The organism is Eggerthella sp. BIOML-A4, assembly GCF_009875575.1.
Taxonomy (GTDB): domain Bacteria; phylum Actinomycetota; class Coriobacteriia; order Coriobacteriales; family Eggerthellaceae; genus Eggerthella; species Eggerthella lenta.
Window position 1 is genome coordinate 141,316 of the sequence record NZ_WWRX01000009.1, and the last position, 57,345, is coordinate 198,660.

The 57,345-nt window shown below is 67.1% G+C and carries 52 protein-coding genes and 1 riboswitch (1 of these 53 only partly in view); of the genes, 49 read left to right on the forward strand and 3 right to left on the reverse strand.

Features of this window, described 5'->3' with window-relative positions; translation table 11 throughout:
• Nucleotides 1-197 precede the first annotated feature (197 nt).
• From GT613_RS10890 to GT613_RS10940, 11 genes are all read left to right on the forward strand, one after another.
• Nucleotides 198-1,100 (forward strand): formate dehydrogenase accessory protein FdhE, encoded by a 903-nt coding sequence (locus GT613_RS10890; RefSeq protein WP_009608709.1) that lies wholly within the window; start codon nt 198-200, stop codon nt 1,098-1,100.
• A 4-nt stretch (nt 1,101-1,104) separates the two neighbouring features.
• Nucleotides 1,105-1,857, forward strand: coding sequence for a formate dehydrogenase accessory sulfurtransferase FdhD (fdhD, locus tag GT613_RS10895; protein ID WP_009608680.1), 753 nt, complete (start codon nt 1,105-1,107; stop codon nt 1,855-1,857).
• 147 nt (nt 1,858-2,004) lie between these two features.
• Entirely contained in the window at nt 2,005-2,802 is a 798-nt protein-coding gene (locus GT613_RS10900) for a class B sortase (protein WP_226844001.1), read from the forward strand.
• A gap of 136 nt (nt 2,803-2,938) precedes the next feature.
• The gene (locus tag GT613_RS10905) at nt 2,939-3,661 is read left to right on the forward strand and encodes a hypothetical protein (protein WP_226843997.1); all 723 of its coding nucleotides are present in this window, start codon (nt 2,939-2,941) and stop codon (nt 3,659-3,661) included.
• 389 nt (nt 3,662-4,050) lie between these two features.
• Nucleotides 4,051-4,638 carry a bifunctional pyr operon transcriptional regulator/uracil phosphoribosyltransferase PyrR gene (pyrR, locus tag GT613_RS10910; RefSeq protein WP_009307089.1) on the forward strand — a complete coding sequence of 196 codons (588 nt, stop codon included), beginning with the start codon at nt 4,051-4,053 and terminating at the stop codon, nt 4,636-4,638.
• A 3-nt stretch (nt 4,639-4,641) separates the two neighbouring features.
• Nucleotides 4,642-5,586, forward strand: a complete 945-nt coding sequence (locus tag GT613_RS10915; RefSeq protein WP_009307088.1) for an aspartate carbamoyltransferase catalytic subunit — start codon at nt 4,642-4,644, stop codon at nt 5,584-5,586.
• Nucleotides 5,570-6,862, forward strand: coding sequence for a dihydroorotase (locus tag GT613_RS10920; protein WP_009307087.1), 1,293 nt, complete (start codon nt 5,570-5,572; stop codon nt 6,860-6,862). Before GT613_RS10915 ends, GT613_RS10920 begins: the two co-directional genes overlap by 17 nt.
• A 916-nt stretch (nt 6,863-7,778) precedes the next feature.
• Nucleotides 7,779-8,315 (forward strand): DUF559 domain-containing protein, encoded by a 537-nt coding sequence (locus GT613_RS15520; protein WP_227791226.1) that lies wholly within the window; start codon nt 7,779-7,781, stop codon nt 8,313-8,315.
• A gap of 477 nt (nt 8,316-8,792) precedes the next feature.
• Nucleotides 8,793-10,307, forward strand: coding sequence for a glutamine-hydrolyzing carbamoyl-phosphate synthase small subunit (gene carA, locus GT613_RS10930; protein ID WP_086414562.1), 1,515 nt, complete (start codon nt 8,793-8,795; stop codon nt 10,305-10,307).
• A complete protein-coding gene (gene carB, locus GT613_RS10935; protein ID WP_161172623.1) occupies nt 10,300-13,536 on the forward strand; it encodes a carbamoyl-phosphate synthase large subunit in 3,237 nt (1,078 codons plus the stop codon). The genes carA and carB overlap by 8 nt, the downstream gene beginning before the upstream one ends.
• Nucleotides 13,537-13,660: 124 nt before the next feature.
• Nucleotides 13,661-13,725: riboswitch (guanidine-III (ykkC-III) riboswitch) on the forward strand.
• A 21-nt stretch (nt 13,726-13,746) separates the two neighbouring features.
• Complete coding sequence (locus GT613_RS10940) at nt 13,747-14,070, forward strand: multidrug efflux SMR transporter (protein WP_009307083.1); 324 nt, start codon at nt 13,747-13,749, stop codon at nt 14,068-14,070.
• Nucleotides 14,071-14,151: 81 nt separating this feature from the next.
• Here GT613_RS10940 and GT613_RS10945 read toward each other — a convergent pair whose 3' ends face one another.
• The gene (locus tag GT613_RS10945; protein ID WP_009307082.1) at nt 14,152-14,355 is read right to left on the reverse strand and encodes a hypothetical protein; all 204 of its coding nucleotides are present in this window, start codon (nt 14,353-14,355) and stop codon (nt 14,152-14,154) included.
• A gap of 311 nt (nt 14,356-14,666) precedes the next feature.
• On the opposite strand from GT613_RS10945, the gene GT613_RS10950 reads away from it, so the two are divergent.
• The 12 genes from GT613_RS10950 to holA all read left to right on the forward strand — a co-directional run bounded on the left by GT613_RS10950 (nt 14,667) and on the right by holA (nt 26,203).
• Nucleotides 14,667-15,284 carry a helix-turn-helix domain-containing protein gene (locus GT613_RS10950; protein ID WP_009608646.1) on the forward strand — a complete coding sequence of 206 codons (618 nt, stop codon included), beginning with the start codon at nt 14,667-14,669 and terminating at the stop codon, nt 15,282-15,284.
• Between the two features lie 191 nt (nt 15,285-15,475).
• Nucleotides 15,476-16,072 (forward strand): phosphatase PAP2 family protein, encoded by a 597-nt coding sequence (locus tag GT613_RS10955; protein WP_009608707.1) that lies wholly within the window; start codon nt 15,476-15,478, stop codon nt 16,070-16,072.
• Nucleotides 16,073-16,230: 158 nt separating this feature from the next.
• Nucleotides 16,231-17,040, forward strand: a complete 810-nt coding sequence (locus GT613_RS15775; protein ID WP_009307079.1) for a dihydroorotate dehydrogenase electron transfer subunit — start codon at nt 16,231-16,233, stop codon at nt 17,038-17,040.
• Nucleotides 17,041-17,211: 171 nt separating this feature from the next.
• Entirely contained in the window at nt 17,212-18,111 is a 900-nt protein-coding gene (locus tag GT613_RS10965; protein WP_192935139.1) for a dihydroorotate dehydrogenase, read from the forward strand.
• Entirely contained in the window at nt 18,105-18,830 is a 726-nt protein-coding gene (pyrF, locus tag GT613_RS10970; protein ID WP_009307077.1) for an orotidine-5'-phosphate decarboxylase, read from the forward strand. The genes GT613_RS10965 and pyrF overlap by 7 nt, the downstream gene beginning before the upstream one ends.
• 192 nt (nt 18,831-19,022) lie before the next feature.
• The gene (mihF, locus tag GT613_RS10975) at nt 19,023-19,331 is read left to right on the forward strand and encodes an integration host factor, actinobacterial type (RefSeq protein WP_009307076.1); all 309 of its coding nucleotides are present in this window, start codon (nt 19,023-19,025) and stop codon (nt 19,329-19,331) included.
• 8 nt (nt 19,332-19,339) lie between these two features.
• Complete coding sequence (gene gmk, locus GT613_RS10980) at nt 19,340-19,912, forward strand: guanylate kinase (protein ID WP_009608702.1); 573 nt, start codon at nt 19,340-19,342, stop codon at nt 19,910-19,912.
• 7 nt (nt 19,913-19,919) lie between these two features.
• Nucleotides 19,920-20,180: a DNA-directed RNA polymerase subunit omega gene (locus tag GT613_RS10985; RefSeq protein WP_009307074.1), complete on the forward strand. Its 261-nt coding sequence runs from the start codon at nt 19,920-19,922 to the stop codon at nt 20,178-20,180.
• 215 nt (nt 20,181-20,395) lie between these two features.
• Nucleotides 20,396-21,613 carry a tRNA uracil 4-sulfurtransferase ThiI gene (gene thiI, locus GT613_RS10990; protein WP_009608629.1) on the forward strand — a complete coding sequence of 406 codons (1,218 nt, stop codon included), beginning with the start codon at nt 20,396-20,398 and terminating at the stop codon, nt 21,611-21,613.
• 579 nt (nt 21,614-22,192) lie between these two features.
• Nucleotides 22,193-22,873, forward strand: a complete 681-nt coding sequence (locus GT613_RS10995; RefSeq protein WP_009608698.1) for a ComEA family DNA-binding protein — start codon at nt 22,193-22,195, stop codon at nt 22,871-22,873.
• Nucleotides 22,861-25,215 carry a DNA internalization-related competence protein ComEC/Rec2 gene (locus tag GT613_RS11000; RefSeq protein ID WP_226843993.1) on the forward strand — a complete coding sequence of 785 codons (2,355 nt, stop codon included), beginning with the start codon at nt 22,861-22,863 and terminating at the stop codon, nt 25,213-25,215. Before GT613_RS10995 ends, GT613_RS11000 begins: the two co-directional genes overlap by 13 nt.
• A gap of 10 nt (nt 25,216-25,225) precedes the next feature.
• A complete protein-coding gene (gene holA / locus GT613_RS11005) occupies nt 25,226-26,203 on the forward strand; it encodes a DNA polymerase III subunit delta (protein ID WP_009608688.1) in 978 nt (325 codons plus the stop codon).
• A gap of 180 nt (nt 26,204-26,383) precedes the next feature.
• On the opposite strand, the gene rpsT is transcribed toward holA, so the two are convergent.
• Nucleotides 26,384-26,887, reverse strand: a complete 504-nt coding sequence (gene rpsT, locus GT613_RS15665) for a 30S ribosomal protein S20 (protein ID WP_009608657.1) — start codon at nt 26,885-26,887, stop codon at nt 26,384-26,386.
• A 386-nt stretch (nt 26,888-27,273) separates the two neighbouring features.
• On the opposite strand from rpsT, the gene GT613_RS11015 reads away from it, so the two are divergent.
• The 17 genes from GT613_RS11015 to GT613_RS11095 all read left to right on the forward strand — a co-directional run bounded on the left by GT613_RS11015 (nt 27,274) and on the right by GT613_RS11095 (nt 43,805).
• Nucleotides 27,274-27,723, forward strand: coding sequence for a hypothetical protein (locus GT613_RS11015; protein ID WP_009608653.1), 450 nt, complete (start codon nt 27,274-27,276; stop codon nt 27,721-27,723).
• Between the two features lie 100 nt (nt 27,724-27,823).
• Nucleotides 27,824-29,629 carry a translation elongation factor 4 gene (lepA, locus tag GT613_RS11020; protein ID WP_009608598.1) on the forward strand — a complete coding sequence of 602 codons (1,806 nt, stop codon included), beginning with the start codon at nt 27,824-27,826 and terminating at the stop codon, nt 29,627-29,629.
• Nucleotides 29,630-29,647: 18 nt separating this feature from the next.
• Entirely contained in the window at nt 29,648-29,842 is a 195-nt protein-coding gene (locus GT613_RS11025; protein WP_009307065.1) for a hypothetical protein, read from the forward strand.
• A 4-nt stretch (nt 29,843-29,846) separates the two neighbouring features.
• Nucleotides 29,847-30,839 carry a tRNA dihydrouridine synthase DusB gene (gene dusB / locus GT613_RS11030; protein ID WP_009608682.1) on the forward strand — a complete coding sequence of 331 codons (993 nt, stop codon included), beginning with the start codon at nt 29,847-29,849 and terminating at the stop codon, nt 30,837-30,839.
• Nucleotides 30,840-30,853: 14 nt separating this feature from the next.
• Nucleotides 30,854-31,966, forward strand: coding sequence for a radical SAM family heme chaperone HemW (gene hemW / locus GT613_RS11035; protein WP_009608643.1), 1,113 nt, complete (start codon nt 30,854-30,856; stop codon nt 31,964-31,966).
• Nucleotides 31,967-32,049: 83 nt separating this feature from the next.
• Nucleotides 32,050-33,120, forward strand: a complete 1,071-nt coding sequence (gene hrcA, locus GT613_RS11040) for a heat-inducible transcriptional repressor HrcA (RefSeq protein WP_009608692.1) — start codon at nt 32,050-32,052, stop codon at nt 33,118-33,120.
• A gap of 57 nt (nt 33,121-33,177) precedes the next feature.
• Nucleotides 33,178-34,317, forward strand: coding sequence for a molecular chaperone DnaJ (gene dnaJ / locus GT613_RS11045; protein ID WP_009608625.1), 1,140 nt, complete (start codon nt 33,178-33,180; stop codon nt 34,315-34,317).
• 9 nt (nt 34,318-34,326) lie between these two features.
• Nucleotides 34,327-35,202 (forward strand): 16S rRNA (uracil(1498)-N(3))-methyltransferase, encoded by an 876-nt coding sequence (locus GT613_RS11050; protein ID WP_009608596.1) that lies wholly within the window; start codon nt 34,327-34,329, stop codon nt 35,200-35,202.
• A complete protein-coding gene (locus GT613_RS11055; RefSeq protein WP_114516201.1) occupies nt 35,199-36,431 on the forward strand; it encodes a MiaB/RimO family radical SAM methylthiotransferase in 1,233 nt (410 codons plus the stop codon). The genes GT613_RS11050 and GT613_RS11055 overlap by 4 nt, the downstream gene beginning before the upstream one ends.
• Before the next feature lie 380 nt (nt 36,432-36,811).
• Nucleotides 36,812-37,948, forward strand: a complete 1,137-nt coding sequence (locus tag GT613_RS11060) for a C39 family peptidase (RefSeq protein WP_161172624.1) — start codon at nt 36,812-36,814, stop codon at nt 37,946-37,948.
• A 212-nt stretch (nt 37,949-38,160) separates the two neighbouring features.
• Complete coding sequence (locus GT613_RS11065) at nt 38,161-39,117, forward strand: PhoH family protein (RefSeq protein WP_015760690.1); 957 nt, start codon at nt 38,161-38,163, stop codon at nt 39,115-39,117.
• 6 nt (nt 39,118-39,123) lie between these two features.
• On the forward strand, nt 39,124-39,585 hold the full coding sequence (gene ybeY, locus GT613_RS11070) for an rRNA maturation RNase YbeY (protein WP_009307055.1): 462 nt from the start codon (nt 39,124-39,126) through the stop codon (nt 39,583-39,585).
• 22 nt (nt 39,586-39,607) lie between these two features.
• A complete protein-coding gene (locus GT613_RS11075) occupies nt 39,608-40,087 on the forward strand; it encodes a diacylglycerol kinase family protein (protein ID WP_021410254.1) in 480 nt (159 codons plus the stop codon).
• Between the two features lie 27 nt (nt 40,088-40,114).
• The gene (gene era, locus GT613_RS11080) at nt 40,115-41,038 is read left to right on the forward strand and encodes a GTPase Era (RefSeq protein WP_009608610.1); all 924 of its coding nucleotides are present in this window, start codon (nt 40,115-40,117) and stop codon (nt 41,036-41,038) included.
• 195 nt (nt 41,039-41,233) lie between these two features.
• Nucleotides 41,234-42,739, forward strand: coding sequence for a PASTA domain-containing protein (locus tag GT613_RS11085; RefSeq protein ID WP_009608612.1), 1,506 nt, complete (start codon nt 41,234-41,236; stop codon nt 42,737-42,739).
• Entirely contained in the window at nt 42,703-43,515 is an 813-nt protein-coding gene (gene recO / locus GT613_RS11090) for a DNA repair protein RecO (RefSeq protein ID WP_157003505.1), read from the forward strand. The genes GT613_RS11085 and recO overlap by 37 nt, the downstream gene beginning before the upstream one ends.
• A gap of 38 nt (nt 43,516-43,553) precedes the next feature.
• Nucleotides 43,554-43,805 carry a TIGR03905 family TSCPD domain-containing protein gene (locus GT613_RS11095; RefSeq protein WP_009608661.1) on the forward strand — a complete coding sequence of 84 codons (252 nt, stop codon included), beginning with the start codon at nt 43,554-43,556 and terminating at the stop codon, nt 43,803-43,805.
• Here the strand turns inward: GT613_RS11095 and GT613_RS15535 are convergent.
• Nucleotides 43,790-44,572, reverse strand: a complete 783-nt coding sequence (locus tag GT613_RS15535; protein WP_009608667.1) for a C39 family peptidase — start codon at nt 44,570-44,572, stop codon at nt 43,790-43,792. The two genes, GT613_RS11095 and GT613_RS15535, sit on opposite strands and share 16 nt — an antisense overlap.
• A 284-nt stretch (nt 44,573-44,856) precedes the next feature.
• On the opposite strand from GT613_RS15535, the gene GT613_RS11105 reads away from it, so the two are divergent.
• The 9 genes from GT613_RS11105 to GT613_RS11145 all read left to right on the forward strand — a co-directional run.
• On the forward strand, nt 44,857-45,555 hold the full coding sequence (locus tag GT613_RS11105) for a response regulator transcription factor (protein ID WP_009608640.1): 699 nt from the start codon (nt 44,857-44,859) through the stop codon (nt 45,553-45,555).
• Between the two features lie 12 nt (nt 45,556-45,567).
• Nucleotides 45,568-46,722 (forward strand): sensor histidine kinase KdpD, encoded by a 1,155-nt coding sequence (locus GT613_RS11110; protein WP_009608586.1) that lies wholly within the window; start codon nt 45,568-45,570, stop codon nt 46,720-46,722.
• 282 nt (nt 46,723-47,004) lie between these two features.
• Nucleotides 47,005-47,292, forward strand: coding sequence for a 30S ribosomal protein S15 (gene rpsO / locus GT613_RS11115; protein ID WP_009307039.1), 288 nt, complete (start codon nt 47,005-47,007; stop codon nt 47,290-47,292).
• 153 nt (nt 47,293-47,445) lie between these two features.
• Nucleotides 47,446-49,671 (forward strand): polyribonucleotide nucleotidyltransferase, encoded by a 2,226-nt coding sequence (locus tag GT613_RS11120; RefSeq protein ID WP_009608705.1) that lies wholly within the window; start codon nt 47,446-47,448, stop codon nt 49,669-49,671.
• A 156-nt stretch (nt 49,672-49,827) separates the two neighbouring features.
• The gene (gene dapB, locus GT613_RS11125) at nt 49,828-50,595 is read left to right on the forward strand and encodes a 4-hydroxy-tetrahydrodipicolinate reductase (RefSeq protein ID WP_009307036.1); all 768 of its coding nucleotides are present in this window, start codon (nt 49,828-49,830) and stop codon (nt 50,593-50,595) included.
• A 100-nt stretch (nt 50,596-50,695) separates the two neighbouring features.
• A complete protein-coding gene (dapA, locus tag GT613_RS11130) occupies nt 50,696-51,586 on the forward strand; it encodes a 4-hydroxy-tetrahydrodipicolinate synthase (RefSeq protein ID WP_009608703.1) in 891 nt (296 codons plus the stop codon).
• 289 nt (nt 51,587-51,875) lie between these two features.
• On the forward strand, nt 51,876-53,801 hold the full coding sequence (locus tag GT613_RS11135) for a ribonuclease J (RefSeq protein WP_009608620.1): 1,926 nt from the start codon (nt 51,876-51,878) through the stop codon (nt 53,799-53,801).
• Between the two features lie 101 nt (nt 53,802-53,902).
• Complete coding sequence (locus tag GT613_RS11140; RefSeq protein ID WP_009307033.1) at nt 53,903-56,431, forward strand: DNA translocase FtsK; 2,529 nt, start codon at nt 53,903-53,905, stop codon at nt 56,429-56,431.
• 12 nt (nt 56,432-56,443) lie between these two features.
• On the forward strand, nt 56,444-57,345 hold the 5' portion of the coding sequence (locus tag GT613_RS11145; RefSeq protein ID WP_009307032.1) for a RodZ family helix-turn-helix domain-containing protein. It continues 235 nt past the right edge of the window; the window shows 902 of its 1,137 coding nt (coding positions 1-902); it begins with the start codon at nt 56,444-56,446; its stop codon lies off the right edge, out of view.

Below are 57,345 nucleotides of genomic sequence, written 5' to 3' on the forward strand. Positions count from 1 at the left end.
CACGGGCGCCGGATGGGTAACCCGACCGGACGCTCCCGGGTTGTCATCCTGAGCGGAGCGCGAAGCGCGGAGTCGAAGGATCCCGCGCGGCGCCAGCTGGAAGCGCCGCGGCTATCGCCGCGCGGGATCCTTCGACTCCGGCCTGCGCTCAGGATGACAAAAAGGGCGTTCCGCCCGTTCAGATAGGAAAGGAATCCATGAACCTCAAAGCGATCGATGCGGCCATCGCCGCGTACCGTACGAACCTCGACGAGGGCGACGTCTCGCGGCTCGCGTTCTTCCGCGAGCTGTGGGGGGTTCAGGCCGAGGCGGCCTCCCATGTTGATCTCGGCTACGAAGTGCCCGACGCCGATAGCCTGAAAACGTGGGCGCGCCACGGGGAGCCGGTGCTCTCCCATGCTCCGGTGAAGATCGAGGCCGCCGCGTTGGCGGGCGCGATGGAGCGGCTGGCCGAAGTGCTGGCTGCGCGCGGCGGGTTCGCGGCGTCGACGAGCGAGGCGCTCTCGCGCACGAGCTGGGAGCGCATGGTCGCCGCAAGCGACCTCGTGCTCGCCGGCTGCAACCCGGCTGCCTATGTGGAGTCGTTCGTCGAGCTGCTCGAGGACGACGGCATGGACGAGGACGCGGCCCGCATCGGCGCGATGGCGGCGGCGCTGGCCCTGCGCGCGTTTCTAGAGGGGCCGGCGACGGCCGTCGAGCGGGCGCTTCGGGAGGCGGGTGCCGACGAGCCGCATAGCGTGCGCTGCCCCGTGTGCGGCGGCGAAGCTGCGGTGGCGCAGGTGAGCGGCGCGCCTGCGGGGCAGGGACGCGCCAAGCGCCTGTGGTGCGCCCAGTGCGGCTGCGCGTGGGAGTTCGAGCGCGTGCGTTGCGTGCGCTGCGGCACGCAGAACCAGAGCCGTCTGCATTATTTCAATCTCGAGGGCGACGAGGCGCACCGCCTGGCCACCTGCGACGAATGCGGCGGCTACACGCGCACCGTGTACGAGGAGGACGCGCTTGCGCCGTTCTCGTTCGAAGTGGAGGACGTGGTCATGGCGAAGCTCGACCTCGTGGCGTACCAGCGCGCGGCCGCCGATGCCGCCGCGGAAGCGCAGAGGTAGGACGATGGCCATCGTAGAGCGTCCCGAGCCCGCGAAGCGCGAGTCGGCCGAGCGGCCCATCCGCATCTTCCTGAACGAGGTGCCTGTGGCCGTGAGCCAGGGAAGCCCCTTCGGGCTGTCCGAGCTGGCGGTGGGCTACCTGTTGTCCGAGGGCCTCATCGCCGATCGCGACAGCCTCGTGGAGGTGGTCGAGGTGCCCGAGGAGGCTGCGGTGTACGTGGCCAGCGGAGAGCGGGCGGAGGAAGGTTACGTGCCCCTGCACCGCGTCACGTCGGCCGGGTGCGCCCAGTCGGCGCTTCTGCGCGACGCGCGGCGCGCGGGCGAGCCCCGCGCGTTGGAGTCGGCGGCGCGCTTCGACGCCGACGACTTGCTGGCGTGCATGGAGGAGCTGTGCGAGCGCAGCCCGCGCCGCAACACCGGCGCGTGCGTGCACGGCTGCGGGCTGGGCGCGGCGGGCTCGGACGAGCTGCTGCTGGTGCGCGAGGACATCGGGCGGCACAACGCCATGGACAAGCTGGTGGGGCAGGCGTGGCTCGACCGTGTGGACGTGCGCGACAAGGCGCTGTTCATCACGGGGCGCATCAGCTGCGAGATGGCCCTCAAGGCTTATCGCGCCGGTTGCCCGGTGCTGGTCAGCCGCAAGTCGGCTACCGACGAGGCCGTGCGCCGCGCCGAGGAGCTGGGCGTCACCCTCGCGTCGCACTGCCGCGACGGCCGTATCCGCGTCCTGTCGCGTTCCGAGCGCGTCACGGGGTAGGGGGATCGGCCCCTGCGGGCGATCCATCCGGTTTCGCCGTGCACGCGCCCGGTTTCGCCGTGCGCCTTGACCGCGCCCGCCGGTTGCCTTTGAATTGCCCAGACGGCGCGCGGCGCGTAGGCGCGCCCGAGCGAGAAAGGGCTTCCTTTGAGACATTCCGGGCGTGTACGGCGCGATCCGGGCGCGATGGCGCTCGTCGTGCTGCTGGCGGTGCTGCTCGCCGGGGCGGCGGCGGGGTTCGGCTATCTCGCCTGGCAACGGCAGCAGGCGGCCGATGCGGTGCGCGCGGTCGAGCGCGAGCCGCTGCCGGCGGTGGAGCGCGCCTACGACGCGCCTGCGGACGAGCCGGCGGAGAATCCTATCGACTTTGAGGCGCTGCGCCGGGAGAGCCCCGACGTCTACGCGTGGCTCTACGTGCCGAACACGAACGTCAACCTTCCCGTGCTCCAGCGGCCGGGAGACGACTTCTTCTACCTCGATCATGACCGCTACGGCGAGCCGGCCGTCGAAGGCGCGGTGTTTTCCCAGATGGCGAACGCGACCGACTTCTCCGATCCCGTCACCGTGCTGTACGGCCACAACATCGTGAACGACGCGATGTTCGCCACGTTGCATGCCTACGAGGACCCGGCGTTCTTCGCCGACAACCCCGAGCTGTACGTTTACCTGCCCGATCGCATCCTCGCCTACGAGGTGGTGGCGGCCTACGAGTACGACGACCGGCACATCCTCAACTCGTTCGACTTCTCCGACCCCGCCGTGCGGACGGGCTACTTCGCATCGGTGCTCGCGCCCGACGACCCGAAGGCGAACGTGCGCGACGGCGCGCAGCTCGATGCCGACGACCGCATCGTGCAGCTCAGCACCTGCCGCTCGGCCCTGACCAGCGACCCGGTGCGCTATATCGTTACGGCCGTGCTCGTGGGCGAGAAGCCTGCTGCGTGAGCTGCGCCCCCGCTTTCGCAATAGGCGGAGCCTCTTTCGTCGAAGGGGTCGAACGGCATGTCTCCATGCTCTAGCATGAGGTGGCTGTGGAATGCTTGCGCCTTCGGGTAGGCGCATCGACGAGAGAGGTGCTGATATGAAGAAGAAGCTGGCCGCGCTTTTGTGCGCTGCGATGCTCGCGTGCGCGCTCCCCGCGCTCGCGTGGGCCGACGAGGCGGCTGAGCCGACGGCGGATCAGGCGACCGCGCAGGAGTCGGCCGCGGCCCGCTCGATCGGGCCGTGGCAGGAGAGCGCGTCGAACGAAGACGGCTCGTGCGTCCTCTCTGGCGAGGCGAGGGCGTCTTCGTTCGCCGTCATCGCTACGAGCGAGACGGCCGACGACGCGCTGGACGGCATGCCCTCGTTCAGGGTCGTTGCCGAGAACGCGACCAAGAAGATCGATTTCGGCGTGGCGCTTCTCGCGGGCGGCCAGTACGCCGGTTGCAACAAGCTCGAGGTGCACGTGAAGCCGAGCGCGGGAAGCGCTGGCATCGCCAAGACGTTCGAAGTGACGAGAGCCGTCGACCAGAGCAGCTTCAACTTCACGTCCGAGATGTTCAACCTCGGCGACCAGGAAGGCGATGCCTCTTACAGCGCCGACTTCGTCATGACGCTCGTCCCCTCGAAGGCGGACGTCGACGAACCGGCCGCCAACGAGCCTGCTGCCGATACGTCGGCTGCGTTGCCGTCCGGCGCCGACACGGGCGCGACCTCGCCCAAGACCGGCATGGACGCCGGCGCGCTGGCGGGCGCCTCCTTCGCCATGCTGGCCGCCGCCGGAGTCGTGGCCTTAGCGCTGCGCCGCAAGCTCGCGAAGTAACCGATGCTCATCGTCGGGCGGGCGTGCCGCAAGGTTCGCCCGCCCGGTCGTCGAAAGGCGGCCGCATAGGCGCTTGCGCGACCTCGCCTTATACATATTCTCGCAAGTTTCTGCATAAAAGGGGTTACAAATCGGCTCCGAACCGAATATACTGCTTCCAGTCCTTTAAAAGCGGTACAGAGAGACCGACAAGGTAGAACCCCAAGCGCTCACCCGAACAAGAGCGCGACGAGTCGAAGCCTTTGTCTGTCGCGGAGGCTTTTTTCATGCCCTCGCGCAGACGCCGCCAACTCGGGGGCGACGCGGACGCCCGGCATCGCCGGAGCGGGCGCGGAACCCGGCGGAGAGCAGGTCCGTCTGTACGCACTCGACGTCAAGAAAGGGTGTGTATGAACGACGCAGGAACGGTCAAGACCGTCTGCATGGACGCAGACGAGATCGAGCGGTCGCTGACGCGCATCGCGCATCAGATCCTCGAGACCAACAAGGGCGCGGGCAACATCGCGCTCGTCGGCATCGTGACGCGCGGCGACTTGCTCGCCAAGCGCCTGGCCGAGAAGATCGAGGCCATCGAGGGCACGAAGGTGCCGCTCGGCAAGCTCGACATCAGCTTCTATCGCGACGACTTCGCGACGCATCTCTCGCCCGAGGTGCATTCCACCGACATCCTCTTCGACCTCGACGGCAAGGACGTCGTGCTCGTCGACGACGTGCTGTACACCGGCCGCACCATCCGCGCCGCGCTCGACGCGCTCATGGATATCGGCCGTCCCTCCACGGTGCAGCTGGCCGTCCTCGTGGACCGCGGCCATCGTCAGCTGCCCATCCGCGCCGACTTCGTGGGCAAGAACGTCCCGTCTTCCTCCGACGAGAACGTGCGCCTGTTCTTGGAAGAGGCGGACGGCAAGTCCGAGGTCGAGATACTGGAAATCGCTCCGGGCTCCCGCGCGGGTTCGGCACCGCTGGGAGGTGAATAGGGCATGGCCTTCAATCACAAGCATCTGATCGACATCACGGAGTACTCCGCCGACGACATCATGACCGTTCTGGAAACGGCGGTCCGCTTCAAGGAAGTCAACGAGCGCCGCATCAAGCAGGTGCCCACGCTCAAGGGCGTCACCGTGGTCAACATGTTCAACGAGCCGTCCACCCGCACGCGCTCCTCGTTCGAGATCGCCGAGAAGCGCCTGAGTGCCAACAGCCTGAACTTCGGCGGCAGCTCCACCTCCACGGTGAAGGGCGAGAGCCTCGTGGACACGGTGGAGACGCTGTGCGCCTACAAGATCGACATGATCATCGTGCGCGACAAGCACGCCGGCGTGCCCCGCAAGATCGCCGACGTCTCCGGCGCGCACGTCATCGACGCAGGCGACGGCAAGCACCAGCACCCCACGCAGGCGCTGCTGGACCTGTACTCCATCTGGGAGGTCAAGGGCGACCTGAACGGCCTCAAGGTGGGCGTCGTGGGCGACATCGGGCACTCCCGCGTGTGCGGCAGCCTGATCCCCGCGCTCAAGATCATGGGTTGCGAGGTGACGGTGGTCGCGCCGCCGACGCTGCTGCCCGCGCGCCCCGACATCCTGGGCGCCGACCACGTGACCACGAAGCTGGACGAGGCGCTGCCCGACCTCGACGTGGTGTACATGCTGCGCATCCAGCGCGAGCGCCTCGAGGGCGCGCCGTATCCGTCGCTGCGCGAGTACAACATGCTGTACGGCCTCACGAAGGACCGCGAGCACCTCATGAAGCCCGACGCCCTCATCTGCCACCCCGGCCCCATCAACCGCGGCGTCGAACTGGATAGCTACATGGCCGACCACCCGAAGCGCTCGGTCATTCTCGATCAGGTCTATGCCGGCATCCTGACCCGCATGGCCGAAATGTACCTGCTGCTCGGAGGGAGCGAAGATGGCCTTACTGCTTAAGAACGCCCATGTGATCGACCCGCAGGTCGGTCTGAACGAAACGGCCGACATTCTCGTGCGCGACGGGAATATCGTCGAGATCGGCCAGAACCTGACGATGGAGAAGGGCGTCGAGCGCGACCTGGGCGGCAAGATCGTCGTTCCCGGCCTCGTGGACATCCACGTGCATCTGCGCGAGCCCGGCTACGAGCTGAAGGAGGATATCGCCTCCGGCACGCGCGCCGCGGCGCACGGCGGCTTCACGGCGGTGTGCTGCATGCCGAACACGAAGCCCGTCATCGACAACGCCGTGGGCGTGGAGTACGTGAAGGCTCGCGCGGCGGCCGTGGGCAAGTGCCGCGTGCACGTGGCCGGCTCCTGCTCGCAAGGGCTCAAGGGCGACACGCTGTCCGAGATGGGCGACATGGTGGCGCACGGCGCCGTCGCCTTCACCGACGACGGCCGCGGGGTGCAGGGCGCGGGCATGATGCGCCGCGTCATGGACTACGCCGCGCAGTTCGACCGCGTGGTGATGAGCCACTGCCAGGACGAGGACCTCGTCGGCGCCGGCCAGGTGAACGAGGGCGTCGTGTCGACGCGCCTGGGCATGCTGGGCTGGCCGGCCGAGGGCGAGGAGATCCAGATCGCCCGCGACATCGCTATCTGCCGCCTCACCGGCTGCCCGCTGCACATCCAGCACCTCACCACGGCGCGCGGCCTGGACCTGGTGCGCGCCGCCAAGGCCGAGGGCCTGCCGGTCACCTGCGAGGTCACGCCGCACCACCTGTTCCTCACCGAGGACGCCATCGGCGACGACTACAACACCTTCCTCAAGGTGAACCCGCCGCTGCGCACGGCCGAGGACGCCGCCGCGCTGGTGGAGGGCGTGAAGGACGGCACGGTGGACGCCATCGTCACCGACCACGCGCCGCACAACGACTTCGAGAAGAACGCCGAGTTCGAGCTGGCGCCCTTCGGCATGATCGGCCTGGAGACGGCGCTTTCGCTGGTCATCACGAACCTGGTTGCGCCGGGCGTCATCAGCTGGGAGCGCGCCGTCGAGCTGATGGCCGTGAACCCCCGCGAGATCCTTCGCGTCGAGCGCGTGGCCCTCGAGCCGGGCGCGACGGCCGACCTCACGGTCATCGACCCGGACGCTGCCTGGACGGTGGACGCCGCGGACTTCCAGTCCAAGGCCGTGAACTCGGGCTTCCTCGGCGCCGAGCTGACCGGCCGCGCCACCGACGTCTACGTGGGCGGCTACGCCACCATGGAGGACGGCGCCATCGTCGAGTAGGGTCGAGCCCTGCACGATCTTCGAACCACGCGGCCCCGCATCGAGCGAACGATGCGGGGCCGTTCTGCGCGATGCCCGGTGCGCCCGATGGCCATACGGGGCGTAAGAAACGCTCCGATGAGCCGACTAGGCGGCGCAGGTCGCCCGCTGCGGTTCCAGATGCCCGATTCTTCCTGCAATGTTGCGTTGCGGGGGTAGAAGAAGGGCGATCCTGAGTGCTTTTGCGCGTTTTCCCTGGTTGCAAACGCAACTGTTGGAGAATGTCCGATTGATGCGCGTTCTTTCGCAACATTACGGGAAATATCGGGCATCCGGGCGGGCACTGCGTGATAAAATCATCTCCTTATCGAGCCAGTGCAGGCGCTCTTCTTTTTTGAAGCAGCCCATGGAGGAAGCCGGGCCCTCGCTTCCTAGTACCACGTCTGCAAGATCCTCGCAGCCCAGGGCAGACGAGGAGGCTCCAATGGAACCTATGCAGGTTTGCTTCTCCCATCAAACGGCTTTTCAGGTGTTGAGGGCGATCGACGCGCGGGAGCTTGCAGGGTCTGGCGACACGGCGCGGCGGCTTCCCGCTCGTGCGCCGAGTGCGCGGGGGCTCGAAGAGGTCGTCAAGCGCATTGAGAACGATCGCCCTGGGTTATCGATCGAGCGCCCCGTCCATATTCTCCTGGGAGCGGCTTCAAGATGCCGCTCCACTTCGCGTCGCGTGTCGCACGTGTGCACACGGCAGATGCGTGGGAAGCCCTTGCTCCGGCTGTCGGACGGTGTTGGCGTATGCAGTGCGCCGTTTGCCTGCGTTCAGGCGGCTCCGTCAGCGAAAAACAAGATCGATCTGCTTGAACTTGCTTACGAGCTTTGCGGAACCTATCGCACTCGGCGAACGTCGACTGCTCCTGCGTATCAGGTGCCTCCTTTGATGACGATGCGTTCTCTACGCAGCTTCGTTTCGCTCAACCCTTCCATCGCGGGCGCTCGGATCGTGGCGCGCGTCCTGCCGTACCTGGCGGATGGTTCGGCTTCTCCGAGGGAGACGAAGCAGGCGCTCGTGTTGGGCTTGCCGACATCGTACGGCGGGTACGGCTTGGGCATCCCGAGGATGAATTACGAGGTGAAGGCAATCGCAGGAGCCCGCACGACTTCCGGCAGATCGAGTTTTCGTTGCGACCTTTGCTGGCCGGATGCGAAACTCGACGTGGAGTACCAAAGCAGGGAGATGCACGAAGGGGAGGAAAGCCGTATCAGGGATTCTAGAAGGACGAACGCGTTGATGGCGATGGGCTGGACGGTCGTAGGCGTCACGAACGACGAGCTGGACAGCCTGGCTGCAACCGATGCGATAGCCGACACGATACGTCGGCTCCTGGGAAAGCGCGTGCAAGTGCGCGTGTCGGACTACCATGCTCGCAAGCTGCGGCTCCGGCGGCAGCTCGGGCTTCCGGTGGGCTACGACTAGGCCGGCCGCCGTAGGTGCGGCCTCGGTGTGCGATTATCACAGGAATGTTGCGTTTGACGGGGCGTTCTCATCGACGCGGAAGAGCGCGAGACGATGATCAGGCAGTTTGCAATGATTGCTTTCGATGCATGCCGATACGGTCCGAAAAAACGCAACATTGCGGGAAGAATCGCACGCGGCACGCCGCTTCTTCGGCACGCGTGCGCCGGCAGCCGACGGGATAGAACGTCCGACGGTCGGAAGCTGTGCGCGTCTTTCGGCATCGTTTCTTATAAATGCATAAAAATACTCGAATAGTAGAAAATATTGCATTTCTAATCGATAAAACTCGTTATAGGCGTATACTACGCTTCGACCTTTAAGGGCGGTACGGAGAGACCGACAAGGTGCGCAACATACACCCTGCATCCGTGCGCCTCCCACATCAGATGGAGGCGCTTTTTTGTAGGGGCGTTGCCCGAACGGAAGGATGGAAGCTTGAGCGAGATTTCGAAGCGGTTGATGCAGGGGACGTCGAAGCCCGCGGGCGCGCCCGCGGCGCTCGTGCTGGAGGACGGCGCCGTGTTCCGCGGCACGTCGTGCGCGGCGGCGGGGGAGGTGTTCGGCGAGATCTGCTTCAACACCTCGCTCGAGGGCTACCTCGAGGTGATCACCGACCCGTCGTACGCGGGCCAGATCGTGACGATGACGTATCCCCAGATCGGAAACTACGGCGTGAACGTGGACGACGCGCAGGCGGACGAGCCCGCCCTGCGCGGCCTCGTCGTGCGCGACCTGTGCGCGACGCCGTCGAACTGGCGCAGCGCGCAGGGCCTGCCCGACTACCTGCGCGACCACGGCGTGGTGGCCGTCGAAGGGGTGGACACCCGCGCGCTCGTGCGCCATGTGCGCGACTGCGGCGCACAGCGGGCCGTGCTGTCCACCGTCGACGTCGACGAGGCCAGCCTTCTGGCGAAAGTGCGCGCGAGCGCATCCATCGTCGGGCAGAACCTGGCCTCCACGGTGTCGTGCGCGCGTCCGCGCCGCTTCTCGGCCGACGACCTGCCGGCTTCGCGGGCGTTCGCGCTCGCCGCGTCTCCCGAGCCGCGCTTCAAAGTGGTCGCCTACGACTGCGGAGCGAAGCGCTCCATCCTCGAAAACCTCGTGCGCGCCGGCTGCGGCGTGACCTGCGTGCCGTGGGACACCCCGGCGGCCGAGGTGCTGACCATGGCTCCCGACGGCGTGTTCCTGTCGAACGGCCCGGGCGACCCCGAGGCCGTCGAGGGCACGTACGCCCAGGTGGAGCAACTGCTGGGGAAGGTGCCCGTGTTCGGCATCTGCCTGGGGCACCAGATGATCGCCAAGGCGGCGGGCGCGGATATCGAGAAGCTCAAGTTCGGCCACCGCGGCGGCAACCATCCCGTCATGAACCTGCGCACGCGCCGCGTTGAGATCACCGCGCAGAACCACGGCTTCGGCCTCGTGTTCCCCAGCTTGGGCGCGCTCGTGCCGGAGCTGTCGGCCGGCGTCTGCACGCACGAGGACGACCTGCGCTGCTGGGCGCGCCGCGGCGTCGCGCCGGTGGTGCAAAACGAGCGCTTCGGACGCATCCAGCTCACGCACGTGAACCTCAACGACGGCACGGCCGAGGGCGTCGCGTTCCTCGATATACCGGCGTTCTCCGTGCAGTACCACCCGGAAGCTTCGCCGGGTCCTACCGACGCCCATTATCTGTTCGCTGCGTTCGCACGGTTGATGGATTCCGCCGTTCTGGCGAACGGCGGCGTTGCCGACGCTGCGGCCGCGGCTGGCACCCCATCTTGCCCTTCTGCTGCGGCTGGACGGACGGAAGTCCAGTCCAGCCTTGCATCAGGGCAATCTGGGGCACCAGCCGCGCCCTCGCTGACCTTGCCTGACCCGCGCGAATGTGCAAACTACCTCGACATCGACATCGCCGAGGATCGCCTGGCCGGCTGGTCGTTCGCCGAAGGGAAGGAGGCCTCCCATGCCTAAGCGCGAAGACATCCAAACCATCCTCGTCATCGGAAGCGGCCCCATCGTCATCGGGCAGGCGTGCGAGTTCGACTACTCGGGCGCGCAGGCCTGCAAGGTGTTGAAGGCCGACGGCTATCGCGTGGTGCTCGTGAACAGCAACCCCGCGACCATCATGACCGACCCGGGTCTGGCCGACCGCACCTACGTCGAACCCATTACCGTGGAGTTCGTCGAGCAGGTCATCGCGAAGGAGCGCCCCGACGCCCTCTTGCCCACGCTGGGCGGCCAGACCGGGCTCAACACGGCCGTCGAGCTCGCGCGCGCCGGCATCCTGGCCAAGTACGGCGTGGAGATGATCGGCTGCGACCTCGAGGCCATCGAGCGCGGCGAGGACCGCAAGCAGTTCAACGAGTGCATGGCGGAGCTTGGCATCGAGACGTCGCGCTCCGGCTACGCCTATTCCATCGCCGACGCCGAGGACATCGTGGCCGAGCTCGGCTACCCCGTGGTGCTGCGCCCCTCGTTCACGCTGGGCGGCGCGGGCGGCGGCATCGCGCACGACGCGGCCGAGCTGCACGAGATCGTGGGCCAGGGCCTGGAGCTGTCGCCGGCCGGCGAGGTGCTGGTGGAGGAGAGCATCGAGGGTTGGAAAGAGTACGAGATGGAGGTCATGCGCGACCGCGCCGGCAACGGCATCATCGTGTGCTCCATCGAGAACTTCGACGCCATGGGCGTGCACACGGGCGACTCCATCACGGTGGCGCCCGCGCAGACGCTGACGGATGTGGAGTACCAGCGCATGCGCGCGGCGTCGCTGGCCATCCTCGAGAAGATCGGCGTGGAGACCGGCGGCTCCAACGTGCAGTTCGCCGTCAACCCGGAAAACGGCCGCATGATCGTCATAGAGATGAACCCCCGCGTGTCGCGCTCCTCGGCGCTCGCGTCGAAGGCCACGGGCTTCCCCATCGCGAAGGCGGCCGCGAAGCTGGCCGTGGGCTACACGCTCGACGAGATCGTGAACGACATCACGAAGGCCACGCCCGCCTGCTTCGAGCCGTCCATCGACTACTGCGTGGTGAAGGTGCCGCGCTTCGCGTTCGAGAAGTTCCAGGGCACCGACGACACGCTGTCCACGCGCATGAAGGCCGTCGGCGAGGTCATGGCCATCGGCCGAACGTTCGAGGAATCGCTCGGCAAGGCCATGCGCTCGCTGGAGAACGGGCGCGCGGGCCTGGGAGCCGACGGCAAAGGCGGCGAGGCCGACGCGTCCGACGAGGCGCTGGAAGACCTCGTGGCGCGTCCCACGGCCGAGCGCATCTTCTACCTGGCCGAGGCGCTGCGTCGCGGCTGGACGGTTGAGCGCGCGAGCGCGGCGAGCCGCGTGGACCCCTTCTTCGTCGCGCGCATGGCCGACATCGTGCGCGTGCAGGAGAACCTGCGCGGCATGGCGCTGGACGAACTCGATGCCGATGCGTTCCGCCTGCTCAAGCGCATGGGGCTGGCCGACGCGCAGATCGCGCACCTCACAGGCTCCGACGAGCTCACCGTGCGCACGTGCCGTAAGATGCTGGGCGTGAGGCCTGCGTTCAAGACCGTGGACACCTGCGCCGCCGAGTTTCCCAGCGCCACGGCCTACCATTACAAGACCTACGATGCCGACGAGACCGAGACGGCGCCGAAGACGCGGCGGCGCGCCATGATTCTGGGCGCGGGGCCGAACCGCATCGGCCAGGGCATCGAGTTCGACTATTGCTGCGTGCACGCCAGCTACGCTCTGCACGAGGCCGGGTTCGAGACGATCATGGTGAACTGCAACCCTGAGACGGTGTCCACCGACTACGACACGTCCGACAAGCTGTACTTCGAGCCGCTCACGTTCGAGGACGTCATGGACATCGTCGACGTCGAGCAGCCCGACGGCGTGGTGGTCACGCTCGGCGGGCAGACGCCGCTCAAGCTGGCGAACGCGCTGGCGGCGGCCGGCGTGCCCGTCATGGGCACCTCGCCGGAGGCCATCGACCTGGCCGAGGACCGCGACCGCTTCGCCGCCGTCCTCGACGAGCTGGGCATCGTCTACCCGGCCGCCGGCATGGCCTCCACGTACCAAGAGGCGTGCGTCGTGGCCGACCGCATCGGCTTCCCGCTGCTCGTGCGCCCCAGCTACGTGCTGGGCGGGCGCGGCATGGGCATCGTCTACGACGGTGCCCAGCTGGAAAAATACATGGCGGAGGCCGCGAAGATCTCGCCCGACCACCCGGTGTACCTCGACCGCTTCCTCGAAGGCGCGGTGGAGGTGGACCTCGACGCGCTCTGCGACGGCGAGCAGGTGTTCGTGGGCGGCGTGCTGGAGCACATCGAGATGGCGGGCATCCATTCGGGCGACTCGGCCTGCTGCACGCCGCCGTTCGCGCTGTCCGAGGCCGTGCAGGCACAGCTGCGCGCCATTGCGCGCCGCTTGGCGCTGCGCCTGGGCGTGGTGGGGCTCATCAATATCCAGTTCGCCATCAAAGACCAGGTCATCTACATCATCGAGGCGAACCCGCGCGCCAGCCGCACGGTGCCGTTCGCCTCGAAGGCGACGGGCGTTCCGCTGGCGAAGGTCGCCGCGCGCATCATGGCGGGGGAGAAGCTGGCCGACTTAGGGATGCCGCCCGACGACCGCCGGCTCGAGCATTTCAGCGTGAAGGAAGCCGTCATGCCCTTCGGCCGCTTCCCCGGCGCCGACACGGTGCTCGGCCCCGAGATGAAGTCCACCGGCGAGGTCATGGGCATCGCGCGCAACTTCCCGGCGGCGTTCGCGAAGACGCAGCTGGCCATCAGCTACGCGCTGCCCGAGGGCGGCACGGTGTTCGTCAGCGTGTGCGACCGCGACAAGCGCGCCATCGTGCCCATCGCTCGCGACATCGCGCGTCTGGGCTTTCGCATCGTGGCCACAGGCGGCACGGCCCGCACGTTGCGGGCGGCCGGCGTGGAGTGCGAGCAGGTGAGGAAGATCCACGAGGGCGAGGGCAACGTGCGCGACATGATCGCCGCCGGGGACATCTCGCTCATGATCAACACGCCGTTCGGCCACGCCACGCGCGCCGACGGCTACGAGCTGCGCCTCGAGGCCGTGAAGCACGGCGTGACCCACGTGACGAACCTCGCCGGCGCCCAGGCCATGGTGGCCGGCATGGAAGCCGCGCGCCTCGGCGGCCTCGCGGCCGTGGCCTTGCAGGACCTGCCCCAGTGGGAGCTTTCGCGCTGACGCGCCGCGTTCTGCGCGCATCGTCGCCCGGAAAACACGGAATCGCACCTGGAACCGTGTTTTCCGGGCGAAAAGGCGATGGCTTCCGATTTCCGATGCGCCTCCGGTTTGCTACACTGAAGGCGTTTCATCGTTTCGCATGATTCCCTGACGAGGGCAGCCGTACCAGGATCGAAAAGACGGCGCATAACCTACGAAAGGGGTCTTCTCATGGCATGGGTCGTTCTTATCGTATCGGGCGTCTTGGAAGCGGTGTGGGCCACGGCGCTCGGGCGCGCGGAGGGGTTCACCAGGCTAGCGCCTTCGATCGTGTTCCTGGTTGCGCTGGCGTTGAGCATGGTCGGCTTGTCCTACGCGGTCAAAACGCTGCCAACGGGCACCTCGTACGCCGTTTGGGTCGGCATCGGCGCCTCGCTCACGGTCGCCTACGGCATGCTCTCGGGAACAGAGCCCGTATCGGTGGCGAAAGTGCTGCTCATCATCGGCCTCATAGCTTGCGTCATCGGTCTCAAGCTCGTCCACGACGGCTCTTGATGCCGCTTGGAATTCAACGTGCGGAAACATAGAAGCGAGGGCGCATCGGCTGACGCGCCCTCGCTCGATCAGAATTCTCCCTCACGCCTTCGAGGACTTCGGCGGTCTGGCCGACCCTCGTTTGACGGCTATGTCGAGCGCGCCCAGCGCGTCGTAGGCTTCCCGCGCCGACGCTTCGACTCGATCGGCATCGAGGCCGCGCTCGTCGGGATGCAGCTCGACGCGTCTGTCGGCGACGGCGGACCATGCCTCGTACACTTTCTCGATGGGCGGCAGCTTCTCCACGGTGCTCCTTCGGTCGCGGCGTCATGTTCGGAAACAGCATGATATCAGATGGTAGAATGATCGCTTCGAATGCTGACGAACCGTCGAAGAAGGAGCGCCTGCAACGCTCTCGGCGGAGCTCGAAGAAGCCGGCTTCGAAAAGGCGGAGCTTGTCGGCGACGCGGCTGGCGCACCTCTCGACGAGGTGAGCCCGACGATCGCCGTAGTCGCGCGCAAGCCTGCGACCTGCGTGGACGGGCGATGACACGAATCGTGTCTTGCCGGAGCGATGCGGCTCAGCCATCTTGGGAGCCTGAAAGGGGGCGCGTCCCATGGATTTCGGAGAGAAGCTGAAAGCGCTGCGCACCGAGCGCGGCCTGACCCAGGAGCAGCTTGCCGCCAGGCTGTACGTGTCGCGCACGGCCGTGTCGAAGTGGGAGACGGGCGGCGGCTCGCCCAACCTCGACTCGCTGCAGGCCGTCGCGCGCCTGTTCGACGTGTCGGTGGACGACCTCCTGTCCGCCGACGACCTCATCGTGCTCGCCCGCGACGAGCGCCGCTCGACGGCGCGCAGCAGCGGCATGCTGTCGTTCGGTCTGCTCGACGTGCTGGCCGTCGTGTTCGCGTTCATTCCGCTATACGGCGTGGACGACGGCTCGTTCGTGCGCATGGCGAACCTGGCCGACTACGGCGCGTCCGTGGATTTCGGCGCGTCGTTCGCCGTCATGGCGGCGGCCGTCGTCTCGCTCATGTTCGTGGGTGCGGTGGAGATCTTGCTGGCAGCTGCGGGCTCGCGCCGCGCGGCCCGCATCGTCGCCCTCGTTGGGTTCGCGGTGCAGGCGCTGGCCGTCGTCCTGTTCGCCTCCACCATGCAGCCCTACGCCACAACGCTCATGTTCGCGCTGCTCCTGGCGAAGGTCGTCGTCGGCTACCGTATTCTGCGCTCGTAACCCCTGGTCGGCTGCGGAGGTCACGCACCGTGTCGCCCGTGCGACGCATCGTGGCTTGCCGCCGGGAGGCGCGCGTCGTTTCATTGAGGTTCGGACCCGCAAGGGATCCGCAGCATCCGTGAGGCGAAAGGACGGTTCGATGGAAACAACCCTGATGGCCGCGTGGCTGAACGACGCGTTCGCCGCGTTCGATGCGACGATCTTGGGGGGCGCTGCATGCGCTCGCAGAATGCGGGGGCTTCGCGCTCACGCCCCTGTTCGAGGCGGTGAGCTTCGTAGGCGAGAAGGGCGCATGCTTCTTCGCGCTGGCCTTCGTGCTTATGGTGTTCAAACGCACGCGACGTGCCGGGACGGTCATGTTCGTCGCCATCTGCCTGGGCGCGCTCGCCACGAACATCGTGCTCAAGGACTTCGTCACGCGGCCGCGGCCGTTCGAGTCGTCCGCGCTCTTCCTCGACTGGTGGCGCTTCGCCGGCGCCGCGTTCGAGGACGGGTTCTCGTTCCCCTCCGGACACATGACCGCGGCCTCGGCGGCGATGGCGGCGCTCATGCTGGCGTATCGGAATTGGAAGACAGTGCTGGGCGGCTCGATCGTCATGCTGGTCATGGGCGCTGCCCGCTGCTATCTCGTCGCGCACTATCCCACCGACGTGCTGACCGGCCTTCTCGTGGGCGCGCTCGCGGCCGTCGCGGCGCAGCTGCTCGTGTCGTTCGCGTTCCGCCGGTACGGGGAGCGCCGATTCGCGCGGCCTCGCCACGCCTGTGCTCCCGTGCGACGCAGGCGGTAGGTCCCGCCGTTCGCTCCCTCCGTCGTCCCGGCGTGCACATTCCCTGCATTTTGGCTTGTCAGCCGCATGAAGCGCGCGCAGATGATACAATCGTCGGCCGAGAGACGAAAACGCGCGCCGCGCTCGCACGGGCGGCGGCGAAAAGTGAAAGGACGAATGTGGCACTCGTCAACGAGCGGGCCCGCATCCTCGCCAATGAGGAAGTCGGCCCGAACCTCTACCTCATGGAACTCGCGGCCTCGCATATCGCGGCGAGCATCGAGCCGGGGCAGTTCGTGCACATGAAGGTGCCGAGCATGGAGGCGCACATCCTGCGCCGCCCGTTCTCGGTGTACGCGCGCGATGCGGCGGCCGGCACGCTCGAGGTGCTCTACCAATCGGTGGGCTTCGGCACCGACCATATGACGCGCATCGAGCCCGAGCGAGCCGAGCACCTCTCCGGCGCCGAGCTCATCGGGCCGGTGGGCCGCGGGTGGCAGCCTCCCGCGAACGCGCGTCGCGCCCTCCTCGTGGGCGGCGGCGTGGGTGCTGCGCCGCTTTTCATGCTGTGCGAGAGTCTGATTAGCGCCGGCGTGCGCACTGACGTGGTGCTGGGCGCGCAGACCGAGGCGGCGCTCACGTGTCGCGGCCGCTACGAGGCGCTGCTGGACGAGCCGCCGCGCTGCGCCACCGACGACGGCAGCTTCGGACGCGAGGGCTTCTGCACCTCGCTCGTCGCCGAAGCGCTCGCCGAAGCTGCAGAAGCGGGGGAGCCGTACGACTATCTGGCCGTGTGCGGCCCCGAGCCCCTTATGAAGATCGTGGCCGGCATGGCCGCCGAGGCGGGCGTGCCCTGCGAGGTGTCCATGGAGAAGCGCATGGCCTGCGGCGTGGGAGCATGCCTGTCGTGCGTGGTGGATACGGTGGACGGCAAGCAGCGGGCCTGCGTCGACGGCCCCGTGTTCGATGCGCGGAAGGTGGTATGGTAGATGGGCGATAGCTTCAACGCAACGCAACCTGTTCGGGCGGGCGGCGGGGACACCCCTCCAGTCGCTCGGACAGTCCTCGCTCGGTCGAACAGTCCGCAGGACTGTTCGATTCGCTGCGGAACTCGCTTGGTGGAGGGGTGTCCCCGCCGCCCTGTTCCGACTTCGGTGAACATGCGTGTGAATCTGGGCGGGTTGGAGATGAAGAACCCCGTGACGGTGGCGTCGGGCACGTTCGCCGCCGGGCGCGAGTACGGCGACTTCGTGGACGTCGCCGCGTTGGGGGCCGTCACGACGAAGGGCGTGTCGCTCAACGGCTGGGCGGGCAACGCCAGCCCCCGCATCGCCGAGACGCCTTCGGGCATGCTCAACTCCATCGGGCTTCAGAACCCCGGCGTGGCGCACTTGAAGGAATGCGATCTGCCGTGGCTGGCCGAGCGCGGCGCGACGGTCATCGTGAACGTGTCAGGCCACAGTTTCGACGAGTACGTGCAGGTGATCGAGGCGTTGGAAGACGCGCCGGTGGACGCGTACGAGGTGAACATCTCGTGCCCGAACGTGGACGCGGGCGGCATGACCATCGGCACGTGCACGGACAGCGTCGAGGCGGTCGTGTCCCGGTGCCGCGCCGCCACGAAGCGCCCGCTCATCGTGAAACTCACGCCGAACGTCACCGACGTGACCGAGATCGCGCGCGCCGCAGTGTCGGCCGGCGCCGACGCGCTGTCGCTCATCAACACGCTTCTGGGCATGGCCATCGATGCGGAGCGCCGCCGACCGCAGCTCGCGCGCGGCGTGGGCGGACTGTCGGGCCCGGCCGTCAAGCCTGTGGCGCTGCGCATGGTGTGGGAGGTTCACCAGGCCGTCGACGTGCCGCTGCTCGGCATGGGCGGCATCTCGTGCGCGACCGACGCGGTGGAGTTCATGCTGGCCGGGGCCACGGCGGTGGCCGTCGGCACCGCGAATTTCGTGAATCCGCACGCCACGGTTGAAATCATCGACGGAATGGCGCAGTATTGCGAAAGGCACGGCATCGAAGACGTGCAGCAACTGATAGGAGCTTTGGAATGGTGAGTTCGTTCGAAGAGGTTCCCGCGCGCGATCGCGTGATCGTGGCGCTCGACTGCGGCATCGAAGAGGCCTTCGACCTCGCGGACCAGCTGCAGGGCAAGGCGACGTGGATGAAGGTGGGAATGACGCTGTTCTACGCGAACGGCCCGGCCATCGTGTACGCGCTCAAGGAGCGCGGCTTCAAGGTGTTCCTCGACCTCAAGTTCCACGACATTCCGCACCAGGTGGAGGGCGCCGCGTACGCCGCGGCCGGCAGCGGGGCCGATATGCTGACCATGCACACGGTGGGCGGCGTCGACATGATGGCTGCGGCGCAGAAGGGCGCCGAGCGCGCAGCGTCCGAGTACGGTCACGATGCGCCGGCGACGCTGGGAATTACGGTTCTCACCAGCATGAACGATGCGGCTCTGGCCGAAACGGGCGTAAGCCGCGCCATGGCCGACCAGGTGGTCGTGCTGGCCGAGCAGGCCAAGCGCGCCGGCATCTCCGGCGTGGTGGCGTCTCCGAAGGAGGCTGCGCGTCTGCGCGAGATCCTGGGTCCGGACGCCTACATCGTCACGCCGGGCGTGCGCCCTGCGGGCAGCGATCGCGGCGATCAGAGCCGCGTGGCCACGCCTGCCCAGGCGTTCGCCAACGGTGCGTCGCACATCGTCATCGGGCGTCCCATCACGCAGGCGGCCGATCCGGCGGCTGCATTCGAGTCCATCGCGGCCGAGCTGTAGGCGCCCCGTCGAACTTGCGTGCGGTCTGGGAAAATGACGGTTGGGCGACGAATGGTCGACAAAGGAGCCAACTGCTTCTAGAATGTGTGACCACGCACTGAAATTTTTAGGATTTGTAGGAAAAGACAAGGTGAAGTGGGCGAATGCGTGATAGTATCACGGAATCGTTTTGGAACAGAAGGAGATAACACGATGGCTATTCCTCAACTCAGCCCTGAAGAGCGTCAGGCGGCTTTGGAAAAGGCGAAGGCGGCTCGCATCAAGCGCGCCGAGGTTCGCGATGACCTGAAGTCCGGCAAGCTCACGCTCGAGAAGGTTCTTGAAATGAAGAACGATCCGGTCGTGGGCCGTATGAAGGTTTCCACCCTCATCGAGACGCTTCCCGGCTACGGCAAGGCCAAGGCTGAGAAGATCATGAAGGAGCTCCAGATTGCCGAGAGCCGCCGTCTGCGCGGTCTGGGCGAGCGTCAGCAGACCGCCCTGCTGGAGCGCTTGGGCTAACCGCACCTATGCGCCACGGCAATCTGTTCGTCATCTCGGGGCCATCGGGTGCTGGCAAGGGCACGCTGGTGGCCCGTCTTTTGCGCGAGATCCCCGATGCTTGGGTGTCCATGTCGGTTACCACGCGCAAGCCGCGCGAGGGAGAAGTGGATGGCGTCCACTACCGCTTCGCGTCCCCTGAGGAATTCCAGGAGCTCGTCGACGAGGACGGCCTGCTGGAATGGGCGACGTACGGCGGCAACTGCTACGGCACGCCCCGCGCTACCGTCGAGGAGCACATCGCGTGCGGCGATCAGGTTATCCTGGAAATCGACGTTCAGGGAGGATTCCAGGTGCGCGACAAGTTCCCTTCGGCGCATCTCGTCTTCATCGAGCCGCCGTCGCTTGACGTGCTGGAAGCGCGCCTTCGCGGCCGCGGAACAGAGACGGAGGAGGCCATCGCCACGCGGATGGAGACGGCGCGGGTGGAGCTTTCCCGTAAAATGGAGTATGATATACGGCTGGTAAACGACGATTTGGACGAAGCTGTCCGCGCATTAGCGGGCTACGTCAACGAACAAGCCGAGAAAATACGAGGTTAACACGCATATGAGCATTATCGAACCGAAGATCGACGTCCTGTTGAACGAGACCGACAACGATCGTTTCCTGCTGTGCGCGCTCGCTTCCAAGCGCGCGCACGACATCAACGACATGATGCGCGGCCAGCGCGACCGCGCCATCCAGCTGCAGACGGCGGTCGAGATCGCGCGCGCGGCCGACAAGAAGCCGCTGTCGCTGGCTTTCAACGAAATCGCCCGCGGCGAAGTGTCGTACGATCCCAACTCCATCGACGTCAACTACCACTAAGAGATTCCGTCGGCCTACGGCCGACGGAACTGCTCGACGCTGCGAAGCCCCGAGGCACCGCGCCTTGCCGCTCCAAGCCCTCGTCGCGTACGGAAGTACGCTTCCTCGGGCTTTCGCGGCATTGCAAGGCGCCTCGGGGCTTCTCGCTGACGTGCTGCGCCAACCTGCGTGTTCGTTTCGCGCTACGCGCGATCTCTCTGCATCGAAGGATATCCATGACTGAATTCCAACGCATCTGCTTGGTCCATTACCACGAGATCGGGCTCAAGGGGCACAATCGATCGACGTTCGAGATGAGGTTGCTCAAGAACCTCGAAGCGCTGCTGAAGCCTTTCCCCGTGGTCGTTATCCATCGCATCGCGGGCCGTTTGTGCGTGTTCTTGCGTGAGGGCACCGATTGGACCACCGCGAAGGAGGCGGCCGACGTCATCGGCAAGGTGCCGGGCGTAGCGCGCGTGTCGTGCGGTTTCAAGTGCGAGCGCGACCTCGACGAGATGACGGAGGCGGCGCTCGCGGCGATGGCCGAGGCGGGCGAGTTCGACACGTTCAAGGTGGCGGCGCGGCGCAACCACACCGATTTCGTCACGGGTTCGATGGACATGAACCAGATCATCGGCTCGGCGCTGTGCGCCGCGCACCCCGAGAAGTCCGTTAAGATGAAGAAGCCCGACGTTACGGTGGGCGTCGAGGTGGTGCAGAACGCGGCGTACGTGTACGCGCGCTCGCTGCCGGGCGTGGGAGGGCTGCCGGTGGGCAGTTCGGGCCTGGTCGTGAGCCTGCTGTCGTCGGGCATCGACTCGCCGGTGGCGACGTGGAAGCTCGCGCGGCGCGGCGCGGTGTGCATAGGCGTGCACTTCTCCGGACGACCTCAAACATCCGATGCCAGCGAGTACCTCGTGGACGACATCGCGCAGGTGCTGGAGCGCACGGGCTGCATCGCTCGCGTGTACGCGGTGCCGTTCGGCGACTACCAGCGCGAGATCGCGCTGACCGTGCCGCCCGAGCTGCGCGTCATCATGTACCGTCGTCTCATGTTCAAGGTGGCTGAGGAGATCGCACGCCGCGAGCGCGCGGGAGCGCTGGTGACGGGAGAGAGCCTGGGTCAGGTTGCCTCGCAGACGCTCGACAACATCCGCTGCACTGACGCGGCGGTTGACCTGCCCGTCTTTCGTCCGCTCATCGGCACCGACAAGCTGGAGATCATCGCCGAAGCCGAGCGTTTGGGCTCGTTCGAGATCTCGTCGCAGGATGCGCCCGACTGCTGCACGCTGTTCATGCCGCGCAGTCCGGAGACGCATGCGAAGCTGCCCGTGGTGTTGGAAGCCGAGGCCGCGCTGCCCATCGAGCGCTGGGTACCCGAGATCGCCGACGCCGCAGAGGTTCGCGACTACGCCTGCCCCGCCTACAAGCCGAAGAAGAAACGCGCTTCCTGAGCGCGGCCGGTTGCAGAAGCTCGCAAAAGCGGCGTCCCCGGGAAATACCTCGGGGGCGCCGCTTTCTCTTGCCCCGTTTCGTCGTCCCGAGCGAACGCAGCTCTCGCCCTGTCATCCTGAGCGAGCGCGAGCATTCGACAGTCCAGCGGACTGTCGAACTCCCGAGCACGCGAAGCGAGCCCAGGGAGGCCCCGCGCAGCGCGGAGTCGAAGGATCCCGTGCGGCATCAGCTGGAAGCGCCGCGGCTGGCACCGCACGGAATCCTTCGACTCCGCGCTGCGCGCTCTGCTCAGGATGACGACCTGCGGTGCCCCGATCAGGATGACGGGCCCAGCGCAGCTTGTATTCGAGCTGACGAGAAGCGGGGTACTCCTCGCGCGTGATATGCGCGTGGGATTCGTTGGCGCGGCAGGTGGAAACCGCGCTGGATCGGCATCGACGGCGCGTGGAATCGGCGTTGGAAACGCGTGGAAGGTGCGCTGGAAAACGCGGCGCGTTTCGCTGGATCTGCGCCATCGGCGCGTGAGTCGGGGTCGCTATCATGGAAGGAGAGGAATCGGCGACGGGCGAGGGGGCGGCATGGGGTTTGCAGAGCGGGCGGAGTCGTGGCGGGCGAAGGCGCACCTGACCGGCGTGCGCCTGCCGGTGCTCGTGGGCGTGACGGCGCTCGCGGCCATCGTGCTCATCGCGGCGGGAGGAGCGCTGGTCAAGGCCGGAACGTCGGACGGCTTCTCGCTCTCTCGCGACGACGGCGCGGCGACTTCCGACGGTACCGACGAGGACGGCGCCGCTTCCGTGGAGGCGCGAACCGTCTTCGTGCACGTGGGAGGCGCCGTGGTCGAACCGGGGGTGCGAGAGCTGGCGGAGGGCGCGCGGGTGCAGGACGCGGTGGACGCGGCCGGAGGGTTCGCCGACGGAGCCGCCCGCGACGCGCTCAACCTGGCACGCGTGCTCGCGGACGGCGAGCAGATCGTCGTGCCGTCGCAGGAGGAGGCTGTCTTGGAGCCGGGCGCGGCCGTGGACGGCGGCGATGCGGGCTCCAGGGCGGCTGCTTCGCCGACGGGCGGCAAGATCGACCTCAATCGGGCGACGGCGGCCGAGCTCGATGCGCTGCCTGGCGTGGGGCCGTCCACGGCGGAGAAGATCGTGGCCGACCGTGAGGCGAACGGCCCCTTCCGCACGGTGGAGGATCTCAAGCGCGTGTCCGGCATCGGGGACAAGAAGTTCGCCGATCTGGCCGATCTCGTATGCGTGGGATGAGGGGCGCTGCGCGGGGCAAACCGGTCGCGCTTCCTCCGCGCCCGGCGCTGCCGCCTGTGCTGGCCTGCGCGCTTTCGCTGTGGGCATCGTGCGCGGCGGTGCTGGCCGCATCCGGATCCTGGGATGCCGGCGCATGCCTCGCCGTCGGCGCGGCCGGCATCGTCGCGAGCGTCGCATGCGCTTTCGCGCTATGGCGGCTGCCGGTGCCGATCGCGTGGGCCGCGCTGCTGGGAGCCGCGCTCGGCATCGCGCTCGCAGGCGGGTGCGCGGCCGCGCAGCACGAGGCGCAGCTGCAAGGCGACGGCCTTTCGGGACGCTGGCGATTCGAAGTCGCAGCCGACGGTTCGCAGGGCCCTTATGGCGCAACGTGCTTCGCGCGCGCGAACCTTCCCGACATCGGAGCCGTTACGGTGCGGCTTAGGTTCGAGGAAGGCGAGGACCCTCCGCGTTACGGCGACGTGCTGGAGGCCGACGCGACGCTCTCCGCGCCGGGCGGGTCGTCGGCGGCATACTGCTGGCGGCAGGGCGCGGTGCTCGAAGGCACGGCGCGCCGAGTCGTGAGCTGCGAGCGTGCCGACGCCCTCGGTATCTTGACAGGGCTTCGCAATCGCGCGATCGACCTGATCGCCGATGAGGGGACCGACGACGGGGCCGCGGTGCTCGCCGCGCTCGTGTGCGGATGGCGCGGCGCCCTCGAGGTAGGTGACGCGTACGCCGCCTACCAGACCAGCGGGCTTGCGCATCTCGTGGCGGTGTCGGGGGCGCACCTGTCCATCGTCGCCGGCTGCGCAGCCGCGCTCTTGCGTGCGCTGCGCGTTCCCCGGCGCGCCGGAGCCGTCCTGCAGGCGTCGTTTCTGCTGGGCTTCCTCGTGCTGGCGGCCGCGCCCTCGTCGGCCGTGCGCGCGGCCGTCATGGCGTTCGCCGGCATGTTCGCGTTCACGGCGCGGCGGCGGCCGGCGGCGCTCAGCGCGCTGGCCGTATGCATGATCGGCTGCATCGCGCTCGATCCGCGCACGGCGCTGGCGGTCTCGTTCGCGCTGTCGGCGCTCTCGACGCTCGGCATCGTACTGTTCGCAGGGCTTTTCCAGGCGTGGATCGCGCAGTGCTTCCAGCGCGCTCCGCGCCTGGCGCGCGAGGCGCTCTCGCTTACCGCCGCTTCGAGCCTTGCGGCCGCGCCGCTCGCCGCATCGCTGTTCTCGCAGGTGCCGGTTGTGGCGCCGCTGGCCAACGTAGCGGCCGCGCCGCTGTTTCCCGTAGTCTGCGCCGGCGGGTTCGCGGCGGTGCTGGCATCCTTGGCCGTTCCTGCCGTCGCGCCGGCGTTGATCGGATTCGCGTCGATGGGCACAGGCGCCCTCACTGCCGTCGTGCGCGCGCTCGCGAGCGTCCCCTACGCGAGCCTGCCTGCGAGCGTGCCCCTCGCCGGGGCGCTTCTGGCGTCGGCGGCATGCGCGGCGGCGCTGTGGCTGGCGTGGCCGCGTCCGAGCCGTCGTCGCGCGTTCGGTCTGGTCGCGGCGGCGGCGTGCGTCATGATCGGGACGGTCGTCGTCGCCCCGCGCCTTTCGGGCGACGAGATCGTCATGCTGGACGTGGGGCAGGGCGACGCGTTCCTGGTGCGGAGCCGGGGGACGGCCGTCCTGATCGACACCGGCAACCAGGACAGGATGCTGCGCGAGGCGCTCGCACGGCATGGAGCGTACCGCCTCGACGCGGTGGTGATCACCCACGGCGACGACGACCATAAAGGATCGCTCGCCTCGCTTGCGGGCGTCGTGGACGTGCGACGCGTGCTCGTCGCCCAGGACGCGCTCTCGTGCGGCTGCGAAGCGTGCGTCTCGCTCGTCGCCGACGCGCGCAAGCTCGCGGGCGACGGGGGAGTCGTCGGGCTTCGGCAGGGAGATGCGCTTCAGGTGGGCTCCTTCGACTTGCAGACAGTGTGGCCCGAGCGGTTCTCCGACGAAGGGGGCAACGCCGACAGCCTGTGCCTTGTCGCCGATGCGGACATCGACGGCGACGGCGCATCCGAGTGGCGTGCGCTTTTCACGGGAGACGCCGAGCGCGACCAGCTGCGCGCGCTCATCGACGAAGGGCTTGTGGACTCCGTCGACCTCTACAAGGTGGGCCATCACGGATCCAAGAACGCCCTCGACGACGAGGAGGCCGCCGTCCTTTCTCCTCGCATCGCGTTGGTCAGCGCAGGGGCGCGCAACCGCTACGGCCATCCGGCGCAGGACACGCTCGATCGGCTCGAGGCCGCGGGCGCACGCGTCTTCCGCACCGACGAGCAGGGAGATGTTTCGTGCAAATTGACCGCCGACCGGATCGAGGTGGATACCCTGCGTTAGAATGAACGGCATGGCTACTCAAAAGAAACAAGAAGCTCCGCTGCTGCCCGTCTACCTTATCGTAGGCGAGGACGCGCTCAAGCGCGACACCGTGATGAAGCGCCTACGCGCGCGCCTGTCCTCGATGGGCGATCTGTCGTTCAACGCCGACGAGTTCGACGGCGAGACGGCGCAGGGCGGAGACATCGTCACGGCCTGCAACACCGTGCCGTTCGCGAGCCCCGTGCGTCTCGTAGAGGTGCGCGCGGTCGACAAGCTGAAGAAAGCCGATGCCGAACAGCTCGTGAGCTATCTCGGTTCGCCGAACGGCTCCACGGTGCTCGCGCTCGTCGCCGAGAAGCTGGCGAAGAACACGCGCCTGTACAAGGCCGTGGCCGCCTGCGGCAAGACGGCGGTTATCGATTGCGCACCGCTCAAGCGCTACGAGCTGCCCCGAACGGTGCGCTCGATGGCCGTGACCCACGGCGTCACGCTCACCGAGGGCGCAGCCGTCAAGCTCGTCGACCTCGTCGGCGAGGACACGGTGCATCTCGACAGCGAGCTCAAAAAGATCGCGCTCGCGCATCGCGGCACCGACGCGGTGAACGAGCACGAGATCGTCGACATGGTCAGCCGCACCGCCGAGGTGAAGCCTTGGGAGTTCGTCGACGCCTTTGCGGCGCGAGACGTGCGCAAGTGCCTGCTGTACCTGGGTCGTATGGATTCCGTGTCGCCCCACGCGCTGCTGGCCATGTGCACGACGCGTCTGCGCGAGCTTGTCTGCGCGCGCTCGATGGCCGATCGCGGCAATCCCCGCGGCGTGGCCGCGGCGCTCAAAGCGCCCGACTGGCGCGTGAAGAACCATGTCAACTGGGCCCGCGGCTTCACTGCCGCCGAACTGCGGCGCGCCATCATCTCTTCGCGTGACACCGAGCGCGCGATGAAGAGCGGCGCCGATCCCAGGAGCGCTTTCCTGGACTGGGTGCTGGCGGTGACGGCGAGGCGCTAGCGTTTCAGGTTGTCGTCAAAAATGCAAGCAGAACGCTCGCTCGGGATGACAGCGGGGACAATCCGCGGTTTCCGCTCAGGATAACAGCCCTCTAACGCGAAGGAGCCCCGGATTTCCGGGGCTCCTTCGCTCTTGATATGCGGACGGATCGCAGGGCGAGTGCCGTATGCGCATGGATCGTTATTCGGCGGCAGCTTCCTCGGCGCCTTCGGCAGCCTCGGCCTTGGCGGCCTCTTCGGCTTCCTTGGCCTTGCGCTTCTGAGCGGCGGCCTCTTCCTTGAGCTGCTTCTCGCGGCGCTTGGCCTTCTCTTCGGAAGCGGCCTTCATCTCGGCGAGACGGGCGGCCTTGCGCTCGGCCTTCTTGGAGCCGGTCTTCTGCTCCTTCTTGGCCGGCTTCACGTAGGCGGCGCGATCGGCGTCGGTGGCAACCGTGTTGGCCAGGGCCATGATGCCGCTCTTGCGGTTCGCAGCCTGGTTCTTGTGGATGACGCCCTTCGAGGCGGCCTTGTCCATCAGGCGGCACGCGGCGCACGCGGCGGCGTAGGCCTCGGCGCCGTTGCCGGCGGCGACGGCGTCCTTCATGCGACGGGTCGCGGTCTTGAGCTCGCTTTTGACCGCGCGGTTGCGCATGCGGGACTTCTCGTTGGTGATGATGCGCTTCTTCTGGCTTTTGATGTTCGCCATGGGTGATGTTCCTCCAATTTGCAAAACCTGTCTGATACCGTGCGTTTCCGGCGATGCGGAGCGTTTGGCGATCTCGAGAGTCGCAACTGCACGGTGACGACAGCCTCGCATGCGATCCCCTTCGGGGGAACCATGGCGCGCCCGCGCAGGCGGGCAGCCTCGATGCATGGTGAAACAGGCGGGATTTCTCTGTTTCGCGGACCAATCGGTCACCGGCACGTACGAATCTTGAAGCGCAGCCACGTCTGCAGATCGGCGATGAAACCATCGCGCGAACGTATTTGCCGGATACACAATGCGATAGAATAGCAAACGTTGAGCGCTTTTTCACGCACAAATGCAAAATCGCGCACGTTTCTCCATCAACCTGGGAAAAGGAGCCTTCCATGCACCGTTGCGACTTTCGCTTGCCCGTCCGCGTACTGGCCGCCGCCGCGCTGCCCCTCATGGGCGCTGTGACCCTCGCAGGATGCTCCGGCGCGTCCCAGCATCAGGTGATCGACCGGAACGTCGCCTGCTCCTCATGCCATTCCGACGAGAAGCCCGTCTACGAAGGAGCGACGGTGCCCTCGGAAACCGTTGAGAGCGGGTCGCGGGTGCAGGTCAAGACATCGGGAGCCGCGGTTGCCGTCGTCGCGCGACCCGTGTTCACTGCCGAGGACGGCTCGGGTTTCGTGCCTGTGATCGATTCGTCCGTCGCCTTGGACGGGGGAGAGGCGGTCGTGGAGCTGGAGGACGGCCTCTGGGCGCTGTGCCTGGACGAGGGCGACAAGGCTCGCGCCAAGCTCGTGCGCGTCGATTCCGCGAGCGATGCGACCGCTGTCGTGGAACTGTAGCGCGCGAACCCTGTCCGCAGCGCGCGAATAGGGTAGAATAGGCTCCGTTTTCCCGAAGCGCCCGCATGCGTGCGAGCGCGCGTCATTTGAAAGACAGGCTATGACCACCGATCCGAACTTCATCCGCAACTTCTCCATCATCGCGCACATCGACCATGGCAAGTCGACGCTGTCCGACCGCGTCCTCGAGCTCACGGGCACGGTGGCCAGCCGCGACATGCAGGCCCAGCTGCTCGACAGCATGGACATCGAGCGCGAGCGCGGCATCACCATCAAAAGCCAGGCCGTGCGCGTGGACTACACGGCCGACGACGGCCAGACCTACCAGTTCAACCTCATCGATACGCCCGGCCACGTCGACTTCACCTACGAGGTGAGCCGAAGCCTCGCCGCGTGCGAGGGCGCCGTGCTCGTGGTGGACGCCACCCAGGGCGTGGAGGCGCAGACCGTGGCCAACGCCATGATGGCCATGAACGCGAACCTCGACATCATCCCGCTCATCAACAAGATAGACCTTCCCGCGGCCGAGCCCGACCGCGTGCGCGAGGAGATCGAGGAGGGCCTGGCCATCCCCGCCGACGATGCGGTGCTCGCGTCCGGCAAAACGGGCGAGGGCGTGCACGATCTGCTGGAGGCCGTGGTGTACAACATTCCCGCGCCCGTCGGGGACGCCGACGCCCCCTTGCGCGCGCTCATCTTCGATTCGTACTTCGATCCGTACCGCGGCGTGGTGGCGCTCGTGCGCGTGGTGGACGGCGCCGTGAAGAAGGGCGACAGGGTGCTCATGATGGCCACCGGCACCGAGGTGCTGGTGGAAGAGGTGGGAGCGCGCCGCCCGGCCGAGACGCCGCTACCGGAGCTGTCGGTGGGCGAGGTGGGCTACCTGGTCACCGGCCTGAAGGACGTGCGCCAGGTGAAGGTGGGCGATACCATCACCGCCGTGCGCGGCGGCGTGGATGAGCCGCTGCCGGGATACCGCGACGCCAAGCCCATGGTGTACACGGGCCTGTTCCCCCTCGACGGCGACCAGTACGAGCCTCTGAAGGAGGCGCTGGAGAAGCTGTCGCTCAACGACCCGGCGCTGGCCTGGGAGCCGGAGAAGTCGCACGCGCTGGGCTTCGGCTTCCGCGTGGGCTTCTTGGGCCTGCTGCACATGGAAGTCATCAAGGAACGCCTCGAGCGCGAGTTCGGCCTCGACCTTCTGGCAACGGCGCCCAGCGTGGAGTACCACGTGTACCGCCAGGGCGGCGAGATGATCTCGCTGCACTCGCCCCAGGAGATGCCCGACCCCGGCGAGATCGAGCGCATCGAGGAACCCTATCTCAAGGCGAAGATCCTCATTCCGCCCGACTACGTGGGCGCGGTCATGGAGCTGACCACGGCACGGCGCGGCACCTTCGTCACCATGAACTATCTGTCTCCCACGACGGTGGAGATGCTGTGGGAGATCCCGTTGTCGGAGCTTATCATGGACTATTTCGATAAGCTTAAGTCGAACACGAAGGGCTACGCCTCGCTCGACTACGACTTCGACGACTACAAGCCCTCGAAGCTGGTGAAGCTGGACATACTGCTTTCGGGCAAGCCCATCGACGCGCTGTCGTTCATCGTGCACAAGGACAAGGCGTACGATCGCGGACGCGTGCTGACGGAGAAACTCAAGGAGATCATTCCGCGCCAGATGTTCGAGGTGCCCATCCAGGCAGCCATCGGCGGGCGCGTGCTGGCGCGCGAGACGGTGAAGGCGAAGCGCAAGGACGTGCTGGCGAAGTGCTACGGCGGCGACATCAGCCGCAAGCGCAAGCTGCTGGAAAAGCAGAAGGCCGGCAAGAAGCGCATGAAGAACATCGGCAACGTGGAAGTTCCGCAGGAGGCGTTCATGGCCATCCTGAAGGTGGACGACTGATGCAGATAGGTTGAGAGCATGGCACGCAAAGACGATTTCGATTGGCTGGACGACCCGTTCGACGAGAAGAAGGCCGCGAAGGACGAGATGCGCGCCGCCACGTCGGGCGGCACCAAGCTCGCGCTGGGCTGCGGCTGTTTGATCGCCGTCGTGGGCATCGTCGTGCTGCTGGGGTTCGTCTTGGTCAACATGGCCGAGATCATGGCTTCGTAGCGCCATGGAGGATATGCACGCGTTCTTCCGGAGCCGCCGTCTGCTGCTCGCCCCCATGGCGGGCGTGAGCGACGAGGCGTTCCGCACGCTCTGCCGCGAGCAGGGCGCCGACCTCACCTACACCGAGATGGTGTCGGCCAAGGGTCTTTCCTACGCGAACGAGAAGACGCGGCATCTGCTGCGCCTCGCGCCGGGGGAGGACCAGGTGGCCGTGCAGCTGTTCGGCCACGAGCCCGACACGATGGCCGCCCAAGCTGCGTGGATCGAGCGCGAGATGGGGCAGTCGCTGGCCTACCTCGACATCAACATGGGCTGTCCGGCCAGAAAGATCGTGTCGAAGGGCGACGGCTCGGCGCTCATGAAGGATCCGGCGCTGGCCGCCTCCATCGTGCGCGCGGTGCGCGCAGCGGTGAGCCGCCCCGTCACGGTGAAGTTCCGTCGAGGGTGGGCCGAGGGCGACGAAACCGCCCCCGAGTTCGCTCGGAGGATGGAGGACGCGGGCGCCTGCGCCATAGCCGTGCACGGGCGCTATGCCGAGCAGCTGTACCGCGGGCGCGCCGAGTGGGGGGCTATCGCGCGGGTGAAGGAGGCCGTGAGCGTGCCCGTCGTGGGCAACGGCGACGTGAGAAGCGGCGCCGACGCCGTGGCCATCACGGAGCGCACCGGCTGCGACGCCGTGATGATCGCGCGTGCCGCCGAGGGAAACCCTTGGCTGTTCGCCCAGGCCAAGGCTGCGCTTGCGGGTGAGCCGGAGCCTGACGGGCCAACCGTGGAGGAGCGCATCGCGCTCGCGCGCCGCCACGCGCGGCTGCTCAGCGCGCGTGAAGGCAGGAACATCGTGCGCATGCGCAAGCACGCCATGTGGTACCTGGCGGGCCTTCCCGGCGCCGCCGCCGCGCGCGGCAAGATCAACGGCTGCGTGTCCGTGGAGGATTTCGACGAAGTGTTCGACGAGCTGCTGGCGTGCGCGCGCGAGCATGCCGCCGCCCACGAGTGAGGGGAGGGACGCCCATGCCGCACGATCCGTACAAGGCGCTGTACCTGCATCTTCCGTTCTGCGTGAAGCGGTGCGCCTACTGCGACTTCGCCACGGCGGCCGTGCCCGCCGGCGCGCCCGAAATCGAAGCGTACGTGGAGGATCTCAGCCTTCAGATCCGCCGCAAGGCTAAGGAGGGCGAGCTGGGGGCGGTCGAGACGGTGTACCTCGGCGGCGGCACGCCCAGCCATGTGGGGCTGGCGGGCCTGTCGATGCTGCTGTACACGCTGTCGCTGTCGATGCACCTCACCGACGAGGTAGAATGCACGATGGAGGCGAATCCCGAGAGCCTCACCGAGCGTATGGTGCGCGACATCTGGGCGCTCGGCGTGAACCGTCTGTCCATCGGCGTGCAGAGCTTCGACGACGACGTTCTGCGCACGCTCGGCCGCGCGCATTCCTCCGATGACGCCCGCCGCGCCATCGAGGCGGCGCGCACCCGGTTCGAGAACGTGAGCGTCGATCTCATGTGCGGCATCCCCGGCCAGAGCGCGGAGAGCTTCGAGGCGAGCGCGCGCGAGGCCGTGCGCCTCGGCGCGACGCACGTGAGCGTGTACCCGCTCACCGTCGAGCCGCACACGCCCTTCGACGCCGCGGTGCTGGCGGGCGAGCTGGAGGAGCCCGACGACGACGTGGAGGCCGCGCACATGCAGATCGCCGCGCGCGTGCTGGATTCGGAGGGCTTCGAGCGCTACGAGGTGGCCAGCTACGCCCGCCCCGGCTTTGCATGCCGCCACAACATCGCGTACTGGACGGGCGTGCCCTACCTGGGTCTCGGCCGTTCGGCCGCCACGATGACGCAGAACGCGCAGCGTCGCATGCGGGTGAAGGACGGCCAGGTGACCGACGACCTCGACTCGCGCCAGATGGTCGCCGAGGACCTCATGCTGGGCATGCGCATGACCGCGGGCGTGTCCGACGAGCACGCCGCCCGCGCCGCGGAGTTGCTGCCCGAGGCGACGACGGTGCTGGCCGACTTGGAGCGGCAGGGGCTCGTCGAGCACGAAGGCGGCCGCTGGCGGCCCACCGAGCGCGGTTGGCTCTGCGGCAACGAGCTGTACGGCGCCCTGTTCGATCTGGCCGACTGACACGCGCGCTCCTTGTGCGTCTCCCGTCGAGTTTCTCCATAATTTCCGCCTGTTGTTAGCACTCTCGGCTTTCGGCTGCTAATATGATGCGTTACTATGGTTCAGGTAAGCCGACTGGCGAGAGAGGTAGGTGGAGGAGCGTGCTTTCGGATCGAAGGCAACGGGTGCTGAGCGCCCTCATCGAAGAATACGTCGCGCGCGCCCTACCCGTGGGGTCGCGCACGTTGACGGAGCGCTACCAGTTGGGCGTCAGCCCGGCCACGGTGCGCAACGAGCTGTCCGTCCTCGAGGACGGCGGCTACATCACGCAGCCGCACACGTCCGCCGGGCGCATTCCGACCGACTTCGGCTACCGTGCGTTCGTCGACAACCTGCTGGCGTCCGATCTTGCCGGCGACGACGAGCGCTACCGGCCTGTGGTGGACCAGCTGCGCCGCAGCGCAAGCGAGCTGGACGCGCTTCTGGAGCAGACGTCGTCGGCTCTCACGCGCCTTACCGACTGCCTGTCCATCGTGCTGGCTCCGTCGGTGCTGAACCTGCACATCAAGCAGCTGTCCCTCATCTCGCTGTCGCCGTACCGCGCCCTCGTGGTGTTGGTCACCGAGGACGGCCAGGTGTTCAACCGCCAGATGGACTTCGCCGAGGAGGTGTCGCCCGACGAGCTGGCGCGCGTGCAGCGCTTCCTCGCCGAGGTGATGGGCGGCAAGTCGCTGCAGGAGATCGAGGACGGCCTGGGCGAGGGCATGGCGGAGGCGTTCCGCGACCCGCTCGTGCGCATGGCGTTGGACGAGGTGCTGTCGTGCTTGCAGGAAGGCGACGCGTCGCGCACGCATCGCCTCGGCGTGAGCTCGCTTCTGACGAAGCCCGAGTTCAGCCAGTCCCAGGCGCTGCTGCCCGTCATGCAGGTGCTCGAGGACGACACGGTGCTGCTGCAGATCCTCGACGACGCCGCCCGGCAGGGCTCGGGCGCGCCCAGCGTGCGCATCGGGCGCGAGAACGACGCGGCCGCGCTAGCGGGCGTGTCGGTGGTGGCCAGCCGCTACGGGCGAGGCGCGTCGGCGGGGGTCGTCGCCGTGGTGGGTCCCACGCGCATGGATTATTCCAAGGTTATACAGGCGGTGCGCATCGCAAGCGCGGCGCTGGAGGACGTGTAAACGACATGGGAGGCGGCGCGTCCTGCGCCGTCTATGAGGAAAGGTAACGAGCGTACAATGGCGAAGGATCTGTACGAAGTTCTGGGCGTGTCCCGCGAGGCGACCGAAGACGAGATCAAGAAGGCGTTCCGTCGGCGCGCGCGCGAGCTTCACCCGGACGTGAACAAGGCGCCCGATGCCGAGGACCAGTTCAAAGAGCTGAACGAGGCCTACGACGTGCTGTCCGACGCGCAGAAGCGCAGCGCATACGATCGCTTCGGCACGGTTCCCGGCGCGGCCGGCGGCGGCAGCCCCTACGGAGGCGGCGGCTACGTCGACTTCGAGGACCTGTTCGGCGGCGGATTCGGCATGGGCGACATCTTCAGCTCCTTCTTCGGCGGGCAGGCCGCCGGCCGCGCGCCTATGCGCAAGGAAGGTCGTGACATGGGCGTGGGCCTGCGCCTGACGCTGGAGGAAGTGGCCGCGGGCGCCAAGAAGGAGATCGTGTACGATCGCCTGGCGCCGTGCCCCGACTGCGAAGGGTCGGGCCTCGGCCCCGACGGCCGCGAGATCACCTGCCCCGATTGCCACGGCCAAGGCCGCGTGGTCACCATCCAGCACACCTTCCTCGGCGACATGCAGACGGCCACCACGTGCAAGACCTGCGGCGGCACCGGCCACACCATCGAGAACCCGTGCCCCGAGTGCGAGGGGCAGGGCCGCGTGCCCGACCGCCAGCGCGTTACCGTCGAGGTGCCCGTGGGCATTCGCGACGCCCAGCAGCTGCGCCTGTCCGGTTTCGGCGAGGCCGGCATGCACGGCGCCCGCCCGGGCGACCTCATCGTTACGTGCCGCATCCAGCCGCACGAGTTCTTCGAGCGCGACGGCGACAACCTGCATGCGCGCGCGAACGTTTCCATCGTACAGGCCACCCTCGGCGCCGAGATCGAGATCGACGGCATCTTCGAGGACGAGAAGGTGCAGGTGCGCATTCCCGAAGGCTGCCAGAACGAGCAGGTGGTTCGCGTGAAGGGCTTCGGCATGCCGAAGTTCCGCAGCGAGTCGCGCGGCGACATGTACGTGCACGTGAACGTCGTGGTGCCCAAGAAGGTGACGAAGAAGCAGCGCGAGCTGCTGGAGAAGCTGGCCGAGGAGCTGGGCGAGGACGTGGCCGACGAGCGCACCCCGCTTCAGAAGCTCCGCGACGCGTTCAACTAGCGGGTCGCCATGTCCCTGCAGCATTTCTACCTGCACGACCAGGTGCTTGCCGACGAGGGGGCGCCGTCTTTCCCGCTGCGTTTGTCGCCGGACGACGCGAAGCACGCTCGCGTGCTGCGGCTTGCGCCGGGCGAGCATATCGCGGTGGTGGACGCCGCGCAGGACTACTTCGAGTGCGAGATCACCGCTTTCGACGATGCGGTCCCGGTGGTGCGCATCGCGCAGCGCCTCGACGACGAGGAGCGCCCCCTCGTGATGCTCGTGCAGGGCCTGGCCAAGGGCGACAAGATGGAGACGGTGATCCGACACGCCACCGAGCTGGGCGTTTCGGCGTTCGTTCCGATGTCGTGCGAGCGCTCCATCGTGAGGCTCGATGCGAAGAAGGCCGCGGCGAGGACGCAGCGATGGCGCGCCATCGCGAAGAGCGCGGCCATGCAGTCCGGCCAGCGCGCGTGTCCCGAGGTGGGCGAGCCGATGGCGCTGGCGGATGTGTGCGCCTTCTTGGCGCACGCCACCGCCGTGCTGGTGTGCTGGGAGGAGGCGCCGCTGGACGCGCGCATCGAGAAGGCGCTCGAGCGCGGCCTCCGGCTCGACCGCGCGCTTCCCGAGAACGCGCGCATCGCCGTGGTGGTGGGCCCCGAAGGGGGCCTTTCGCGAAGCGAGGCGGACGCGCTTCTGGCCTGCAACCCGCGTGCGTCGCTCGTGTCGCTGGGCTCGTCCATCCTGCGAACCGAGACGGCCGGCATCGTGGCTCCTGCGCTCGTCCTGCACGAGCTGGGCCGCATGATGCACGACGCGCGCGAAGCGCAGGAACGCACGTCCGCCCATGTCGAAAGCCGTCGCGAGGAAGCCGGGGACGCGTGCGAGGCAGGCGGGCAATCGTGAATTTCGCCGTCGTCAACCTGGGATGCAAGGTGAACCGCGTGGAGTCGGACGATGCGGCGGCGCGCCTCGCCCTGCGCGGTGTCGAGACGTCCGAAGCGTCCGCCGACCTCATCGTGGTGAACACGTGCACGGTCACGGGGGAGGCCGAGAAGAAGACCCGCAAGGCCGTGCGCCGCGCCCTGCGCGCGAACGACCATGCCCGCGTGCTGGTCACCGGCTGCGCCGCCGCCATCGACGCCGCGTTCTACGAGGCGCTCGACGAGCGCGTGAGCGTGGTGGGGAAGGCCCAGCTGGCGCAGGCCATCGATGTCCTGTTCGACGAGGCGCCCTTTTCTCCCGGCGAGGACGCGCCCCTCCATATCGGATCCGGCTTCCGCACGCGCGTGGGCGTGAAGGTGCAGGACGGCTGCGACAACGCGTGCACGTACTGCATCGTGCACGTGGCGCGCGGGCGCGCGACCAGCCGTCCGGCCGACGACGTCGTGCGCGAGTGCGCGTCCTATGCCCGCGCCGGCGCGCGGGAGATCGTGCTCACGGGTATAAACCTGGGGTCGTACTGCGACGGAGGACGGCGCGACCCCTCCGCGATCAGGCTGGCCGCTCTGCTGCGACGCCTGCTCGACGAGACGGCCGACCTGCACGCGCCCGGCGAGGCCCCGGCGCGCTTCCGCGTGTCCAGTATCGAGCCGCGCGATGTGGACGATGCGCTCATCGACCTTCTGGCTTCGGCGGACGGCCGCGTCTGCCGTCATCTGCACCTGCCGTTGCAGGCGGGAAGCTCGAAGGTGCTGCGCGAGATGGCGCGCCCCTACGACGCGGAGCGTTTCGTCGCGCTCGTGGAGCGGCTCTACCGCCGGATCCCGCAGCTGGCGCTGTCCACCGACATCATCGCCGGCTTCCCCGGCGAGACCGATGCCGAGTTCCAGGAGACGCTCGACGTGGCGCGCGCCTGCCGCTTCGCGAAGATCCACGCGTTCCCGTACTCGCCGCGCATCGGGACGCCCGCCGCCGAGCGCGCCGACCAAGTGCCGCCCGCCTTCAAGGAAGCCCGCGCCGCCATGCTGCGCGCGCTGGGCGACGAGCTGCGCGCATCCGAGCGCGCCCGCCGCGCCGGAACCGTCGAGCTCGCCTTGGTGGAGGAGGGCGGCGTCGCCATGACGGAGAGCTACTTCGAGGTGCCCGCCCCCGCCGGCGCCGCCCCGGGCGCGCTGGTCGAGGTGACGCTGTAGTCGGTCGCGCATCGCCCCCGAACCGGCGCGCCAAGAGCGGGCGAGCGGCCTGTTTGCGCGAAGGATCGCCATGGGCGCGCGATGCTCAGAACGGGCTGCGTCAATCTTGGTTTAACGGCGGGGCAGTCGTTTTCCGGCACGGGAAGCTCTTCACGGAGAGCGCGTATTGGAACAGGTCGCGTATGCTCACCCCGAGTCCTCGGGCAATTTCGGAGAGCGCGTCGATGTTCGGGTTTTCGTATCTGCCATGATGGCAGCCTCTCTTGTTTTCTGAACCCCTGCGGCTGCTGGCCCTTTCTTGAATGAGGCGATTCGAAATGCCTCTGTTTTCCGATAGGCTGTATACTAGTCAGAATAGCGATTTAAAACGGGAGGCGCGAATGGGCGACGACGAGGCGCGCGAGCGGGCGCGCAGGAGGCTCGAGGAGCGCAAGGCGCGCATGCGCGGGGAAGCGCCCACCGGCCGCGATACGCACGGCGTGCATGACGCGCGCGAGCCGATAAGCTCGGGTCGTCTCCGTTCGAGCCGTCCCGGAACGGGCAATCGGCACTCGTGGGAGGCGCACGGCTCGGAGCTCCTGTTCGCCTTCTCCGAGGCTGCGACGAACCTCGTGCGCGCCGTCGGTCTCAAGCGCCTCGCGATCGCGGCCGCCGCGATCGTGCTGGTCGTCGCGCTCGTCGCGGGCGTTCGCGGCTGCATGGCCGCCGGCGCTGCGACGCAGGCGCCGGACGAGGCTGACCGGGCTCCCGTCCAGCAGCAGCCGCAGCGCGACCCCGTCGACGAGGCCAAGCTCAAGGCCGTGCTCGGCGACGATTTGGCCGCCCAGCTCGTCCAAGCGGCTTCGGCGAGCGACGACGCGGCGTGGATCGCCGCCCATCCGGACGCCTACGCCATGGACGGCGACGCGGTGCAGTACAAGCTGCTCAAGCTGGCCGCCGTCGAGCCCGAGGCCGTGCCCTTCGTGCGCACGTTCCCCGACGCCTATCCGGCCGAGAGCGCCCTTGGCACGGACGATCCCGCCTCCGGCGAGGTGCCGCGTCTCTACCAGTGGGATCAGCGCTGGGGCTCCACCGTGTACAGCTCCACGACGTTCGCGCTGACGGGATGCTGCCCCACGTCGCTTTCCATGGTGTACCAGGGCCTCACCGGCAAGGGCGATCTGTCGCCTTACGATATGGGGAAACGCGCGAACGACGGCGGCTTTGAGACGGCGTTCGACGGCACCGACTCCTCGTTCCTCGTGAGCGAGGCAGCCTCGCTCGGCCTTTCCTGCGAGGCGCTCTCGGTCGATGCGGGCAGCGTGCGCGCGGCGCTCGAAGGCGGCGCCGTGCTCGTCTGCAACGTCGGCCCTGGAGACTTCACCGACAACGGCCACTTCTTCGTCGTCACCGGCATCGACGGCGACGGGAACCTGCGCATCAACGATCCGTACTCGGCCGAGCGCTCGAACAGAGCCTGGGACGTGGACACGGTGCTCGGCCAGACGAAGGCGCTGTGGGCCTACCGGCTGGCCTGAGGACGCGGGTGCGCGTGCGGGCAATGCGTCTTCGCCCGTAAAACACGGAAAACGACCCTGAGGCGTGTTTTCGGGGCGAAGATGCGAGGCGGGAGCGGCGCGGCCTCGAACCGCCTCGCCGTTCCCGGCAGATCTTGATCACCTGCACTATATTCCCTTGTCGGTTCGATGACATCGAAGCGCGCGCCGGCCGTGCGTGGTACAATGCCCCCATGACTGACCAAACCCAAATCACCCTCACGGCCCCCCGAAGCGTGAACATGGCGCTCATCGTCGGCCCTGCGGACGAGATCCTCCATGTCGTGCAGGATGCGTTCGCCTCGCGGATCACGGTTCGCGGCGACACGGTCGAGCTCGTCGGCGATCCGCTGGAGGTGCAGTCGCTCACGGCGCTGTTCTCGGATCTCATCAAGCTCGTGGAAGGCGGCGGCGAGCCTACGCTCGAGTACGTGCGGCACGCCATCGACCTGTTGCGCACGGCCGAGTTCAGCCCGCAGGCGCTGCGCGAGGACATCCTGCTCACGTACCGCGGCCGGGCCATCCGTCCGAAGACGGCGGGCCAGAAGCGCTACGTCGACGCCATCCGCGAGCATACCATCACGTTCGGCATCGGGCCCGCGGGCACCGGCAAGACGTACCTCGCCATGGCCATGGCCGTGGCTGCGCTCAAGCGCAAGGAGGTTGGCCGCATCATCCTCACGCGCCCCGTGGTGGAAGCGGGGGAGAGCCTGGGCTTTCTGCCCGGAACCCTCACCGAGAAGGTGGATCCCTACATCCGCCCGCTTTACGACGCGCTGTTCGACATGACCGACATGGAGCGCGCCACGCAGCTCGTCGAGAGCGGCGTCATCGAGATCGCCCCGCTCGCGTTCATGCGCGGGCGCACCCTGAACGACAGCTTCATCATCCTCGACGAGGCGCAGAACACCACGCCTGAGCAGATGAAGATGTTCCTCACGCGCCTGGGCTTCGGCTCGAAGATGGTGGTCACGGGCGACGTGACCCAGCTCGACCTGCCGCGCGGCGTCTCGGGCCTCAAAGGCGTGCGGGCCATCCTCGAGGACATCGACGATATCGCGTTCTGCGATTTCACCGGCAAGGACGTGGTTCGGCATTCCCTGGTGGCCGCCATCGTCTCGGCCTACGATCAGGCAAGCAGAAAGGCTTGAGGTATCATGGATATCCAGATCAACTACGACTACCGCAAAGAAGACCTCGAGAAGCTGCCGCTGCACGAGCTGACCCAGTTCGTGCTGGCGCGCGAGGACAAGCCCTTCAACACCGAGGTGTCCATCAGCTTCGTCACCGACGAGGCTATCGCCGAGCTCAACGAGCGCTACCGCCACAAGGAGGGCCCCACCGACGTGCTCTCCTTCGAGTGCGACGGCGTGGACGACGACCTGTCGGCCATGACGCTGGCGGAGGATCCCGTCTACGAACTGGGCGACGTGGTGATCGCCCCCGACGTGGCCAGCCGCCAGACGCGCGAGTTCGGCACCACGTTCGAGGAGGAGATCAGCTTGCTGCTCGTCCATGGCCTTCTGCACCTGTGCGGCTACGATCACATCGAAGATGACGAAGCCGAGGTCATGGAGAAGCGCGAGGCCGAGATCCTCGAAGCCTGGTCCAAGCGCTGAGATCGGGGGAGGGCTGGATTGCATGAACGCGACTGACGCCATGGGCGAAGGCGATCGCAAAGAGGGGAATCCGTCGCCGGAGGACGGTGCGGCGGACGGCGTGAGGTTCGTCCGCAACCGTGCTGACAAGGATTCGCGCGCCCGGTTCTCGCTCGGACGCGCGTTCTCGTGCGCATGGGAGGGCGTCGTCTACACTGCGCGCACGCAGCGCAACATGAAGATACATTTCGCGGTGGGCGCCGCGGCAGTGCTGCTCGGCGCCGCGCTCGGCATCGACGCGGCGTCGTGGGCGGCCATCGTCATCTGCATCGTGCTCGTGCTGGCCGCCGAATGCCTGAACACGGCCGTCGAATCGGTGGTCGACCTCGTGTCGCCCGACTACGCCGAGCTCGCCAAGCACGCGAAAGACTGCGCTGCCGGCGCAGTGCTCGTGTGCGCGCTGGGCGCGGTGGCGGTAGCCGCCGCCGTGTTCGTCCCGCGCCTTGCGGCGCTGTTCGTCTAACGCATCGGAAACATTGGAAGGCTTTTCATGGACAACATCTATCCCGCAGTCGGCGATTCGTTCAAGTCGGGGTTCGTCACGCTGGTCGGGCGCCCGAACGCGGGCAAGTCCACGCTGATCAACGCCATTATGGGCAAGAAGATCGCCATCACGTCGAACACGGCGCAGACTACGCGCCATCGCTTTCGCGCGGTGCTCACGCGCGAGGGCTTCCAGCTCATCCTCGTGGACACGCCGGGCCTGCACAAGCCGCACGACGCCCTCGGCGAGGAGCTGAACACGTCGGCGCTCAAGGCGCTCGAGGACGTGGACGTGGTCGCCTTCCTCGTGGACGCGTCGAAGCCGGTCGGCACGGGCGACGAGTGGGTGGCCGCTCAGCTCAAGCGCGCGCGCTCGAAGAAGATCCTCGTGCTGTCGAAGATCGACCTCGTGGACGGCGAGCAGCTGGACCGCCAGCGCTTCGCCGCAGCCCAGCTGGGCGATTGGGACGCCGTGGTGGAATTGTCGAGCCAGACGGGCGAGCATGTGCAGGATTTCGTCGACGAGGTGGTGGCGCTGCTGCCGCCGGGTCCGGCGTGGTTCCCGACCGATATGGAGACCGACCAGCCCATCGAGGTGGTGGTGGCCGAGTTCATCCGCGAGAAGATCCTGCGTTCGTTCCACGACGAGGTGCCCCATGCCATCGGCGTGCGCGTGGAGGAGATGGAGTACGATCGCAAGAAGGATCTCTACCGCATCTTCGCCATCGTGTACGTGGAGCGCGACAGCCAGAAGGGCATCATCATCGGGAAGAAGGGCGCGGCCATCAAGCAGATCGGCACCGAGGCGCGCCAGGACCTCGAGCAGCTGCTGGGCTGCCGCGTGTTCTTGGACCTGTCGGTGAAGGTGAAGAAGAACTGGCGCCGCGACGCGAACCAGATCCGCCGTTTCGGCTACGGCGAAGGGGCTTAAGGGCTTTGTCTGCCCGGCCGCCGGCGGCCGGAACGGCTCGGCGCTTATCGCCGATCGGCTGCGCCAACCTGGAAGCTCGCCTTTTTTCTGCAGGTATTGTCACGAAGCGTGCAAACGGGGCGTTGTCCGGCTGCGCTCGGCCCGTTTTCGGCTACAATCGTCGTATGTGCCATTTGCGCGAGGGAGTAAGCCAGCATGATCTGTCCGAACTGTCAATCTGAGAACAAAGACGGCGCGAAATTCTGCAACGATTGCGGATTTCCCCTGACCGGCCGTATGGCGGCCGTCGCCGCGGCGTCCACGAGCGATGCGACGCTGCGCTCGATCGCGGCTGACGACGGCCCCGAGGATGCGCAGGCCGGCGATTCCGATCCCGACTTCGAGGGCACGGCATCCGCCGTCGAACCCGAGTCCGCCGGGGAACCCGACGCTTCGGGCTCGCTCGATCGTTCGAGCATCCCCGCCATCGACGTGGCGGGCGTGAACGTCGACGAGAACGGCAACGCGTTCGACTTCGGCTCCATCGGAGACGACGAGGCCGCGCGCGCTGCCGACGATCTCACGCCGTTCGTGCCCCGTCGCCCCGACGAAGAGCCGATCTCCGGTCGCTCCGATTTCTCGGGCTTCGACGAATGCCTCGTCGATGCGGGCTACGTGCCCCCGAAGAAGTCGTGGGGGCCGGGCGATACCATGGAGATGCCGCGTATCGAGGGCCAGGCCGCGCCCAAGCAAAAGGAGTTCCGCGCACCTGATGCCAACCAGAAGAAGGGCGGCAAGGGCAAGATCGTGGCCATCGTGCTCGTATGTCTGCTGGCCGTCGGCGGGGCGGCCGCGGGCGTCACGTACTATCTGGAGCTATGGGGCGGCAAGATGCTGCCCGACGTCGTGGGCATGACCCAGTCCGACGCCGTCTACGTTTTGGAGTCCAAGGGCTTCGCCGTGCACGAGGAAAAGATCAAGTCCGACGACACCGAGGGCGTCGTGCTGCTGATGGATCCCGTCGCCGGCTCTCGCGAGGAGGAGGGCTCCGAAGTCACCATCCATGTTTCGGAGGCGCGCACGATCCCCGACGTCGCGGGCAAACAGCGCGACGAAGCGGCGGCTCTGCTCGAGAAGGACGGGTTCGAGAAGGTTTCCTTCGTGACCGAGAAGTCGAACGAGCGTGAAGGCCTCGTGCTGGGGATAGCCCCCGAAGCGGGGTCGAAGGCCGCTGCCGGCACTGAGATCACCGTTACCGTTGCCGTCCCCTTCACCGTGCCCGACGTGAAGGGCAAGACGTGGGACGAGGCTTCCAAGATGCTGACCGACGAAGGGTACGAACCGGTGGCGAGCTACGTCTACGACGACAGCGTGCCTGCCGGTACCGTGCTCGGTACGACGCCCGAAGCCGACGCGAAGGCCGACTCCGGCTCTACGGTCACCGTGTCGGTCGCCTTGTCGCGCGGCGCCGAGTTGGAGCAGGCGGCGCTGTCGTATCTCGGCGGTTTGCGCGATTCGGGCTCGACCGTCACGGTCGGCGGCACGGCCTATCTGGTGGAGTCGGTGGACGCCGTGAAGTACGAGGGGGGCGAGACCACGTCGTTCACCATCACGGGCAAGGCGGTGACCTCGCTCGACGGCGAGACCGTGTACGGCTCCTCCAAGCAGAAGAGCGGTGCCATCGTTTGGACGAGCGACAACGCCATCGCCAGCATCTCGTAGCGCGCGTGTCCCAGCCTACCTACGACGCGCGCGCCATCGTGCTGCGCAAGACGAAGCTCGGCGAGAGCGACCTCATCCTGACGCTGCTCGCCGAGGACGGCTCGCAGATGCGGGCCGTAGCGAAGGGCGCGCGCAAACCCGCCAGCTCGTTCGCGGCGCGCCTCGAGCTGTACTCGGTCGTCGACTTGCTCGTCGCGCGCGGGCGCAGCCTCGACATCGTGAAGGAGGCGCGGCTCGTCGAGAGCAACGAGCGTCTTCGCCGCGACATCGAGCACGCTGCCGGGGCAGCGCCCATGGCCGAACTGCTCGACCGCGTCACGCAGATGGGACTGGAGAACCCGCGGTTGTTCGCGCTCACGCGCACGGCGCTGTCCAGCCTGGGTCGGGTCGATCCCGCGCAGGTGCCGGCCGTGTGCGCGGCGCACTTGCTCAAGACGCTTGCGTTCGCGGGGTTGCGCCCCAGCCTCGATGCGTGCGTCTCCTGCGGGCGCGACGTGGAGGCGGTTCCCGAAAGCGGACTCATGGCGCTCTCGTACCAGGAGGGCGGGGCGGTATGCGCCGCATGCCGGTCGAGCGTGGAGACGGTGCTCGTCCCTGCCTCTACGGTCGCGTGGTGCCGGGCTCTGCTGAGCTCCACGTTCGCCGAGATCGAGATTCTCGAGGCGGATCCTTCCGCCGCGTTTTCCGTGCTGCGTTTCTGCCAGCAATGGGTGAGCGAGCACGTCGGGGCGAACTTGAAATCGTTGAACTTCCTGTTCACATGCGGATTGTTCTGAAAGACGCGGGCGGGACCCGCGAAGAGGAGGAGAGAGGCATGTACCGTTACACCCCGCGCGGCGTATGCTCGCGCGCGATCGATATCGACCTCGACGGCGACAAGGTGGCGCGTGTCGAGTTCGTCGGCGGCTGCGACGGCAATTTGAAGGCGGTGTCGAGGCTCATCGAGGGCATGACGGTGGAGGACGTCGCCGCGGCGCTTGAGGGCAACACGTGCGGTCGACGCGCAACTTCGTGCGCCGACCAGCTGGTGAAAGGGCTGCGCGAGGCGCGTCAAGCGGCCGTGTAGGCCCAGATCGCTCGGCATTGGCCGAGCACGGTGGCGAAGTCCCAAGCCTTTCCCGTGCGTTCGGGGCTGTTGGGGTCGCGCACGAGCAGGCGGCCCTGTTCGTCGATGCCTGCGAGCACGATGAAGTGGCCCGTGCTGGTGAAATCGCCCGGTCCCACGCTGCAAATGACGGGGGAGCCGGACAGGAGAGCGCGGCGAACGCTCTGCTCGTCTGCGGGCACTTCTTCGGCGACGAGGCCAAGCTCGGCCGCGCCTTCGGTCATGAACGTCCAGGCGGTGCCGTCGGGGGTCGCGCATCCGAGGCGCTCGGAGAACGCGCCCATGTCGGCCGGTGTCATGTCGGTGCGGCCGGTCAGCGCCACGTACGCCATGGCCATGCACGTAGGCCCGCAACCGGTGGTTCCGAAGTCGTCTTCTGCGTAGGTTCCGTCAGCCCATGCGGGATCGCGCTGGTACAGCGCGGGCACCTCGCCGGCCTGCCAAGCGCTTTTCGGCGTCGACTGCGGGCCTGCGGAGGGCGATCCGCTGGCCTGCGCGCCGTCGACGAGGCCCGTCAGGGTGCTCACCGCGTACCAACAGGCGCCTCCGAGGGCGATCAGCAGCGCCAGAACGACGGCGAGCTGCGGCAGCGATCGCGAAGGGATGCGCCGCACGTCGGATGCGGCGTGCGTGCGGCTTTCGGGAGCGCAAGCGCGGCGTATGGGCCGAGCGCGATAAACGGAGCGGTTCGGGCGAAGCCTTGCATCGAAGGAATTGGTGTACGGCACGGGGAGCCTCCTCGAAAGCGTTGGATACGGGGATAGCGAGGCGTCGTCCGGGACTGCGCCCCGGACGACCTCCGGCAGCGCTCGCGGCGCGCCGTCCTCGCCGTCAAGTATCCCTCGGGCGCGCCCCTCCCGTCCCAGAAGAAACGTCAACCGATTGCTTAAGTTTTCCTTAATCTTGCCTCGTCAGGGGCGTGATCGCGCACGGGGGCTTATACAATGGGAGAGACGGCGCGCCCGAGCGGGCGCGGACGGCCCGATGGGCCGCGGAGTGCGAGGAGGAACGCGTGGAATCGAAGATGCGCATCGCCGTATGCGACGACGAGCAGGCCATCGCCGATTTGGTGGGGCAGCTGCTTGTCGAGGCCGGGTTCGCCCCGACGGTGTTCTACGCAGCTCCCGATCTGCTGGCCTGTCAGGCGGACGATCCGTTCGACCTTGTCATCCTCGACATCATGATGCCCGGTATGGACGGGTTCGCGTGCTGTCGCGAGCTTCGGCGCACGAGCTCGGTTCCCATAATCTTCCTCACGGCGAAGGACGAGGAGGTCGACAAGGTGGTGGGCTTCGAGCTGGGTGCCGACGACTACGTGGTGAAGCCCTTCAAGCCGCGCGAGCTCGTGGCCCGCGTCCGCGCGCGCCTGCGCCGCGCTATCTCGAACGACGTCGCAAGGGAGGATGGGCCGGGTATGCTCGAATGCTGCGGCATCGCTCTCGACGAGAGCGCCTACACGGCCACGCTGCACGGCGAGGCGTTGAGCCTCACCCCGAAGGAGTTCGCCATCCTCGCCTGTCTCATGCGCGACCAGGGCCGGCCTGTGGCCTCGCGCGATCTGTTCGAGTCCGTCTGGGGCGAGATCGCCAACGCCCAGAGCAACAACACGGTGATGGTGCACATCCGGCATCTGCGCAAGAAGCTGGCTGCCGTCGACTCGTCCCAGGAGTTCGTCGAGACCGTCTGGGGCGTCGGTTACAAGCTGGGCTAAAAGGAGGAAGACATGGAGGAACCCGTACGCTCGCAGGCGCGGCTCGACCAGACGAAGCGGCTCTCGAACGCCATCCTGCGTCGCACGGTGGTGAACGTCGTGCTGTTCATCGTCGTGTACCTCGTGCTGTTCGCCGGCTTCATGACCACGCTCGGATCGGCCGTGTCGAACTTCGTCTACGAGCTGCTCGGCTACGACTACGCGCTGCACACCCTTGCGTCGAACCTGTTCCTGGTCTTGACGGCTATCGGCTTCGTCGCGGGTATCGTGCTCGTGGTGCGCTCGGGCATCAACCGGGCGCTGCGCTACTTCGACCTCTTGCTCGATTCGGTGTCCGACATCCTGGCCAAAAGCGACGGCCCGGTCATGCTGCCCGGCGAGCTTGCGCCCACCGCTATGGCGCTCAACACCATCAAGGCGACGTCCGAGCAGAACGAACGCGCTGCGAAGGCCGCCGAGGATCGCAAGAACGAGCTGGTGGTGTATCTGGCGCATGATATCAAGACGCCGCTCACCTCCATCATCGGCTATCTTACGCTGCTCGAGGAGTCTCCGGACCTGCCGCTCGAGGTGCGTGAGCGCTACACGGGCATCACGTTGGACAAGGCCTACCGGCTCGAGGAGCTGCTCGACGAGTTCTTCGAGATCACGCGCTACAACCTGCAGGCCATCCCCATCGAGCGTTCGCGCTTCGACGCCGCGCTGTTCGTGAACCAGGTGGTGGACGAGTTCTTCCCCCTGGCCGAGGGGCGGCGCCTGAACCTCGTGTACGAGGGCCCCGCCGAGCTGTCCGTGTTCGCCGACGCGGGGCGCGTGGCCCGCGTGCTGAACAACGTCATCAAGAACGCGGTGGCCTACGCCGACCCGGGCACGGACGTGAGGGTGCGCACGGGGCTCGTGACGGCCGTCGACGGCTTCGTGTGGTGGGAGCTCACGGTGAGCGACCAGGGACGCGAGCTGTCGCCGCAGCACCTCGAACGCATCTTCGAGAAGTTCTACCGCGCCGACGAGTCGCGCGGGTCGGCAGCGGGCGGCGCAGGGCTGGGGCTGGCCATCTCCCGTGAGATCGCCCGCGCCCACGGCGGCGACATCTACGCTTCGAGCGACGCGGGCCTCACGTCGTTCACCGTCTGGGTCCCCCAGGGACCCAGCGTGGCGCGCTCCTGACGGAGGCCTTCTGCAGCATGCGTCTGTCCTGATGGGGGCGCGGCTTCGAAGCGTCGGCGCTTTGTGCGGAACCTGTGGGCGCCCCGCGTCCCGCTTGCCGCGCACCGTGCTTGCCGTTACAATAGGCGGGCTGCGAAAACGCAGGCACGTTCCGCTTGGTCCGCATGTTCACCGCATGCCTACCCAGAGGGACGCGCATACGACGCGTGCAGGCCCGGGCCGGGCAGGCGCGCAGGAGGCGGCGTCCGACGAGGGCGCTGCGAACGAAAGGTGGAATAGCACATGGCCAGCAAACTCAGCATCAGCAAAGAGCGCACTGCCGAGCTCGTCAAGGAATTCGGCAAGGGCGAAGGCGATTCGGGCAGTCCCGAAGTGCAGGTGGCGATCCTCACCGAGCGCATCCGCAACCTCACCGAGCATCTCAAGGTGCACAAGAAGGACAACCACACTCGTCGAGGCCTCATGATGCTCCTCGGTAAGCGTCGCGGTCTTCTGAAGTACATCAAGAACCGCAACATCGAGGAGTACCGTACGCTCATCAAGCAGCTCGGCATCCGCGACACCATCTAGCGTATGAAAGCCCGCCTTGGCGGGCTTTTACATAGAGGCGGTCGGAAGCGCAAGGGCGCATCCGCTCGCGGCGGCGGGGGAACGGTAAGTACCCCGCGCCGAAGAAGCTGGGCGGCACTAGGGCCGTTCAGGTGAAGAGAAAGAAAGCAGCATATGGAAAAAATCGTCGAATCCTTCGAACTGTACGGGAAGCAGTACCGTTTGGAGACAGGCGAGCTCGCCAAGCAGGCGACCGGCTCGGTCGTCGTCACGCAGGGCGACACGACGGTGCTCGTTACGGCCGTCATCTCGAAGGAGGAGAAGGACTACGACTTCTTCCCCCTCACGGTCGACTTCATCGAGAAGATGTACGCGGTCGGCCGCATCCCGGGAGGCTACCTCAAGCGCGAGGCGCGTCCTTCCGACAAGGGCACGCTGACGGCCCGCATGGTGGACCGTCCCATCCGTCCCGGCTTCGCCGACGGCTTCAAGCGCGAGGTGCACGTCGTGTGCACGACGCTCGTCGTCGACAGCATCAACCCGCCCGACACCATCTGCGTCATGGGCGCCAGCGCTGCCCTCATGCTGGGCGCGGCTCCCTTCGACGGCCCCGCCGCTTGCGTGCGCATCGGCCGCGACGTGGAGACGGGCGAGTTCATCGTGAACCCCACGTTCGAGGAATCCGAGAACTCGGATCTCGAGCTGACCATCGCCGGCACGGCCGACTACATCTCCATGGTGGAGGCCGGCGCCGACGAGATCTCCGAAGAGGACATGCTGGCCGCCATGACGTTCGGCCAGGAGGCCATCGCCGCGTTCTGCGAAGCCCAGCAGCGCTTCCTCGACCGTGCGAACATCGAGCCGGTCGAGTGGCCCGTCCACGTCGCCGACCCGGCCATCGCCGAGCGCGTCGCGCCGTTCATGGCCGAGATGTCCGCCGCGTTGCGCGATGCCGACAAGCTTTCGCGCATGGGCAAGGTGGAAGAGCTCAAGGCCCGCATTAAGGAGGAGCAGTTCTCCGATGAGGAGCGCGCCGCATGGAAGGGCGACATCGCCGCCGAGCTCAAGAAGCTCGAGAAGAAGGCCATGCGCGCGATGGTCATCGAGACGGGCGAGCGCGCCGACGGCCGTCGTCCCGAGGACATCCGCCCGCTGTACATCGTGCCGGGCTACCTGCCCCGCGTGCACGGCTCGGGCCTGTTCCAGCGCGGCCAGACGCAGGCGCTCTCCGTCTGCACGCTCGGCATGCTGAACGAATGGCAGCGCCTCGACACCATCGACCCCGCCGAGGGCAAGCGCTACATGCACCAGTACAACTTCCCGCCGTACTGCACGGGCGAGACCGGCCGCATGGGCGCTCCGAAGCGCCGCGAGATCGGCCACGGCGCGCTGGCCGAGCGCGCGCTGATCCCGGTGCTTCCCAGCGAAGACGAGTTCCCCTATGCCATCCGCGTGGTGTCCGAGGTCCTCGAGTCGAACGGCTCGTCGTCCATGGCCTCCACCTGCGGTTCGACGCTGGCTCTCATGGACGCGGGCGTGCCTATCAAGGCGCCTGTTTCGGGCATCGCCATGGGCCTCATCAAGGAGGGCGACGACGTGGTCATCCTCTCCGACATCCAGGGCATCGAGGACTTCCTCGGCGACATGGACTTCAAGGTGTGCGGCACGGCGAAGGGCATCACCGCCCTGCAGATGGACAACAAGGCCCGCGGCCTGTCGGTCGACATCCTCGCTCGTGCGCTCAAGCAGGCCAGCGAAGGTCGCGCCTACATCCTAGACGCCATGCTGGAGACCATCGCCGCGCCGCGCGAGGAGCTCTCCGAGTTCGCACCGCGCATCGAGACCATCCACATCCCGGTGGACAAGATCCGCGACGTCATCGGCTCGGGCGGCAAGGTCGTCCGCGGCATCCAGGAGGAGACGGGCGCCAGCATCAACATCGAGGAGGACGGCACCATCCACATCGCCGCCATCGAGGGCCCGGCCGGCGAGGCCGCGAAGGCCATGATCCTCGGCATCGTCAAGGAGCCCGAGGTGGGCGAGACGTTCGACGGCGAGGTCGTTGGCATCAAGGACTTCGGCGCGTTCGTCAAGCTGACGCCGGGCAAGGACGGCCTGCTGCACATCTCCCGCGTTGCCAACGGCCGCGTCGGCAAGGTCGAGGACGTGCTGAACCTCGGCGACATCATCAAAGTCGAGGTGCTCGAGGTGGACCCGAAGACGGGCAAGATATCGCTCGACCGCCTCGACAAGCCGGACGCCCCCGAAAGCAGCGCTTCCAACGGCGAGCGTCGCGAGCGCGGCGATCGCAACGGCGGCCGAGACAATCGTCCGGGTCGCAGCGGACGCGAGGGCAACGGAGGCGGCAACCGCACGCCGCGCCGCCGTCACGACGCGTAAGCGGTTTTGATTCGAGCGAAGGGGCCGAACGCGGCCCCTTCGTCGTTGCGGGAGGGCGGATGGCCGACGAATCGTGCCGGCCGGGTAACGGCGGCGCAAGCGGCGTATATCCGCGTGGTAGGATGTTCGGGTACATGAAGCGAAAGGCAGGCAGCGATGATCAAGGTGGCAGTTGCGGGATGCGCGGGCCGTATGGGCAGGACCGTATGCGACGCGGTGCGCGCGGCGAACGATATGGAACTGGTGTGCGGCATCGACCCGCACAGGCCCGAGGTCGACTTCCCCGTGTACCCGACGGTGGCGGCCGCGCTCGAGTCTTGGACGGCCGATGTGCTCGTCGACTTCACCCAGCCTTCCGTCGTGGCCGACAACCTGCGCGAGGCGCTTCCCGCGGGAGTCGACTGCGTGGTGGGCACTACCGGCCTGTCGAACGAGACGTTGCAGGAGCTGGCCGCGCTCGCGCCCGACGGCACCTGTCTGTTCTACGCGCCGAACTTCACGACGGGCGCGGTGCTCATGATGGAGTTCGCCAAGGCCGCCGCGCCGTACTTCCCGGAGGCCGAGGTCATCGAGTTTCACCACTGCAACAAGAAGGACGCTCCTTCGGGCACCGCGGTGCGCACGGCGCAGATCATCGCTGAAGCGCGTGGCGGGCGCGCGAGCGAGGCTCCCGGCAAGGAGACCGAGATCGAAGGCGCCGAGGGCGCGCGCGGCGCGCTCGTGGACGGCGTGCCGGTGCATTCCGTGCGCTCGATGGGCTACGTCGCCAGCCAGGAAGTGATCTTCGGATCGCTCGGCCAGACGCTGTCCATCCGCCATGACTCATGGGACCGTACGTCGTACATGCCGGGCGTGCTGTTGGGCATTCGTAGCGTGGGCTCGTGCGACGGGCTGGTTGTAGGTTTGGAGAACTTCATGGCCTGAGGGCTCATCTCGTGGGATAATAGCCGTTCAGGCACTTGTTTTTGTATGTTGGATGCGCAAGCGGCACGGGTCGCGCGCATGGAAGGTGAGGAGTCAGAGCATGTCGCAGCCTCGGTTCGGCCGGATGATCCCGGCCATGGTCACGCCCTTCGATGAGAATCGCGAGCTCGATCTTGACAAGGCTCAGGCGCTTGCCGCGCGCCTCGTCGACGGCGGCAGCGACTCCCTCATCATCAACGGCACGACGGGGGAGAGCCCGACCGTGTTCTACCCGCAGAAGATGGAGCTGTTCCGCGCCGTGGTGGAGGCCGTGGGCGACCGCGTCCCCGTCATCGCGAACGTGGGCGACAACTGCACGGCCGACACGGTGGGCTTCGCCCGCGACGTGGCCGAGTTAGGCGTCGACGGCTTTATGTGCGTGGTGCCCTACTACAACAAGCCTCCCCAAGAGGGCATGTACCGTCACTTCCGCACCATCGCCGACGCGGTGGAGCTGCCCATCATCCTGTACAACATTCCGGGCCGCTGCGTGGTGAACATGGAAGCCGAGACCACGCTGCGCCTCGCCCACGACTGCGACAACGTCGTGGCCGTGAAGGAGGCGTCGGGCAAGATGGATCAGGTCGAGGCCATCGTCGCAGGCGCTCCGGACGGCTTCGTCGTGTACTCCGGCGACGACTCCGCCACGCTCGACGTCATGAAGCGAGGCGGCGCCGGAGTCATCTCCACCATCGGCAACGTGTCTCCCGCTCGCATGAAGGAGATCGTCGAGCTGGCGGCTGCAGGCGACTGGGAGGCCGCCGAGGCGGCCAACGAGCGCTTGATGCCGCTCATGACGGGACTGTTCGAAACGTCGAACCCCATTCTCGTCAAGGAAGCGCTCAAGCTGCTGGGCTTCCCCGTGGGCGGCGTGCGCCTGCCGCTCGTGGATGCCACGCCCGAGCAGTCCGAGCGCCTGGCCGCCACCATGCGCGAGGTGGGCGTGCTGTAGCCGTTTGCCATCCTGAGCGGAGCGCGTAGCGCGGAGTCGAAGGGTCCCGTGCGACGATAGCAGGAAGTACCCCGGCTGGCGCCGAGCGGAATCCTTCGACTCCGCACCAACGGCGCTCTGCTCAGGATGACGACATGAAGAAGGACCGAAGCGCCGCGCATCGCGGCGCATGATATAACCGCGACGTGCGGGCTTGCAGGCTCGAACGAATTTCAGCCTGCTGCGAGACCAGCCGGGATACCCGGCTCCTCGTGCATGCGCCCCCGTCGCCTGAGAAAAAAGGAACGATATGGAAGAGAAGAACCCGCGCGTCCAGCGCGGAAGCGATCGCGCACGCACGGAGAACCGCTCCGGCGGGAGCCCGCGCAGGGGAGAGAAAGCGCCCCGCGCGAACGGAAACGAGAACGGCCAGGGCAACAAGAAGACCCGCACGTACAAGCACGTGCAGCTCGAGCACAAGCGCCCGCAGCTGTCGAAGGCGGGGGAGGGCGGTCAGCGCGCTGCGTCCAACCGCGGCGACCAGAGCGCGCGACGCAACTTCGCCTCGCCGAAGAAGGATCCGAACGCCACGCTCAAGATCATCCCGCTGGGCGGTCTCGACGCCATCGGCAAGAACATGACGGTGTTCGAGTGCAAAGGCGACATGATCCTCGACGACGCCGGCCTGATGTTTCCCGACGACAACCATCCGGGCGTCGATCTCATCCTGCCCGACTACACCTACGTGCTGGAGAACGCCGACAAGCTGCGCGGCATCGTCATCACGCACGGCCACGAGGACCACACAGGAACCCTCCCGTACCTCATGAAGGACCTCGATCGCAACGTGCCCATCTACGGCACGAAGATGACGCTGGGCCTCATCGAGGGCAAGTTCGCCGAGCATAAGATCAAGAACGCCAAGCTCGTCGAGATCAAACCGGGCGACCAGATCAAGCTGGGTTGCTTCACGGCCGAGTTCTTCGCCGTGAACCACTCCATCCCGGGCGCCGTGGGCGTGTTCTTCCAGAGCCCGGCCGGAAACGTGCTGCACACGGGCGACTTCAAGCTCGATCAGACCCCCATCGACGGCGTGACCACCGACTTCGGCGCGCTGTCGAAGTTCAGCGAAATCGGCGTCGACCTCATGATGAGCGACTCCACCAACGCCCAGAACCCCAACTTCACGCCGTCGGAGGCCGAAGTCGGCAAGGAGCTGGCGAAGATCATATCGCAGGCGAAGGGTCGCGTCATCATCGCGTCGTTCGCCAGCCATATCCACCGCATGCAGCAGATCTGCGACGCCGCCGTAGCCAACGGCCGCAAGGTGGTGGTGACGGGCCGCTCGATGATCCAAAACACCGATATCGCGCGCCGCCTGGGCTATCTCAGCATCAGCGACACGGACCTCATCGACGCATACGACCTCAAGGGCATTCCGCCCGAGCAGGTGGTCATCATGTGCACGGGCAGCCAGGGCGAGCCGCTCTCGGCGCTGGCGCGCATCGCCAACGGCGAGCATCGCACCATCCAGATGGACGAAGGCGACACGGTCATCGTGTCGGCCACGCCGGTTCCAGGCAACGAGAAGGCGGTCACGCGCGTCATCAACGGCCTGGCGAAGATCGGCGCGGACGTGTACGACAAGAACCGCGCACGCGTGCACGTGTCGGGTCACGCCGGCGCCGAGGAGCTCAAGCTCGTGCTCTCCATCGTGCAGCCCAAGGCGTTCATGCCGGTGCACGGCGAGGCCACCCACCTGCGCGCGCATGCTCGTCTGGCCGAGGCGACGGGCGTGCCGACCGACAATGTTTTCATCTGCGAAAACGGCGAAAGCCTTGAGCTGACGTCGCAGGGCGTCGTTCGCGGCGAGACCGTGCAAAGCGGCATCGTGTTCGTGGACGGCCTGTCGGTGGGCGACACCTCGCAGGGCGTGCTCGACGAGCGCAACGCTTTGGGTTCGCAGGGGTTTGCGGCCATCGCCGCCGCGGTGTCGCCGAAGGGAAAGAACGTGGTGGGCAACGTGCAGATCGAAATGCACGGCATCACGGGCGGCGACGACGATTTCCTCGTGCGCGAGGCGCAGGGCACCGTGAAGAACGCGCTCGGGCGCGCTATGGGAAAGGGCGGCGGCCAGAAGGAGTGGAAGAAGGCCGGACGCGACGCCTTGCTGTCCCTCCTGTGGGAACGCACGAAAACCCGTCCCATGGTGATTGTGAACTTGCTCGAGGTTTAAGCTATAATGGCCGCATGCGCCCTCGCGGGGGCGTGCGGCCGCAGCATAGGCTGAAACAAACCCATGAAACGCAGATCAAACGCAGCATAAAGGAGTAGGGCGTGGCCCGACAGTCATCCAGCACCGCGAAGCCGAAAGCGTCTTCGGCGACGAAATCGAAGGGCAAGGCGGCCTCGCCCGCCGAAAAAAGGGCGAAGCAGGCCAAGGGCGCGCGCCCGCAGGCGACGGAGGAGCCCCGTCTGCTTGACGAGCGCACGCGTCGCGATATCACCGGCGTGGCTTTCGCCGTGCTCGCGGTCGTCCTGTTCGTGGCGGCGGTGCTGCCTACGAACGCCGTGGTCACCTCGTTCGTTTCCACGGCGCTGCACCTCTCGCTGGGTCTAGGCGCCTATCTTTTGCCGTTCCTCTTGCTGATCATCGGAGCCAGCTTCCTCGCGCGTTTCGACCGCGAACGCGTACCGGTGCGCGTGGCTGTGGGCCTTGTGATGATCTTCGTCGCCGCGCTCTCCCTGCTGGCCCTCTTCACGCCCGAATCCGCGCCCGATTCCGTCGACCGGCTGTTCCTGTCGGACGAGCTCGCCGCGCGAGGCGGCTATCTGGGCGCCGGCATCGCATGGGTTGGAATCAGCCTGTTCGGGCAAGCGGTGACGTGCATCATCATGATCGGGATAGTCCTGGCCGGGCTCGTGATCATCGGGTTCTCGGTGTCGAAGCTGGTCGAACGCGTACAGGACGCCCGTCGGGCGCTTGTCGCCGACGATGCGGACGACGACGTGCTGGCGGCTCCGCCCTACGCCCGCATGAAGCGCTCGACGGGCGCGAAGGTTCCCGTGGTGCCCACGACCGGCGAGGTTGTGGAGGCGGGTGCAACGAACGTCCTACCGCGCGCCAAGGATGCAAAGGGTCGACCGAGCAAGCCCCGTCGCGCGTCGCAGTCGCTGGTCACTCAAGCGATCGGCAACCGTGCGGCTTCTACCGAGGAAGGGGGAGGCGAGGCCCCGCAAACGCTCACGCGCAAGCTCGGCCGCAAGCACGACAAATCCGATAGCTCCCCTGCGGCTCCCAAGCCGTCCGCGAGCTCCACGCCCCTGGCCTCTCCTCGTCCGGCGGACGGTTTCGTGCTACCGCCCGCGGATCTGCTGGCCGTGTCGAAGAACTCCAAGAAGGACCGCGCTTCCGACGCCGAGCTGGCCGACACCGCGGCCTGTCTCCAGGAGACGCTCGAAAGCTTCGCTATCATGGCCGAGGTCGTTGGCTGGGTCGCCGGACCTACGGTGACGCTGTTCAAAGTCGATCTGCCCGCAGGCGTGCGCGTCAGCCGCATCACGGCGCTCGAGCAGGACATCGCGCTTGCGTTGGCAGCGCCGGGCGTGCGCATCTTCGCGCCCATCCCCGGCACGAACTACGTCGGGATCGAGGTGCCCAACCGCACGCGCCAGAGCGTGCTCTTGGGCGACGTCATCAAAGATGCGGACGAGGGCCCGCTGCAGATCGTCATCGGCAAGGACGTCGAGGGCCGCTCCATCGTCTCCGACCTCGCGAAGATGCCCCACTTGCTCATCGGCGGCACTACCGGTTCGGGCAAGTCGGTGTCAATCAACGCCATGATCATGTCCATCCTCATGCGCGCCACGCCTTCCGAGGTGCGCTTCATCATGATCGACCCGAAACGCGTGGAGTTCACGCCCTACAACGGCATCCCGCACCTGTACGTGCCCGTAGTCACCGAGCCGCGCGAGGCGGCCAGCGCGCTTTCGTGGGGCGTGGCCGAGATGGAGCGCCGCCTGAAAGTGTTCTCGAAGGTGGGTGCTCGCAACATCGGCCAGTACAACGCGAAGGTGCAGGCCGAGCTGGCCGCGCAGCAGAAAGCGATCGAAGCCGGCGAAGAGCCGCCGGCCGGCGAGCTGGGGGCCGAGCTGCCCTACCTCGTCATCATCATCGACGAGCTGGCCGACCTCATGATGAACGTGGGCAAGGAGGTGGAGTTCTCCATCAGCCGCATCGCGCAGCTCGCGCGCGCGGCCGGCATCCATCTCATCGTGGCCACGCAGCGCCCTTCCACGAACGTGGTCACGGGCCTTATCAAGGCGAACATCACGAACCGCATCTCGTTCAACGTGGCCAGCGGCATCGACAGCCGCGTCATCTTGGACACGCCGGGCGCCGAGAACCTCATCGGCCTGGGCGATCTCTTGCTGTCGAAGCCCGAGTTCGCCCGTCCCCAGCGAATCCAGGGATGCTACGTATCGGAAGACGAGATCAACGCCGTGGTGGCCATGCTCAAAGACCAGGGCGAGCCGGAGTACCATTCCGAGATCCTGCAGACGAACCTCATCACGCTGGGCGCGTCGCAACCCGACGGTTCGGGCGGCGGCGTCTCCGACGACGATCCGCTCATCTGGGAAGCGGCGGACATCGTGGTGTCGAGCGGCCTCGGATCAACCTCGAACATCCAGCGCCGCCTGAAGGTGGGCTATTCGCGCGCTGGGCGTATAATGGACATGCTGGAGGAAAAGGGCGTCGTGGGGCCGCCGAACGGCAGCAAGCCCCGCGAAGTGCTCGTAGACGCCATGGAGCTCGAGACGTTGAAGGCCTTCGAGGCGCACGACGCGGCGAACCCTGAGGAATAACGAGGTGGCCAGGTGACATTCGGAACCATATTGAGAGAGGCGCGCGAGCGCAAGGGCTACGATCTCGCGACGGCTGCGCGACGGCTGCGCATCCGACCCGACATCCTGCGCGCTATCGAGGAAGACGATTTCTCCCGCATGCCGCCGCGCGGCTACGCGCGCAACATGGTGAACGCCTACGCGCGCCTCGTGGGGCTCAACCCCACCGAGATGACGCGCATGTACCTGGACGAGGCCTACGCCTACCAGGTGGGACGCGCGCGCAACGGCGCGCAGCCCTCGGGTTTCGATCGAGGAGGATCTTCGCGCACGGGACGCTCGACCTCGCGGCAGGGCGCTCGCCCCTCGCAGCAAGTCGACGAGCGCCCGCCGCGGCAGAATGCGTTCGGGCGTACGATGTACGACGACCGGCGCGACTACGGTCGCGATTACGGCGCGCGCGGGGGTTCGGAGCGCCTCTATTCCGAGGGACGCACGCATCCCAGCCGCCATGCGGCGCTGCCGAACGCCGAGTACACGAACTTCTACGCAGGGCCGAAGGCCTCGAGCGTCGTGCAGTCGAAGCTGCCTTTCGTCATCGCGGGCGGCGTGATCCTCGTGCTGCTCATCGTGGTGCTGGTGCTCGTGTTCGGCAACAACGGCGGGAGCTCGAACGAGGATGTGACGAAGCTGCCGGTGACGGGGCTCGCCGACCCGACGCAGGACGGCAGCGGCACGGAAGGCGGCGAAACCCCCGCGCAACCGCAGGCCAAGCCTGTTGAAACTGCTCCGACCAGCATCAAGGTGACCTACACGATCGCCAAGGACACCCCGGTGTACGCGGTTATCACGAAGGACGGGACGTCCGAAGACCAGATGTTCTCGGGCGGCGAGGAGGACACCGTTGAGCTGGCCGAGGGCGACGTGTGGACGTT

Excerpts from the sequence above, each read along its gene's own strand:
- rpsT (WP_009608657.1), bottom strand. The coding sequence starts at position 26,887 with ATGGCGAACATCAAAAGCCAGAAGAAGCGCATCATCACCAACGAGAAG.
- GT613_RS15520 (WP_227791226.1), top strand. The coding sequence starts at position 7,779 with ATGACGATGCGTTCTCTACGCAGCTTCGTTTCGCTCAACCCTTCCATC.
- fdhD (WP_009608680.1), top strand. The coding sequence starts at position 1,105 with ATGGCCATCGTAGAGCGTCCCGAGCCCGCGAAGCGCGAGTCGGCCGAG.
- GT613_RS11075 (WP_021410254.1), top strand. The coding sequence starts at position 39,608 with ATGAACGCGACTGACGCCATGGGCGAAGGCGATCGCAAAGAGGGGAAT.
- GT613_RS10920 (WP_009307087.1), top strand. The coding sequence starts at position 5,570 with ATGGCCTTACTGCTTAAGAACGCCCATGTGATCGACCCGCAGGTCGGT.
- GT613_RS11050 (WP_009608596.1), top strand. The coding sequence starts at position 34,327 with ATGTCCCTGCAGCATTTCTACCTGCACGACCAGGTGCTTGCCGACGAG.
- ybeY (WP_009307055.1), top strand. The coding sequence starts at position 39,124 with ATGGATATCCAGATCAACTACGACTACCGCAAAGAAGACCTCGAGAAG.
- GT613_RS10985 (WP_009307074.1), top strand. The coding sequence starts at position 19,920 with ATGAGCATTATCGAACCGAAGATCGACGTCCTGTTGAACGAGACCGAC.
- holA (WP_009608688.1), top strand. The coding sequence starts at position 25,226 with ATGGCTACTCAAAAGAAACAAGAAGCTCCGCTGCTGCCCGTCTACCTT.
- GT613_RS10905 (WP_226843997.1), top strand. The coding sequence starts at position 2,939 with ATGAAGAAGAAGCTGGCCGCGCTTTTGTGCGCTGCGATGCTCGCGTGC.
- dnaJ (WP_009608625.1), top strand. The coding sequence starts at position 33,178 with ATGGCGAAGGATCTGTACGAAGTTCTGGGCGTGTCCCGCGAGGCGACC.
- rpsO (WP_009307039.1), top strand. The coding sequence starts at position 47,005 with ATGGCCAGCAAACTCAGCATCAGCAAAGAGCGCACTGCCGAGCTCGTC.
- hrcA (WP_009608692.1), top strand. The coding sequence starts at position 32,050 with ATGATGCGTTACTATGGTTCAGGTAAGCCGACTGGCGAGAGAGGTAGG.
- dapA (WP_009608703.1), top strand. The coding sequence starts at position 50,696 with ATGTCGCAGCCTCGGTTCGGCCGGATGATCCCGGCCATGGTCACGCCC.
- GT613_RS10890 (WP_009608709.1), top strand. The coding sequence starts at position 198 with ATGAACCTCAAAGCGATCGATGCGGCCATCGCCGCGTACCGTACGAAC.
- GT613_RS11095 (WP_009608661.1), top strand. The coding sequence starts at position 43,554 with ATGTACCGTTACACCCCGCGCGGCGTATGCTCGCGCGCGATCGATATC.
- GT613_RS11000 (WP_226843993.1), top strand. The coding sequence starts at position 22,861 with ATGCGTGGGATGAGGGGCGCTGCGCGGGGCAAACCGGTCGCGCTTCCT.
- GT613_RS10955 (WP_009608707.1), top strand. The coding sequence starts at position 15,476 with ATGCGACGATCTTGGGGGGCGCTGCATGCGCTCGCAGAATGCGGGGGC.
- GT613_RS11085 (WP_009608612.1), top strand. The coding sequence starts at position 41,234 with ATGATCTGTCCGAACTGTCAATCTGAGAACAAAGACGGCGCGAAATTC.
- carB (WP_161172623.1), top strand. The coding sequence starts at position 10,300 with ATGCCTAAGCGCGAAGACATCCAAACCATCCTCGTCATCGGAAGCGGC.
- GT613_RS11060 (WP_161172624.1), top strand. The coding sequence starts at position 36,812 with ATGGGCGACGACGAGGCGCGCGAGCGGGCGCGCAGGAGGCTCGAGGAG.
- pyrF (WP_009307077.1), top strand. The coding sequence starts at position 18,105 with ATGGTGAGTTCGTTCGAAGAGGTTCCCGCGCGCGATCGCGTGATCGTG.
- thiI (WP_009608629.1), top strand. The coding sequence starts at position 20,396 with ATGACTGAATTCCAACGCATCTGCTTGGTCCATTACCACGAGATCGGG.
- GT613_RS10950 (WP_009608646.1), top strand. The coding sequence starts at position 14,667 with ATGGATTTCGGAGAGAAGCTGAAAGCGCTGCGCACCGAGCGCGGCCTG.
- GT613_RS10995 (WP_009608698.1), top strand. The coding sequence starts at position 22,193 with ATGGGGTTTGCAGAGCGGGCGGAGTCGTGGCGGGCGAAGGCGCACCTG.
- GT613_RS10915 (WP_009307088.1), top strand. The coding sequence starts at position 4,642 with ATGGCCTTCAATCACAAGCATCTGATCGACATCACGGAGTACTCCGCC.
- hemW (WP_009608643.1), top strand. The coding sequence starts at position 30,854 with ATGCCGCACGATCCGTACAAGGCGCTGTACCTGCATCTTCCGTTCTGC.
- era (WP_009608610.1), top strand. The coding sequence starts at position 40,115 with ATGGACAACATCTATCCCGCAGTCGGCGATTCGTTCAAGTCGGGGTTC.
- GT613_RS11135 (WP_009608620.1), top strand. The coding sequence starts at position 51,876 with ATGGAAGAGAAGAACCCGCGCGTCCAGCGCGGAAGCGATCGCGCACGC.
- GT613_RS10940 (WP_009307083.1), top strand. The coding sequence starts at position 13,747 with ATGGCATGGGTCGTTCTTATCGTATCGGGCGTCTTGGAAGCGGTGTGG.
- pyrR (WP_009307089.1), top strand. The coding sequence starts at position 4,051 with ATGAACGACGCAGGAACGGTCAAGACCGTCTGCATGGACGCAGACGAG.
- dusB (WP_009608682.1), top strand. The coding sequence starts at position 29,847 with ATGGAGGATATGCACGCGTTCTTCCGGAGCCGCCGTCTGCTGCTCGCC.
- mihF (WP_009307076.1), top strand. The coding sequence starts at position 19,023 with ATGGCTATTCCTCAACTCAGCCCTGAAGAGCGTCAGGCGGCTTTGGAA.
- gmk (WP_009608702.1), top strand. The coding sequence starts at position 19,340 with ATGCGCCACGGCAATCTGTTCGTCATCTCGGGGCCATCGGGTGCTGGC.
- GT613_RS10965 (WP_192935139.1), top strand. The coding sequence starts at position 17,212 with ATGCGTGTGAATCTGGGCGGGTTGGAGATGAAGAACCCCGTGACGGTG.
- GT613_RS11015 (WP_009608653.1), top strand. The coding sequence starts at position 27,274 with ATGCACCGTTGCGACTTTCGCTTGCCCGTCCGCGTACTGGCCGCCGCC.
- lepA (WP_009608598.1), top strand. The coding sequence starts at position 27,824 with ATGACCACCGATCCGAACTTCATCCGCAACTTCTCCATCATCGCGCAC.
- GT613_RS11110 (WP_009608586.1), top strand. The coding sequence starts at position 45,568 with ATGGAGGAACCCGTACGCTCGCAGGCGCGGCTCGACCAGACGAAGCGG.
- GT613_RS11025 (WP_009307065.1), top strand. The coding sequence starts at position 29,648 with ATGGCACGCAAAGACGATTTCGATTGGCTGGACGACCCGTTCGACGAG.
- GT613_RS11065 (WP_015760690.1), top strand. The coding sequence starts at position 38,161 with ATGACTGACCAAACCCAAATCACCCTCACGGCCCCCCGAAGCGTGAAC.
- dapB (WP_009307036.1), top strand. The coding sequence starts at position 49,828 with ATGATCAAGGTGGCAGTTGCGGGATGCGCGGGCCGTATGGGCAGGACC.
- GT613_RS11120 (WP_009608705.1), top strand. The coding sequence starts at position 47,446 with ATGGAAAAAATCGTCGAATCCTTCGAACTGTACGGGAAGCAGTACCGT.